Genomic DNA, 57,671 nt, shown 5'->3' with positions numbered 1-57,671 from the left:
TATAGACTTTCTTAAAAAGCAGGTTGCCATCACATTTCGTAATCAGGAAATATCATTGAAAGAACTGGTCATGCTGATGATCTCGGTAGGCTATGAACCCCTGATCAGTCTGCAGGATGTGGTTAAAGAAAAAAAGGACTCGGTAAACCGCAGTCTTATAAAACGTATTGCGGTTGCTGGTTTTTGTATGGGAAACGTTATGCTTCTAAGTTTTCCCGAGTATTTCGGAATGGCGGAAATTGAAAATCAGTTTCGCATACTTTTTGGCTGGATGAACCTGGCGTTTGCTATCCCTGTAACCTTTTATTGCGGGAGAGAATTCTTTCAATCTGCCTGGGCAGGTTTAAAACATAAAATTATAAACCTGGATGCTCCGCTGGCACTGATTATTGCTGTACTTTTTCTTCGAAGTGCATTTGAGATCATTAGTGGAAGCGGACCCGGATTTACAGACACGCTCACCGGACTGGTATTTCTCCTGCTGATGGGCAGGTGGGTTAAGCAGCGGACTTACAGTCATCTCTCTTTTAAGCGTGATTACCGATCCTATTTTCCTGTAGCGGTAACCCTTATCCGTGAAAAGGATGAAGTTTCTCTCGCACTGGAAGACCTTAAGGTGGGTGACCGAATACTGGTCCGAAATAATGAAATAATTCCAGCGGATGCGATATTAATGAAAGGCGATGCACTTGCAGATTTCAGTTTCGTTACCGGGGAAGCCGTACCTATCCCTAAGGTATTGGGTGAGATCCTGTATGCCGGCGGACGCCAGCTGGGAGAAGCTATTGAATTAGAAGTCATAAAACCGGTTTCGCAAAGCTACCTGACCAGTTTGTGGAATAACGAAGCATTTACCAGGCCGGTGAAAGAAACTTCAAACTTCAATGATTCCATTGCCAGGTATTTCGGTATAGTTACCCTTATAATTGCTTTTACAGCAGGTACTTACTGGGCCTTTACAGGTGACAGTGTAAAAGCCTGGACCTCGTTTACTGCGGTATTGATCGTGGCCTGTCCATGTGTTCTTTCGCTGAGCACTCCATTCACTTTATCCGGAATATTATCAATTTTCGATAAACACTTATTTTATTTAAAAAGCCCGAATACCGTAGAACAACTTGCACAGGTTAATACACTGGTCTTCGACAAAACCGGCACAATAACTTCCCCTGATTCTGCAGAGGTAAATTTCACTGGCGATCTATCTGATACAGATAAATTATTGACTGCATCGCTGGCAAGAAATTCAGCTCATCCTTTAAGCCAGAAAATCATTCAAAAGATTCGCACCGGGTTTTATCTGTCCGTACTCGATTTCAAAGAAATACCCGGCAAAGGCATATCGGGTATTATTAATGGAAATCTAGTTAAGCTGGGAAGCCCCACTGATCCCAGGAGAAACAATTCATCTGCTGGGTCCGCGGCATCACACCTTGAAGTCAATGGAATTTACAAAGGCTATTTTAAAATCGGCCAGTACTGGCGTTCAGGCCTGAGATCACTTTTTGACGACCTGGCACAAACAAACGAACTGCATGTAATTTCCGGAGACAACGAGGCAGATAAAGAAAAGCTATCCATGATTATCCCTAATGGCTCCGAGATGCACTTCCGCCAATCCCCCTTGTCAAAACTGAACTACGTTAAGAGCCTTCAGGAAAAGGGTAAGAATGTGATGATGATTGGCGACGGCCTAAATGACGCTGGAGCATTACAGCAAAGTGATCTGGGTGTTGCCGTCACCGACAACATAAACACCTTCAGCCCTGCATGCGATGCAATTCTGAACGGAAAGTCAACGACTAAAATCCCGGCATTTATCAGACTTTCAAAGGATGCCCTTAATACTATTAAGGCAAGCTTTATTATATCCGGTACATATAATATTATAGGTGTTTACTTCGCAGTCCAGGGATTACTCTCTCCCCTTCTGGCAGCCGTATTGATGCCACTGAGTACGATATCCGTTATTTTATTTACCTCAGCAGCTACCCGATATTATGCTGCAAAAAACCATTTGTTATGAACATAACCCATATTCTGCTTGCGACACCCCTTGTGCTTGGCATCGTATTATTCGGTGCTTTTATTGTATATCCGCGCATTAAGGCAAGGAAAATGAAATGAATATCCTGTACTTATTAATCGGTTGCAGCATTCTGCTTGCCCTGGGTTTCCTGGCAGCTTTCTTTTGGGCAGTAAATACAGGGCAGAATGACGATATGGAAACTCCCGCAATGCGGATTTTATTTAAAGAGGACGTGCCTGAAGAAAAGGAAGGTGAAAGGTGAAAGTGGGCCGACCTTGGTCATCAATCCAAAAGTGACGAAAATCACATTTTCCCTTAACCTGCATCACTCTCCAATGATTGCACCGGGGGTACTTTTACGGCAGAAAACAAATCAAAATCACACTATGCAGCTTGAAAAATTTCAATACGATAACAAGATCGTCAGGAACTTCGGAATAGCAACAGTTTTATGGGGAATCATCGGTATGACCGTTGGCTTACTAGTCGCTTTTCAACTTTTTACACCCGAAGCGAACCTGGGGAATCAATACACTACCTTCGGACGTATCCGGCCGCTCCACACCAATGCTGTAATATTTGCTTTCGTTGGCAACGGTATTTTTATGGGCGTTTATTATTCGCTGCAACGCCTTTTGAAAGCAAGGATGTTCAGTGATGTGCTCAGCAAGATCCACTTCTGGGGTTGGCAGCTCATCATTGTTTCAGCAGCCATCACGCTGCCGCTCGGATTTACTACGTCGCATGAGTATGCTGAACTTGAATGGCCGATTGATATTGCTATAACCCTGATTTGGGTTGTGTTCGGTGTGAATATGTTTGGTACGATAATCAAACGCAGGGAAAGGCATATGTATGTAGCTATCTGGTTCTACATCGCAACATTCGTTACCGTAGCAGTACTCCACATTGTGAACTCCGCACAGTTACCGATTTCAGCTTTCAAGAGTTACTACCTGTATGCAGGTGTTCAGGATGCACTGGTTCAATGGTGGTATGGTCATAATGCAGTTGCATTTTTCCTGACTACTCCATACCTGGGTATGATGTATTATTTCTTACCCAAAATGGCTAACCGCCCGGTTTATTCTTACAAACTAAGTATACTCCACTTCTGGTCGCTGATTTTTATTTATATCTGGGCCGGACCTCACCACTTGCTGTATTCATCCTTACCCGGATGGGCACAATCACTTGGGGTAGCTTTTTCTATCATGCTTATTGCACCAAGCTGGGGCGGTATGATAAACGGCTTACTTACTTTGAGGGGTGCTTGGGATAAAGTACGTGATGATGCAGTTCTGAAATTCATGGTAGTTGGTATCACAGCATATGGCATGGCTACTTTCGAAGGCCCATTGCTGTCGTTGAAGCAGGTTAACGCGATTGGGCACTTCACCGACTGGATAGTGGCACATGTGCATGTAGGAGCCTTGGGTTGGAATGGTTTTTTAACTTTTGCAATACTCTACTGGCTAGTCCCGCGACTGTATCAGACTGAAATTTTCTCAAAAAAGCTCATTGCTTTTCACTTTTGGATCGGTACGCTGGGTATTCTTTTCTATGCAATTCCTATGTATCTCGCTGGTTTTGCTCAGGGACTTATGCTGAAGGAATTCACTCAGGAAGGCCTATTGAAATACCCGGCATTCCTTCAAACAACGATCGAGATTATACCTATGTACATATTCCGGGCTGTTGGCGGTGCCATGTACCTGGCTGGTGTTATTGTGATGACCTACAACCTCATAAAAACTATGTCCAAAGGCAAGCTCCTGGCCAATGAGCCGGCAGAAGCTTTGCCATTAGAACCTGTATTTGTTCCACATGCTGGCGAAAAAACATGGCACCGCAGCCTTGAGCGCAGGCCGATGGCTTTCATGGTGCTTTCAGTGATCGTAATCCTTATTGGCGGAATGGTTGAAATGATGCCAACGTTTATAATTTCATCCAACGTACCAACTATTGCCAGTGTAAAACCTTATTCTCCACTGGAACTGCAGGGACGAGATATCTACATTCGCGAAGGCTGTGTAGGCTGTCATTCACAAATGGTTCGCCCGTTCCGTTCCGAAACTGAACGCTATGGCGACTATAGTAAAGCGGGTGAGTTTGTATATGATCATCCCTTTCTGTGGGGATCAAAACGCACTGGTCCCGATTTGCACCGTACAGGGGGAAAATATTCTGACGCCTGGCACTTCAACCATATGCTCGACCCAACTACTATGTCGCCTGGCAGTATCATGCCTGCTTATCCATGGCTAATCGATCAGAAACTTGATACAACAACAACCATTTCGAAGATAAATGCCATGCGTTCACTGGGTGTGCCTTATGCAGAAAACTATGAAAAGATTGCGAACAGAGATCTGAATACCCAGGCGAGCAATATTTCTGAAAACCTCAAAAAAGACAACATTAAAATAAAAAATGACCGCGAGATAATAGCTGTGATAGCGTATCTGCAGCGTTTGGGAACGGATATAAAGGTTGTAAGTAATAAGTAATAAGTTATAAGTGAATTGCCGTCGTACAGTACCTATACGCCGTTACTTATTACCTAAAACTTAAAACTTATCACTTATAACTCAAACCTCACCTGTCCACTTTCAATTCTCAACTATCAACTGTCAATCGTCAACTGTCAACCAAATAACCATGTTCAAACAATTCATACAAAACTTCGCCGACAGCCAGGTATACCTGATATCCTCACTCTGGCTCTTCCTTATCTTTTTTATACTCGTAGCAATTATGCTTTTTCGAATGAATAAAAAAGAAATCGAGTATATGGAAAATTTGCCGTTAAACGACGAGAATGAACGAGCTGCGAGTCATCTTAAAGAGGTCCAAAACTCATTCGACTAAAGCCTGAAACTTAATCATCATTGGAAAATGAAGAAATTATCATACCTAGCTGCCGCCCTTTTTCTATCGCATACCGCCTACGGTCAGGCAGATCCTGCGCCACTCGACAGCCCATCGCCAAATATTAGTATGGAGATACTGATTGGGGCGTTCATCGCCACGGCGCTTATGGTCTTGCTTGCATCACTTGCTATGCTCAGAGCATTCAAGGTTATTGCCCAGGAGATGCAGCATCCCAGCCCTCTTTTCGAGAACGAAAAGGTTGAACCTCTCGAATACGAAGAATGGCAATCCCGGAAGAGTTCCAAACCAGGCATTTGGACAAAACTATTAGGACTCAAGCCTATATCAGAAGAAAGTGAGCTGATCATGGAGCATGAGTTTGACGGGATTGCGGAACTCGATAATCCTACACCAGCCTGGTTCATGTGGCTGTTTTACGGGACAATTGTATTCGCGTTCTCTTACATGATGTACTTCCATGTGTTTGATTACGGAAAAATGCAGGAGGAGGAATATGAGATCGAGATGGCCGAGGCGAAAATTGAGAAAGAGGCTTACCTGGCAAAGGCTGGAAATAATATCGACGAAAACTCGGTTAAGGAGGATCTTTCAGAAGCGGTGATCATTTCTGGTAAAGCGGTATATACCAGTAATTGTGTAGCTTGTCATGGAGATAAAGGCCAGGGTCTGGTGGGGCCTAACCTTACCGATAAATTCTGGCTGCACGGCGGGACAGTTAATTCGGTTTTTAAGACGATCAAGTATGGTGTTCCTGAAAAGGGGATGATTCCATGGGAAAAAACGCTGAGTCAGAAACAGATCGCAGATGTTTCAAATTATATTATATCCTTAAAAGGCAGCAACCCTGCTAATCCAAAGGCCGCTCAGGGCGCCGAAGAAGGTTAACGCTAATTATGCTGCCTCCAAGCAATTCCCATCAAATGGTATCCGGAACTAATAAGCGGGTGTGGATTTATCCCAAACTGATCAAAGGCAAACTTTATCAGTACCGAAGTCTGGTCAGTTATTTTTTACTGATCCCGCTGTTCCTTTCGCCTTTTATAAAATTCCGTGGCGAGCAATTATTTCTATTCAATATCCTGGAACGCAAATTTGTCATATTAGGGGTGATTTTTATGCCGCAGGATTTCTACCTGTTTGTATTGGCCACCCTCGGATTCATAGTTTTTGTTGTTCTTTTCACATCCTTGTTTGGCAGAGTTTGGTGCGGCTGGGCTTGCCCCCAAACTATCTTCATGGAAATGGTTTTTCGTAAGATTGAGTACTGGATTGAAGGTGATGCCAAAAAACAGCGTGAGTTAAATGCCTCGCCTTTAACATCAGCCAAATTTTTCAAGAAGGCAAGTAAGCACCTGATTTTCGCACTGATTTCATTTCTCATTGCCAATGTGTTTCTGGCGTATATCATTGGCTCGGATGAGCTTCTCAAAATCATCAGCGAGCCCATTAGCAACCATCTTTACGGATTCATTTCTATCGGGGTATTTACGGCAATTTTTTATATGGTTTTTGCCTACGTACGAGAACTGGTCTGTACCGTTATATGCCCTTACGGAAGGCTCCAGGAAGTGCTTATTGACCGTAAAACACTTGTTGTCGCTTATGATTATTCACGCGGGGAACCTCGGGGGCACATAAACAAAAATTTCCCTGAGCCGGCCGGTGATTGTGTGGATTGTAATCTGTGTGTCGATGTCTGCCCGACAGGGATTGATATAAGACAGGGTACTCAAATGGAATGTATCAATTGCACAGCATGTATAGATGCCTGCGACATGGTCATGGCCAAAACTCATCGTCCGCTAAGACTTATCGGTTTCATGTCTGAAGAAGAGGTTGCTGAAAACAAAAAGCCGTCTATAGGAAAGCGAATTTATGGCTATGCTGCTATTCTTACACTGCTTTTTGGAACACTTACTTTTTTATTGATTACCCGGTCTGATGTCGGAGCCACTATACTCCGCGCAGGCGGAACGCTTTACCAGCTCCGGGATGATGGTACAGTTAGCAACCTGTACAATGCTGAACTTATAAACAAAACGAGTGAGACCGTAAAGTTCTCGATGGTGATGCCTGACAAGGATACAAAAATCGAATACATCAGCGCCCCTGGACTCATAAAAAAGGGTGAGAGTGTAAAACTCACATTTTTCCTTATTCGTCCGCAGAATCTGGTAAAAGAGTATAAAAGCAAACTAATCCTTGAAATCCAATCACAGGGAAAGGTAATCTCACAGGCAAAAACAACTTTTATTGCACCACCAAACTAAGAAAATGAACTGGGGAACAAAACTTACGATCGGAATGGTACTATTCATGACATTCATTGTAACGCTTGTAGTTATGATGCTTGGTCCGCACAAGGCTGACTCATTGATTGAAAATGATTATTATGAAAAAGGTCAAACCTTTGACGCCGATTATAACGCGAAACATCTGGCTATTACTGATAAAATGCAGCCAACTGTTAGTACTGATGCAGCCGGCGTAACAGCTAATTTCCCGGTACCGGTAACTTATAAAGTGTCGGTACGCCGCTTGTCAGATGCAGGAATGGATAAGGAGTTTGAAAGTGATTTAGCTGTTTTGAAACTAGTTATTCCTCAAAACCAGCTCAAGTCCGGGTCATGGCTGCTGAGGATCCAGTATCAGGCAAATGGCAAAAACTATTTGTTTCAGGAAAAGATCGTTTTGCCATGACTTATCAAAGCCTTGCTTTTTTCACCGGTTTGTTTGGAAGCTTTCATTGCGTGGCCATGTGCGGACCTTTGGTTATGTCCATCCCGTTCGGAGAGAACGCCTGGAATGCATTGCTTCAGAAAATAGTCTATCAACTCGGCCGAATACTTACCTATTCAGCACTCGGATTTGTAGCGGGATCAATCGGCGGAGTATTCAATATCCTGGGTTTGCAGCAGGCATTAAGCTTTGTGAGTGGAATAGTCCTGCTTGTCATAGCATTCTATCACTTTTATGGAAAATCGGGTGGTACATCGGGTAGATTCTATCAGAAAATGTTTGGGCCTCTTGTAAAGTTTATGGGACGGTGGATGAGCAAGCCTTACGGGGGTGCGATCGCCGGGATACTGCACGGACTTATTCCCTGCGGTATGGTTTACATGGCAATTGCCGGATCCTTGAATACGGGTTCAGCCCTTTCCGGAAGTGAGTTTATGCTGTATTTCGGATTAGGAACTACGCCGCTGCTTTTCCTTGCATCAGCGATTCCTGTGCTTATCCGAAAACTCAGAGTCTCAAGGGTACTTATTCCAATGCTATTTCTGCTTTCAGGATCGTTTCTCATCTTCCGTTCCTTAAACATGGATATCACCTGGATTACTTCGCCAGTAATATCTAGCAGTGAAGTTTCTGTCTGTTAAAACGGACGCCATGATTCTATTTTCAACCATATCCGCTGCAGTATACCTGCTCGTTTCGGTCGCCTCGCGGAAATTTTATTCATCGGCAGAGCTGGAAGTAGAACGTATGCCTCTGGCGGCTTATGGAAACCAAACCCTTACAAAGGAAATGCTGGAACCCTTACCCTGAAATAGTACAGAAATGGGTTAGCAGGTCTGGTGCCGTGAATAAAAAATTGATCTCAACTGTGTCACTCAGGCAAAAGGGCATGATGCGTAGCAAAGCAGGCGGAAATTGCTGATGCTGTCGGCAAAGAAACAGACCAGGGGAGTTTGTTAAGATTTCATGCTTAGATTGTATGGTTTCCACAGCGGCAGTAGCTGATAATATCACATGGGAAAACACGGGGCCTTATTCCGCGAAAGCTACGATGACCTATATGGTCGCTAATACTTCAGGCATATTTACTTTCAGTCCGGAAAGTGACTTTATAGGTTTTGAGGCTCTTCGCAACTATAATCGTCCGGAAGGGGCCACCCTTAGAACCTGGGTCATATTAGTGCCCGCCGATGGTCTGCGAATTTGTCGGCATACGTATTCCGCCTAAATCTTCAGTTATCTGGAAGTTAAAAGAAGGGGATCTAGAGTGGTTAACTATCGAGCTGACGCAAGTCCATTACAACCATTAAAGAGGAACAAAATCCCAATTTCAGGTTCGAACAATTTATAATTAGCATGGTTGGGAGCAGAAAAAAGGGTAAAACCCTTGCCGTTTATACCCTTTTACATTATATATTAGAATGCTTATAAGGTATTTAAAATCACAGTCAGTGCCATCAATATGTGAATAGCAATACTCAACATAAAGGAATTGAATGTTACCTTAAAGGCTGCTCCTCCCATGTTAGCAATCACGTTGATGAAAAACAGAGACATACTAATGAACAAAAAGGGTATTGTTGGGCCACCGAGAGAGTAAACCAGCAGAAAGCTGATCGGTACGAGAATACATCCGTGCAGCATAAGCGAACCGAGCCACCAGCCTATTGCATTTGGTTTTTGAGTATCAACAAATGCGTTGTATTTTTCCCATATTCCGATTGAGGAATAATTTTCCTTTGTTTGGTAAGTGAAGGTGGTTTGGCCTTTGTGGGAGATGTTTTTATGAGTTTCCATTGTGGGTGTGTGTTTGTTTTGATACCACAAAATTCCCTCAAAAACACATGCTAAAAAATGACCTCGATCATAAAAAAAAGTGATTCGCCGAATTGAAGCATAGAATTTTGACTTTAATGGATTAAGGAATCGAGGTGCCTACGAAATTTAAACCATCCCTGGATATTAAAAAGACCAAGTCTTACCAAGCAGATTACTTCCCGATACAAAACTTACTAAAGATCGTCTCCAGAAGATCATCCGTAGTCACCTGGCCTGTAATCTCACCCAGGTAATGAAGTGCTTGTTTAATATCAACCGCAAGGAAATCAGAAGTAACCGGGTTATCGATATTTTCCAGCACGCTGTTTAGAGAAGCTTCTGTTTTTTGCAGCGCTTCCAGGTGGCGAATATTGGAGATGAGAACATCGTCGGTATTAATCGCGTGAAGATTAACAGTTTGTAGTATGGTTTCCCGCAGAGCATCGATACCTTCCTTGTTTTTGGCGGAGATGAAGAGAGCATCGGAAGTCTGAGGTCGGGGGTCGGAAGTCGGAGGTCGGAGGTCAGAGGTCAGAGTCTCCGGATTACCAGCCCCGGATCTTGATTCTTGATACTTGACACTTGATACCTCCTTCCGAAATTCCGGAGTCATCATATCCTTCTTATTCACCACTGGAATAAACGGCACCCCCAAGCCCTTCAGATATTCCACCTGACTTCCTATCTCGCTAACTTCCTGGTCGGGATCTACCAGGTAGATAACCAGCTTGGCTTTACCTATCTTTTCATGAGTGCGCTCCACTCCTTTCGCCTCAATGATATCAAGCGTTTCGCGGATGCCGGCAGTATCTATAAATCGGAAGTTAATGCCGCCAATGATAATTTCATCTTCAACCGTATCCCGGGTTGTGCCGGCAATCTCTGAAACTATTGCACGCTCCTCGTTGAGCAGAGCATTGAGTAGGGTTGATTTTCCGACATTAGGCTTGCCTGCGATAACAACGGGTACTCCGTTTTTCATCACATTTCCCTGCTCGAACGACTCGATCAGACGATGTATAATCCGGTTGATCTGAAAAATCAACGCTTTCAGTTCATCGCGGTTAGCAAATTCCACATCTTCCTCGCCGAAGTCAAGTTCCAGTTCGATCATTGAAGCGAAATGGATCAACTGATCACGGAGGTGCTGCAGTTCGTGCGAAAACCCGCCCCGCATCTGCTGCATGGCAACCTGGTGGGATGCTTGTGAGTTTGAGGCAATCAAATCCGCCACTGCTTCAGCCTGGGAAAGGTCGAGCTGACCGTTCAGGAAGGCTCTTAAAGTAAACTCACCAGGATTTGCCGGCCTTGCTCCTTTGCGTATCAGGAGCTTTATGATGCTTTCAATAATGTATGCGGAACCATGGGTTGAAATCTCCACCACATTTTCTTTCGTGTATGATTTCGGTCCGATAAAAATGGAAGCCAGCACTTCATCCAGGATCAGTTCACCATCGCGGATCGTGCCAAAATGGATGGTATGTGTTTTTTGTATACTCAGATCCTTTCCGTAAAATACCTCATTAACTAACGCGATGGCATCAGGTCCCGACAAGCGGATTACGCCGATCGCGCCTATGCCGGAAGGGGTAGCAAGGGCTATTATTGTATCAGAGGTATATAATGTTTTGTCAGCGTTGCCCATAAGCTTTCTTGTTGGGACAAATATCGGGATTTATTAACGTATTTGCCCCGCCTCGTGTCGGCGAGATGCACTTACTTTTCCCTGCAGCTGGAAAAGTAAGCAAAAGAGCCGCTGCTGCGCCTGGCGCTATTAGTGCTTCTGCTTTGGCTTAACCTGTAATTGCCACACCAGCCAATGCGGAATAACGGTGAACGGAGATTCAGTGCTTGGGCTTAAGAAGCGTACACAAAGGCTAGCGGATGTAGAAATGCTGGCCTGTGGCCCGCGGTGTGTACGCTAGTGTCCCTGCTGGCGGGGGTTGGGGGTGGATTTTTGGTACGTTGGGTAGCTGACAATAATATTTCTTCTGTTCCTGCAAGTTGCAAAACTCGCCCTCTTGAAATTTGGCAGTAAAGACGCGTTTTAGACCATTCAGTTACATACCTCTATTGCACTTCAGTTAAGCAATCCGGAGAAGTGTTGCAGATATTCTCATCGCTTACACCGACATTGCCACGGCTTGGATTGTGCCTATGGTCTAAAGCGTGTATTTACAACAAATATCAGGCAGGCGCGGCTGTTACTCATTGTTGATTATTGTTATTAAGGCATTCGTGGTCTCCCTCTGGTCGGCATACCTACTTTCCAGCTGAAGGGACCTCCGGAGGAAGCTTGAGGGCCATTGAAAACAATTAAACGACCGAAAAACGTAGGTGCCAGTCTGCCGGCACGAGGCGGTAATCATTCAATCATGAAATTATATGTTTATATTCTATAGCAAAACCGAAGGACCGAAATATGTAAATTGAAAAAGTAGTTGACATTCCCAAAAATCCCAAATTAAATGTTTTTATTATCTTGCTCCTCACAAACACAAACCCTATTAAAGCTTGTAAAATGAAAAGAAACGCAACGGCCATATGGCAAGGATCCGGAAAGGACGGAAAAGGAAATTTAACCTCTCAAAGCGGAACGCTGACCAACACACAATACTCTTATAAATCGAGATTTGAGGAAGGGACCGGCACAAACCCCGAAGAGTTAATCGCTGCCGCTCATGCTGGATGCTTTACCATGAAGCTTTCTTTCAATATCGATGCAGCAGGTTTTACTGCCGATGAGCTTACAACGAAATGCGATATCACCCTGGATAACGGTACAATTACCAGTTCTCATCTGACCCTTACAGCAAAAATCCCGGGCATTTCTCAGGACGCTTTTGATGCTGCGGTGAAAGATGCTGAGGCGAACTGCCCGATCAGCAAGTTACTGAATACCGAGATAACGGTGGATGCAATGTTAAATTAATTGTCGAATTTACCGCCTGATCGACTGGCAAACAAAACTTGATCGATCAGGCAGGTATACCCCACAAACGGGCTAGCTAATACTGATTACCTATTACTAATTACTGAATACTGATTACCGATTACTGAATACCGATTACTGACTACTAATTACTGAATACTGATTACTGATTACCGATTACTAATTACTGAATACCAAATCCTTACACCTTCACTCAATCACATCCGTGTAACCTCTGCTGCAACCCATGAAACCACTCCTCCTTCTCTCCACCACCCTCATTCTCGCAACACTAACAGCCTCTGCCCAGAATCCGAACGAATCGAAATTCGACGCCTTATTAAGTGCTCAAAATATTGGTGCAACGATCAAGGAGCTCTCGGCTAAACCACATTATGTGAGCTCTGTCGGCAGCAAGGAAGTTGCGGAAAGCATTTTGAAAAAATTTAAAAGCTATGGTTGGGATGCACAGCTGGAAACTTACACCGTTCTTTTCCCTTATCCAAAGACGCGCTTGCTGGAGATGACCTCTCCTGAAAAATACACCGCCCTGCTTAAAGAGCCCGGTCTAAAAGAAGATGGCACATCTTCTCAACCCGATCAGCTCCCGAGTTACAATGCCTGGAGTGCAGATGGCGATGTCAGCGGTGAACTCGTTTTTGTAAACTTCGGGCTTCCTGAAGATTATGAAATGTTGGAATCATTGGGCATTGAAGTGAAAGGAAAGATCGTAATAGCCCGTTATGGGAGATCATGGCGGGGTGTTAAACCTAAGATCGCGCAGGAACACGGTGCTATCGGCTGTATCATTTATTCTGACCCGAAAGAAGACGGATTCTACCAGGGAGATGTTTATCCAAAGGGTGCCTTCAAAAACGAATACGGCGTACAGCGAGGCTCGGTTATGGACATGGTGATCTATCCGGGTGACCCATTGACACCGGGTATTGGCGCTATAGGTAATGCGAAACGTCTGGATCGTAAAGATGCAACGAACCTGTTGAAAATTCCGGTCTTACCGATTAGTTATCACGACGCGCAGCCGCTGCTGGCTAAGCTTGGCGGACCTGTCGCGCCGGAAGGATGGCGTGGTGCATTGCCTATTACTTATCATATCGGTCCGGGCGCAGCGAAGGTTCGCCTGAAAATGGAGTCGGACTGGAGGATGGTGCCAGCCTATAACGTGATTGCAAAAATCAAAGGTTCTCAATATCCTGATCAGTGGATTATCCGGGGCAACCACCATGATGCCTGGGTAAATGGAGCAAACGACCCGATCAGCGGGATAGCTTCCATGATGGAAGAGGCAAAGGCTATCGGAGAAATGGTTAAAAACGGCTACCAGCCTAAAAGGACGCTCGTGTTTGCAGCCTGGGATGGTGAAGAACCAAGCCTGATGGGTTCCACTGAATGGGTGGAAGATCATAAAGAAGAATTAAAGCAAAAGGCTGTTGTCTATATCAATACCGATGGCAGCGGACGGGGATTTCTCGGTGCGGGTGGATCTCACGGACTGGAGAGTTTTATGGACGCGATTGCAAAGGACGTGAAAGATCCTCAGACCAATGTAAGTGTCTATGAACGTCTGAAAGCCCGGCAGGTAGCAACTGCCGGCAGTGATAAAGCTAAGAAAGATAACATGGCAAGGAAAAATATGACTATTGGAGCTCTTGGTTCCGGATCAGATTATTCTGCGTTTCTACAGCATGCCGGAATCCCTTCACTCAACATCGGCTTTGGAGGCGAAGATGAGGGTGGATCATATCACTCTATTTATGATTCTTACGATCATTACAGCAGGTTTGGTGATCCGGGATTTAAGTACGGAGTGGCACTTGCTCAAACAATCGGACGCACGGTGCTCCGCATGGCTGACGCTGATGTACTGCCTTTCGAATTTAAAAACCTGCATAAAACAGTTTCAAATTATGTAACAGAGCTTCAAACTCTTACCGATCAGATGCGTGAGTCGACAACGATCCAGAATGAGGCGATCAAGGGAAATAACTTTAAGCTTGCGGCTGATCCGAGTGAATATTTCAAAGAGCCGGTAGCTAAAGAAGAGGTGCCGTTCATCAACTTTTCGCCACTTCAGAATGCTTTACGATCACTGGAATTGTCAACGGCCAGGTTATCTGAGAAAGTAGCAAAAATACCGGCAGGGTCCGATCAATCCGCCCTTAATAAAAAACTTTTCCAGGCAGAGCAAACGCTGCTTACAACTACAGGACTCCCTCGCCGTGGATGGTATAAGCATACCCTTTATGCCCCTGGATTTTACACAGGATATGGTGTTAAAACAATTCCTGGTGTACGCGAAGCCATTGAGCAAAGAAACTGGAACGAAGCCCAGGAGCAGATAGAGATTGTGGCTGGAGCCTTAACAAAACTATCAGCGTACTTGGATGGAATGGTAGCGGGTGGCCGATAGATGGGTAATCGGTGATTGGGTAATCGGGTGATCGGTATACAGTGATGAGTAATCAGAAGTCAGTATTCAGTAGACAGTATTCAGTAATCAGTATTCAGTAATCAGGGACCCACCTTACAATCACAGCGTCTAGTCACCGGGCGAAGCCACTGATTACTGATTACCGGGCGAAGCCACTCCTTTTGTGGCGAAGGCACTGATTACTGATTACCGGGCGAAGCCACTTTGCGAAAGCACTGGCTCCTGCTTCATTCCTCATACCTCACTTCTCAACTGAAAACGTTACCTAACTCCCCCACTCCTCATCTTACCTGGATGATGCTGCCCTTGTTAAATAAGTTCGAAATGGATAATTCTTCCTGGAATTACAGCGAATCTGAGGAAAAAAAATTTTGGACTTTTATGCAATAAATTTATTACGAAGGGCCGAAAACAGTGCTAACTTGCCCTGTTATTATTGCTCTGCTGGCGGGAAACGCTTATATTGCGCGAAACTAACTATGATTCGCCTTAATCATTAAGGCACTACAATTGATATGGGCAAAAAAAACTTTGACTCAGAATTCTGCGGGAGGCTTCCACTCAATAATGTTAATTTAATTCAGGATTATGGGTATTTAATCATAGCCTCCAGGTCCGAACTTAAAATATTACAGGTAAGTGAAAATTCAGAAGAACTATTTCACCTGTCGCCAGAACAATTAATCACAGCTGATCTCGGCAAAGTATTGAGCGGGGAAGACGTAAAACAAATAAAAATTTTTATTCAAAACGACATCGCCAGACGGGTTCCAATGGAACTAACGATTGGAAAAAGTGAGGTACATTCCGCGCTTTTTCATCTCAAGCCCGACTACTTGGTCCTTGAAATCGAAGGCAAGCCTAAATCAGGTAAACGTAAATTAAGCACTGTGCTGGCCGATATCCAGCTAGCTATAAATTCTATTGAAGCAGAATCGGATGTGAAGGGTATCTCCGAAGTGGCGATCAGGGAATTGAAAAAAATCTCCGGTTTTGACGGTGTGCTGATGTACCAGTTTGATGAAGACTGGAACGGAAAAGTAATCGCAGAGGAGAAAACCGATTTACTAGAGCCCTATCTAGGGCAAACCTTTCCGGCCTCAGATATCCCTAAGCAGGCCCGCGACTTATATTTGAAAAATCCCTATCGCCAGATCCCTAAAAGGGAATTTACCCCGGTTTCCTTGTTCCCTGTAGTAAACCCGGTTAGCGATGGCTTCCTCGATCTCTCGGATTATAACCTGCGAAGTGTGCCATCGGTTCATATCGAATACATGAAAAACATGGGCATAAACGCATCAATGTCCATTCGGGTGCTTAATAATGGTAAGCTCTGGGGCCTGATATCCTGTCATCATATAGAACCAAAGTATATTGATATGGAGCTGTGTTCCATTTTCGAAATGCTCTCCGCTACGATTTCGTCAAAGATATCAACTGTCCTCTCCCTCGAAGATGGGCAGATCTCGGCTGCACTACAGCAAACGCGTGTTGATATCATGGACCGGCTGCATCATAAAAACAATCCTGATACGGCCGTTTTTAACACAGATGGTAAAGAACTACTTTCCTTGTTCTCGGTGGGAGGTGCAATTCTAGCTCTCAATGGAAAAAAAGGTGAGGTTGGCGTGGTACCGGATACGGATTTTGTAGACGAGCTGTTACTGTGGATAGATAATAAAAACCTGAGTGATATCTATTACACAGATAACCTCTCCGAGGCATTTGAAGAGGCTGGCCCTTTTGCCAAACAGGCAAGCGGTTTACTGGTTATGCCCATCGATAGTAAGCAGTCTGACTATCTGATCTGCTTTCGCCCGGAAGTTGAAGCCACGATCGATTGGGGCGGAAATCCAAATGAGGCGATCACGTTCGAAGCCAACGGTAAAAACTATCATCCGAGAAATTCGTTTAAGCTCTGGAAAGAAAAAGTGGAAAACTATTCAACCGCATGGAAAGACGCAGAAATTGATGCAGCAAGAACTCTGGCATCGTTTCTGTCAAAGCTACGATTAGGAGAAACAGCTGAATAGAAACAGTTTTGAAGACAACTCGCAGATACAGTAAATATATAGTTGGGATTGGTGCTTCGGCAGGAGGCTTAGAAGCTATACATGAGTTTTTTGACCACATGCCGGCAAGCTCCAACTTTTCCTTCGTAATTATTCAGCACCTTTCTACAGATTACAAAAGCCTGCTCGTAGAACTAGTTTCCAAGCATACGCACATGAAAGTGTTCGAGGCTCAGGATAACATGACCATTCAGCAGGACTGTGTGTACATCATCCCAAATAACAAACTTATGACGGTATCGCACGGTAAGCTTAAGCTTTCGATGCGATCAGATGTTAAATCGCCCAATACCGCGATAGACATATTCTTAAACTCGCTGGGGCGGGATCAGAAAGACAAATCCATTGCAATAATCTTATCCGGCACGGGTACCGATGGCACAAAGGGGATCGAGGTGATCAAGGAGTGTGGCGGTATGGTTATGGTTCAGGAACCTTCATCAGCGAAGTTTGATGGTATGCCCAATAGTGCCATAACCTCCGGTAATGCAGACCACATCCTAGTACCAAAGGAAATGCCGGATCAGCTCTTCAAATTTGTCAATGAAGAGCCCATTAATATAATGAAGGACGGTAAAATTGATGAAGAACAACTTGACGAGATCTTCCGCTTAGTTTACCGTGAAAATGGCCATGATTTCAACCTTTATAAGACTCCTACAATTGTACGCCGCATAACACGGAGGATGAACGACAGAAATGTTCGCGAGCTTCCGGATTATATTACTATTCTGAAAGGTGACTCGGAGGAAGTAAAACTTCTCGGCAACGACTTTTTAATTGGTGTTACGCGGTTTTTTAGAGATAAGCAGGCGTTCGCGATATTGGAATCAAAGATTATTCCTGAGATTCTCAGCGGCAAGGAAGATGGCTCTGTCCTTAAAGTCTGGGTATGTGCCTGTAGTACCGGTGAGGAAGCTTATTCAGTTGCCATTACCGTGAATAAATGCGTTGAGATAAGCGGTAAAAACATAGAAATTAAAATATTTGCAACTGATGTTGACGGGGCAAGCCTCGATATTGCTTCGGCAAACCGTTTTCCGCTGAACATCAGTGAAGATGTTCCTGCGGATATCCTGAAAAAGTATTTCAATCGGGAACATAAACATTACAGCGTAATCCCCTCAATACGCAAACAGATCGTTTTTGCTAAACATGATGTGATTAAGTCGCCGCCATTTATAAAAAACGACCTGGTGACCTGTCGTAATATGCTGATCTACATGAATAGTATTTTACAGACAAAAATCCTTTCAACCTTTCATTTCTCGCTGAGCGCTGGTGGGTATTTGTTCCTTGGACCAAGTGAAACCGGGTCATTACTTAAAGACGGCTTTGTGGAGGTCAGCAGCAAATGGAAGTTCTATAAAAAGTCAGGGCTGATCAATTATTCTTCGTTAAACAGTTACCAGGTAGAAGAACGAATCCGCTCATTGCCTTTGCAGCGAAAAGATTCACCAAAATCTATTGGCTCAAATTCCTCGGTTGAGAATGATTTTAAATCATTTTTAATGGCTGATTTGGGCTATGCCGGTATTTACATCGATAATAATCATGTAATACGGGATGTAGTTGGGAATTACAAAAAATTCCTTTCCTTACCAGACGATCAGATTGAACTGAACGTCCTCAAAATGGTACCGAAGACGGTTGCAGTGCTGCTCAATACCGGGATCCGCAGAGCGCAGAAGGAAAGAAAAACAGTACACCTGCACAATCTCGTTCTTGATAAATCAAAAAAAGGGCAGCAATTCAACGTCTCTATCCGCAAGCCGGAATCAGACGACCTGCATGGCTATACCCTCCTCGCCTTTAGCGAAAGCTTTATGGACTATCCTGCGTCAGAGGAATTAAAGTCCATCCCCGAAGACAGCCGGCACAATGAGTTTATCCTGGAACTGGAAGCAGAACTCAGCGAAACTCGCACAAATCTTCAGATGGCTGTAGAGGAAATGGAGACAACCAATGAGGAACTCCAGTCCAGCAATGAGGAGTTACTATCCGCTAACGAAGAGCTGCAATCAAGTAACGAGGAGCTGCAATCCCTCAACGAAGAGCTTCATACCCTCAACACGGAGCACCAGATGAAAATAAAGGAACTGGTGGACCTGAATGATGATCTCGATAACTATTTCAAGGCTATCGATACAGGGTTCATCTTCCTTAATACGAACCTCACAATCCGTAAGTTTAATCCGGCGGTAATCGATATGGTCAACCTGATCGAAGCGGATATAGGTCGTTCATTTGAGCACATTTCAAACAATGTATTGAATGAGAATCTGACAGCCGAGATCCATATGGTTATGGCCAATGGCAAACCCATGCAGAAAGAAGTAGAGCTGAAAAATGGTCTGCGCTGTCTGATGAAGGTGATGCCGTACGTCCGTAAAGACAAGCAGATCGATGGTGTAATTATCAGTTTTGTTGATATCACCGAGCTGGCAGAACTATCAAATATTGTCACGAGTGTTTTAAATGCAAGTAATAGCGGGATATTCGCGTTTGCATCGTTGCGTAACCGTACAGGCAAGGTGACCGACTTCCAGTGCATCTCCTGCAACTATTCAGCTGCCGAACTCATGGAGACCACTAAAGAACGACTTGAAGGGGCCAGCATGCTGGAGCATATGTCGCAGCTTACGCAGGCTAAGCTTTTCGATCGATATGCCGAAGTTGCTAATGGAGGTTCGGAATATAAAACTGAATTAGTTATCAATAGTAAGTGGTACCAGCTTGTTGCTGTGCGCATGGGTGATGGTCTCGTCCTGAACCTCACCGACACCACCGCTACCAAGTCGGCTGAACAGCGTCTCCGCAAGAATTACAACGATCTCATTGATGCTCGTGAAAAGCTCAAATCTCTGAATTTAGAGCTTGAAGATCGTATTACTGAACGGACTAAAGAGTTATCGGAGAGTGAAGAACGATTCAAGTTGGTTTCTACAGCAACGAACGATACTATATGGGATTGGGATCTCGCCTCGAACTCAATCTGGCGTAATGAGAATTACGAGCTCATGTTTGGCTACAAGGTCGACGAACAGTCGAAGAAGCCTGCGTTCTGGTTTGAAACTATTCATGAAGACGATCGGGACCGGATAAAAGAGAGTGTTTATAGTGCTATTAATAAAAAATCTGACCAGTGGTCTGAACAATATAGATTCCGAAAAGCAAATGGTGACTACGCATTTGTTCTTGATCGGGGCCGGATATTGAAGGATGAATACAATACACCATTCAGGGTGGTGGGTTCAACGATTGATATCACTCAACTGATCGAAACAGAGCAGAAATTAGCACAGAGCCAGGGTAAGTTCAGGAAGATCTTTGAATCGAACGTAATCGGGATGACCTTTGCGAGTCTTAAAACTGGTGAGATCTTTGAGGCTAACCAGGCATTCCTTCATATGGTTGGGTATACCATCGAAGAGCTGAAAGCTTCGCCAAAAATTTGGACTCAACTCACTCCACCGGAGTTCCACGATGTTACACGGAAAGCAATTGAAGAAGTTGGTAGTACAGGCAGTTCGGTGCCATTCCAGAAACAATTCATTCGCAAAAATGGTGAAGCATTCTGGGTTCTGGCGGGTAGTGCGATCCTCGATGAAAAGGAGGGTGATGAAGTGGTGACCTTTATTATTGACATCAATGCGCAGAAGGAGTCTGAAAAGAAAAAGAATGATCTCCAGCAACTTATCATAAAACAAAAAGATCAGTTCTATAGCATGTTCCAGCATGCTCCTGCATTAATCACCATCCGAAGCGGCGAAGAATTACGGTATCAGTATGTAAATGACGCATTTAGAACATTTGATGGGCAGGAACACTATATTGGAAAAACAGCCCGTGAAGCCGGATCTGAATTTGCAGACAGCGAGATTGAAGAGATCAGCTTAAACGTACTAAAAACGGGAGTTCCTTATACCAGCAATTCCGTAAAAGTTAGCCGCAAGGAAAAAAACGGAGACCCAAAAGATTCGTGGTATGATTTTACCATCACCCCTGTATTTTCAGACGAGGGAGAAATCGACGGCGTAGCCTTTTTCGGTTTCGATGTGACTGATTTGGTGCTGGGCAAGCAAGCTGTGCAGGAACTCATGCAGCGTAAGGATGAATTTCTTAGTATAGCCAGTCACGAGCTTAAAACACCAATCACGAGTATCAAGTTATCTCTGCAGATTGCAAATCGTTTGCTAAAGTCAGAAAAGCCAGTTGAACATCTCGAGCAGTTTATCATCAAAGCTACCCGCCAGGGCGATCGGCTAAATCAATTAGTTCAGGATCTGCTGGATGTAACTCGTATCCAGGGGGGCAAAATGCTCTTCAACTATTCCACATTCGATTCGGAAAACTTGATCATTGAATGTGTGGAAGACGTGGAAGAAGAATCGCAAACCCACCAGATCAAGATTATTAAGAACGTGAGTGCTTCAATAACAGCAGATATGAGCAGAATTGGGCAGGTTGTGGTAAACTTCTTGTCTAATGCTATCAAGTATTCTCCGGAAGCCACTGAAGTAGAAGTATACAGCGAAGTCGTCGGCGACAGATTCAAGCTTTCCGTTAAAGATTTCGGGATCGGTATCCCGGATGATAAGCAGCAACGGATTTTTGACCGCTTCTACCGCGTACAGGAATCGTCAGTGAAATTCTCGGGCCTTGGACTTGGTTTGTATATCTCAGCCGAAATAATCCGTCGTCATAATGGAACGATCGGTGTGAATAGTATTGAAAATGAAGGCTCAGAGTTTTGGTTTGAAATACCGTTAAATACTGAAAAGCAGTTATAATAAATTTAATGAATTGATGATCTGCGATAAGGCAATTTATGCTACAATTGCGTCCTCGCATCATTCAAAACCAACTTAGCCTTTTCATATAGCTTTTTGTCGCCATGAGTTGCTTTACTTAATATCTCGCGGCATTCATATAGGAACTTTCCTGCAAAACCGCGGTCGTATTTTACAATCTCAATACAGTTATCGATAATATCGGCATATTTTATGGTTTGGGCGTCACGGCTGGTTTTTGATATCCTGGCCACTTCGAGTTCCTTACGCTGGCGACGGTTTAAATGAGGAAACGCTGATTTGACATAAACATCGGTAAGTTCTTCCACAAGCCGTGTTGTCTTCCTTACCTCGCTGGAAAGCATGATACCTTCCAGGAAATGACTCATCTCGTCGCTGGTCACTGCAGTATCTTCCAAAACATCGTGTAGCAAAGCTGCCGCAAGCATAGAAATATCAGATGTATATTCGCAGAGCATCTTCATCACTCTTATTGGATGGACTATATAGCGATCGGGAGTGTATTTTCGAGTTTGCTCACCGTGGGCACGATCGGCGAACTCAGTGACCTGATCCAGAACGTGTTGAATATGTGAAGGCAAATTTTCCATACCCGTATAATGACAATTTGAGGAAAATGTTTTAGTGAGTGAGAGTAGCAAATGCCACATAACTCCCCCCACTCCTCATACCCAATTTCCCTCCACCTGCGGCAATCACTACGTACTGCTTACCTTTAATCGAATAAACGGCAGGAGTAGCAAAGCCGGCGGCTGGCAGTTTGCCTTCCCATAAAACTTTCCCGTTGGTCTTGTCAAATGCGCGGATCTTTTCATCCTGCGTACCTGCAACGAAAACGATCCCACCCCTGGTAACTACCGGCCCCCCATAAATTTCTGTGCCGGTGTTCATCATACCCTCTTTTTTTAGTGACTCGAATTCGCCCAGCGGCACCTTCCAAATAAGTTTACCTGTATTTAAATTAACCGCATTCAACGTTCCCCACGGGGGTTTAATTCCGGGAAATCCATCTTTATCGTAAAACCTGTGATAACCATTCATGGAATACAAGGGTGTTATATCGCGCTCCGGGCTAGATGCAGCACTCGCTCTTATTGGGAGCGCTTCTTTGTCTTCCAGATCGAGCAGGTAGGTGATCAGGGGGGCCTTCTCTTCTTCAACAATCTGGCGGAAGGAAGGCATCATATTTCTGCCATTGTGAAGGATTTGCCTCAACTGTGGCTCATTGTATTTTTTGTCCAAGCCCACAAGGGAGGGAAATGCTTTGCCCTCACCTTTTAAGTCGGACCTATGACAGCTTACGCAGTATTTCGCATAAACACTTCGCCCAACTTCTTTAAAGGTTTTGCCGCCCACTTTATTTAATGCGGGATTAGGAATCATCTGGGTCCACCATGGAAGTTCGCTGGTGCTGATGTACATGATTTGCGTGACGGGGTCCACAGCCGAACCTCCCCATTCGCCCCCACCGTCGAAGCCTGGAAACACCATTCCGCCCTGGAAACTTGGTGGAATAAATTCCTTGCCGCTGCGGTATTTTGAAAACGCCGCAAGCAGCTGCGCTTTTATTTCCGGGCTTCGGTCGCTAATCTCGTCAGCATTTAGGATCTGCCGTGCAAAAGGTTCCGGCAAGGTGGGAATTGGCTGTGTTGGCCAAGCCTGCTCGCCGGGAAGGTCTGAAGCCGGAACCGGAACTTCATTAATCGGAAAAATCGGCTTACCGCTGACGCGGTCGAACATAAATATATATCCATGCTTCGTGATTTGAGCTACTGCGTCGACATACTTGCCATCTTTACGTACACGCACCAAATTTGGATTCGCAGGAAGATCCCGATCCCATATGTCATGATGCACTACCTGAAAATGCCAGATGTATTTTCCGGTGTTAGCATCGAGGGCAATCAAACTGTTCGCATATAAATTCGAGCCTTTGCGGTTGGCACCGTAGAAGTCGGGCGTTGCCGACCCTGTAGGTATGTAAACAATCCCCCGTTTCTCGTCGAGCGCCATTCCGCCCCAGTTATTAGCACCTCCTACCCGCTTCCAGGCATCTTTATCCTCCCAGGTTTCATAGCCCGGTTCGCCAGGCTGTGGAATGGTGTGGAAGATCCATTTCCGCTGACCAGTGATCACATCGAAGGCCCGTATGTGGCCCGGTACCGCATCGCTGCCTTCTGAAACCCGCATGGAGGTAATTAATAAGTTTTTGTAAATCGTCGGAGCTGCATTTCCCGCCACCGATGAGTTAGGAAAGTCGACGTCAAGATTCTCGCGCAAATCGATGAAGCCGCCTTTTCCGAATGATTTAACAGCTTTTCCATCATCAGCATTTACAGCATATAAATAGGGACCAGTGGAATAAAAAATCCGCTTATCGCTACCGCTTGTATTCTGCCAGTAGGATATTCCCCTTATAGAACCGCGGCCGGTGGAGTCCAGAGGCTTGAATTTCCATATTTGCTTCCCGCTAAGGGCATCTAATGCAAAAAGATTCAACTGCGGCGATACGCCATATAACACACCATTCAGCATGATGGGGGTAGTTGGAATAGTTGTCCGGTTGGTTTTATCGCCCGTCTCATATGTCCAGGCAACTTTTAACTGACTGGCATTTGACGTGGTGATCTGATCCCCCGAGGCATATCGAATTCCATCATTTGTGCCCGAAAAGGTCGACCAACTAAGATGGATATCCGCATTTGGTTGCATCCCGCTAAATGAAATCAGCATGGCAAAAGCTATATAGATGTAAAGGACGCGTTTCATACAAAAATTATTATTGAAGATAATTCGATTTCTTTATTTTAGAAGGGATCAACAAATAAACTTATGTCCATTAAATCAAGCTTTCTTTCCGCTAACCCACTTTCCTATGATTTCGGGCTTTTAATTCTTCGCGTTGTTTCAGGGGCTGCATTATTAACCCATGGCTACCCAAAATTTCAAAAAGTTATTTCAGGAAATATGCAATTCGGCGATCCGCTGGGCATTGGACAGGGCACCTCACTCCATCTCGCCGCCTTCGCTGAATTCATTTGCGCTATTTTAATTATCATGGGCTTACTTACACGCCTCGCATCAATCCCCCTAATCATAAACATGGCGGTCGCATGCCTCATAGTCCATGCAACTGACGATTTTGGAACGAAAGAAATGTCTTTACTATACCTGGGGATATTTTTAACAATCTTTTTCACCGGACCGGGAAAATTTTCTGCAGACAGGTTGATTTGGAACTAAGTACTCCAGACTCATTTCTTAAAAATGTTTTCCCTCCTATTCACGTCCGGAAAATTTCGGTCCAGCTCGATGAGCGTATCTAAGATGAGGTTGGCGCCAGTATAGTAAAAAGAATGAGAGATGTTATCGTAGTCATCAGTTGTTTGGTGGTAGTTTAAATGCTCTGGAACGCCAAAGTACAAAAATGGAATACCAGAAAGATGGAACATCAGGTGATCGCTCCTGAAAGTCCGGTCGTCCTTAGTCCTGGGAATATCGTAACCAAATCTTAATCCGATATTTGACCTTCCGCCCCATATTTTACGAAGCATCGGCTTGAACTCTTTATAATAATGCGTACCCCCGGCATACATCTCATAATCACTGTTTGTACCGATCATATCCATGTTCAGGTTCATGACAATATCCCCCTCAGGGATGGGAAGATTTTTAAAAAAACCCATAGAGCCCATCATAAATAACTCTTCAGCATCGAATGCGGCAAACATCAGTGTATGGTGAGGCGTGTTTTTTGTAAAGTATTCAGCCATGGAGAGTAATGCAGCTACACCGGAAGCATTATCATCTGCACCATTATAAATCCGCTTTTCAAAGATTCCAATATGGTCATAATGAGCTGATATGACGATCACCTCCTTTTTCTTCCCGGGGATAAAGCCAATTATATTCGCCCCTTTTACCTGCTTAAAATTCCAGATACTGTCCGGGCCCTTCCGGTCAAGTTTTTCGCCAAGGACTGTCACTCCCTGTTTGTATTCCTCATGATAAGCCTTAAGACCTATCTCTTTGAAGCGATTGACGAGAAAGAGCTGAGCCAGCCTTCCACCGTAAGTTCCGGGAGCGCGGCCCTGATACTTGTCGGATGAAAGTTCTTTTAAGTCCACCATAAGCTTTAGGCTATCAAGCTTTTGGGCGTAAACCTGGAATGAAAAAATCAGAAAAAAGATAGTAATGATGCTTTTCATCATGATAAGGTAAGCTTAAATTTAATGAGGAAAAAATTAAATTCTTTTGAAAAAGACATAAAATAAATGTACTTCTGTAGTGCATTCCGCAAATAACCATTTAGACATTCTCAAGTCAAAAAAGCGGACCTGATATTATTTATTATTTCGCAGATGATACCCGAACGAATCAAACGGCTCGAATATCTTTGTCAAAGCCTGCCCGGCCTATTCGCTCAATTCAGCGAAGAGGAATTATGTCGCTCCCCTGAGCCCGGAAAATGGAGTAAAAAACAAATCCTCGGCCATCTGATTGACAGTGCGACAAACAACCATCAACGACTTATCCGCGGGCAGTTTGAGGACGAACCACTTATATTTTACGATCAGGATAAATGGAACGAATTCAGTTATCACGACAAAATACCTTCTTCACAACTGATAAGCTTCTGGTATTTTTACAATAAGCAACTCGCTGCTCTTGCCAAAGAAATACCCCAGGAAAACTGGAAGAGAACTTGCCGTATGGGTGGAAACGTAACTGTTAGCCTGGAGTTTGTCTTTGACGACTACGTGAAACATCTGGAACATCATTTGAAGCAGATTTTTGGGCACTACTGAATAAGTGGAGAGTTGAGAATGGAGAGTTGACGGCTTTCTTTCAACTTTCCATTCTCAACTCTCCATTCTCAACTCTCCATTCTCAACTCTCCATTCTCAACTCTCCATTCTCAACTCTCAACCGTATATTTGAACATTAATTAAATCGTTTCGCGTGCACGAACTATTTTTCGAAAGTTTCAATACAAAAGTTCAACTTACAAAGGAGGAAGAACTGCAGATCGCAAAATATCTCACGCCCAAAAAGCTGCGCAAAAAACAATACCTGCTGCAGGAAGGTGATCCATGCAAGTATGTCGCCTTTGTTGAGAAGGGAGCCTTACGTTCCTATTCTGTGGATGAAAAGGGTAACGAACATATCATTCAATTCGCCATTGAAGGATGGACCATTTCAGACCTGTACAGCTTTCTTACGGATGAACCAGCAACATATAATATTGATGCAATAGAAGATTCGGAACTTACTTTAATCAGCAAAACGGCGCATGAAGAGTTGCTCCTAACCATGCCAAAGTTTGAAACTTTTACCCGTTTGAATATAACCGGTGCCTATGTAGCGATGCAGAAAAGACTGACGTCGATCATTAGCTCACTTTCCGAAGACCGCTACGAGAGTTTTAATGCGATCTATCCGGATATTGTACAGCGGGTACCTCAGCACATGATTGCGTCTTATATGGGCCTTACACCTGAAACGCTTAGCAGGGTTCGTAAAAAGATGGTGGGACGGTAAAAAAAGCGGATCCGGATTTCCATTGACATAGGTCAATGCTTTTTCTTGTTCTATAGCAATGGACCGTTGTCGACCCTCACCCTACCTTTGTATAATCAAAACAAAGACTATGCAAACGAAGCAAACCATAGCAATTATCGGAGCAACGGGAAATATGGGCTCTGCCATTGCAAAAGGAATTTCCAAAGGCAATTATCGGTTACTATTAAAAGGTAACGATCAGGCCGCGTTAGATGCACTTGTCGGGGATATAAAAACTAAGAACGCCCATGCAGATGTCGACACAGCAGTTTGCCCTGCTGATGCAAGCTGGGAAGCAGATATTATAATCCTTGATGTTCCTTTTTCTGCAGAGGCAGAGATAGCCGCGAAGATCCGCGAAGTGGCCAACCAGAAAATAGTCATTAGTATTGCCAACCCCTTAAATGAGAGTTACAACGGCCTGACCACAGCTTCTGATTCTAGCGCTGCTGAAGAACTGCAAAAGCTGCTTCCAAATTCAAAGGTAATTAAAGCGTTTAATACTTCATTTGCTGCGGATTTTAATAGTCCGGTTATTGACGGAAAACAATCAGATGCGTTTATTGCTGGTAATGATGAAGAAGCAGTGCAGATCGTCTCAGAAATTGTAGCCACGGCAGGATTTAACCCCATCGCTGCAGGCGACTTATCTGTCAGCCGTACGCTGGAAAATATGCAGCTGCTTTTAATTCAACTGGGCATGAAAAATAATTATAACTGGCTTGCAGGCTGGAAAATTTTACACCACTAATTTAAAATCAAACAATTAAATAACACAAATTAAAACACATCATGAAGAAGTACTTTTTTATCTTAATCGCATTTTTTGCATTATCAGCATTCACGAATGTAGTACCTACCTGGCTTAATGACGACCCTCATTCACAGCTTGGTTTCACGGTAACTCACCTCGGCATTTCCGATGTATCAGGGACATTCAATGATTTTGATGTAAAAATAGAATCGTCTAAGCCAGATTTCAGCGACGCAAGCTTTGAGCTTACCGCCAAGGCCTCGTCGATTGACACGCGTGTTGAAGCCAGAAACAATCACCTTAAGAGTCCAGATTTTTTCGACGTCGCAAAATATCCGGAACTGACCTTCAAAAGCACTTCGCTAAAAAAGAACGGTAAGGACAAATACAAATTATCAGGTGATCTTACCCTGCACGGGGTGACGAAACAGGTTACCATGGACCTCACATACAGAGGAACAGTAGTAAACCCAATGTCTAAAGCAAATACCGCTGGTTTCCAATTGGAGGGTGTTATCAAACGCTCTGATTTTAATTTAGGTGCAGGTTTCCCCGCTCCAATGATCAGTGACGAAGTGAGGATTAAAGCTGATGGCGAGTTTGCTCAGAAGAAATAATTAAACGGTTTAAGAGTTGAGCATTAAGAAAATGAAAAAGATATTCAGTGTTGAAAAAACTTCCGGCACAATAGATATTGCTCTTTTAGTGGCACGCCTTGGGATAGCATTTTTAATGCTAACCCATGGCATCCCTAAACTGATGATGCTGTTATCGGGAGGGCAAGTACAATTCCCAGGGATGCTGGGAATGAGTCCGGAGTTCAGCCTCAGCTTGGCAGTGTTTGCAGAGGTTTTCTGTTCGGCGCTCATATTAACCGGATTTGCAACCCGCCTGGCAACTTTACCGCTAATCGCAACAATGCTGACAGCGGTCTTGCTGGTACACGCTTCCGATCCATTTGCAGTTAAAGAATCGGGGTTAAATTATCTGGTTGTATACATTGTGCTGTTGTTTGCAGGCAGTGGGAAGTTTTCGGTTGATTACTTGGTGAGCCAAAACAGGAAGCACCATCCTACAGGAGAATTGGCATATAGCAAACGATAAAATAAGCCCGCCATTTGCGGGGGCTATGGCACCTACTTTCCGCTCAGCTGGAAAGTAGGCGACCCGCCAGCAGTCACGATACCCAAAGCTTCCCTGACGCTTATAGTCATCCATGTTGTGTAGTGCAACCCGCACGATTCATTGTGTATAAGGTGCGTTCAGCCCTTATATTATTTCCCATAAATATCCATCTTTCAAGTATCCAATACCTATCCGAAGCAGAATTGCTGTACTCAATCTCATCGTTTTCAAAGCCTTTCATGCGTTCAGCCATCGACGGTGGGATATAAAAATTAATTGCGATCAAGTGAATACAGGCATCACTTTACCAGACGAAAGGAAAATAAGTGCATTTAGCGGGCGAGTATTGAAAGGCTAAAGCACGAATTTCTGGCACACAATCTGTTAATATCCCGCAAAAACCCTATTTTTATACACCAATTCACTCCCCCTTTTGATGATAAATCTTACCAATTGTGATGTTGAACCTATCCATATTCCCGGACAGATTCAATCTCATGGCTTTCTTATCGTAATCGATCAGCAATTTGTAATTCGCTATCACAGTGAAAATCTAACCGGCCATTTAGAAGGGCTACCTGACACTTTGCTGGGCGAACATATCAACAGCATCAAACCTATCATCGGAAAGAATGAGCCGCCTGATTTTATGATCCAGCTGATTGCATTGGGGAAATCAAATGGATTCGAGCAGACTAATCCTTTTACAACCGACATCCAGGGGAAACCTTATTATCTCATCATATCTCACTCCTCAGATTACTACCTGTTGGAGTTTGAACCAGCAATTTCCGACAATGTGCTTGACGTTCAGAAAGCCATCGGACGCTCGATTTCAGAAATGCTTGCAGATAAGAATTTGCAGAATCTCCTGAATAACTCGGCCCAGCAGATTAAGAAAGTTATAAATTACGACCGTGTCATGGTTTATCGCTTCGCTGACGACGGCCACGGAGAAGTAGTTGCCGAGGCGCGCGACGAGAACCTCGAATCATGGTTAGGCTTACATTACCCTGCTTCCGACATTCCGCAGCAAGCTCGAGAGCTTTACAAACGAAATTTAACCCGGCTGATAGCGGATGTTCACACTGAGCCATCGCGAATTCTAAGCACCTCAGAACACGGTGCCACCCCTCTGGACCTTACCAATTCCCAGCTCAGGGCGGTTTCGCCAGTTCATATCCAGTACTTAAAGAATATGGAGGTCGATTCGAGCTTTAGTATCTCCCTGTTGTACAAAGGAAACCTGTGGGGCCTAATAGCCTGCCATAATTATACCCCACGTTTCATTGATTTCAAATCGCGGGAATCAGCGAAATTGATTGGTCAAATACTCTCCTCCGCTCTCGAGTTCCGACAGGATGAAGAAAGCCAGCATCAAACTGACGCCTTTAAGGCAGCAGTTGATAAGTTGTCGAAATACATGTTCAAAACGGGCAGTATTGAGGAAGCCCTTCTTAAAAATGACACTACAATTCTCGACGTCACTACCGCTACCGGAGCTGTACTTGTTTTTGAGAAAAACATTATGCCAATCGGTGCAGCACCTACCCAGGAACAGGTGGAATCAATTGTAGGATGGGTGAATAACAATGTTAGCGAGCAGATTTTTTACACTGACAATTTTACTTCGCTAAACCCTGATGCTGTTGCTTATAAAGATATTGCAAGCGGCATCATGATCACCACATTATCAGCAGAGCTTAGCGAATATATTATCTGGTTCAAGCCTGAAAAACTACAGAAAATTGTTTGGGCTGGCAATCCGGAGAAGCCTACCGAAACTGACGAGAACGGCCTTCTCAAAATCTCACCCCGTAAGTCCTTTGATGCCTGGGCGGAAACAGTTTCCGGAAAATCAGAAACCTGGAGCAATGAGGAGATCAAATCGGTGATCCGTCTTAAAACCGAAGTAATGTCCGCTATCAGTCAAAAAGCCAGTGAGATCAGGCTGTTGAACGAAAGGCTAAAGCAGGCATATGAAGAACTAGACACTTTCAGCTATACTATTTCGCATGATCTAAAGAATCCCCTGTCCACTATCACCAGTTTTTCGCAGCTTATGATGCGAGACGACACCATTAGTCCAAGGTCAAAAGACTTTCTGGCACGAATCGTTTCCGGGGCCGAAAGAATGCGCCTGATGATCAATGAAGTATTGGATTATACCCGGGTTGGACGGGCGGCACCGGATTTCAAAGAAATTGAGACCGGTGAAATGATTAGTGACCTTGTTAAAGATTTGAAGGTTGCCTTTAAAGCCGAAAGCCTGCATGTAGAGATTGGTAATACTCCGCCAATAAAAGGCGATCCAATGATGATCTCACAGGTATTTTCTAACCTATTGAGTAACGCGATCAAATACTCATTAAAATCGCCCTGTCCACAGATTAAAATTGAGGGAAAGGAAGATGAAGTAGAAGTGGTCTACTCTATCAGCGATAACGGTATGGGAATCGACATTAAACAACTTCCGTTTATTTTTGAGCTGTTTAAGCGGCTGGATAATGTCCGTGAAATCGAAGGATCGGGAGTGGGACTGGCTATCGTAAAGCGAATAATGGAAAAACACCAGGGAAAAATCTGGGCTGACAGCGAGCTTGATAAAGGATCTACATTCTACGTGGCATTTAAAAAATGATCAGCCGGCCTTATCAACCCACTGACTAAATTTCAAGAAAGTTTCGTTTGCAGCGTTAATCACCTTTTTCTGTATATCGGCCGTAACAGCATGCTCATTCATTGCATTCTTAAAAGCAATCCACATCGGCATGGTATTCTCGCCGTATCCCTTATAAAAACTAAGTGCATCATTTGTTTTGCCGGGTAATGCCTTGGCAATCATTTTGCTGATGATCTGTCCACCGAGCGTGGAACCCTCCATCACATACATCGCACCGAGGGCTGCCGCGTGGTCAGAAATTTCCGGCAAATCGGCAACACCTGCAAGGTTCGGTGTATCCCCACCAAGAGCACGAATATCGTTCAGAATTGCCTCAGATTTACGACGACTGGTAGAATCCGGTAAGAGCGACGTATCCAGGACAGACTGCACCAACGTTTCAAGTGCGCCGAAGTATGAATAAAATAGCTTGAGTAGAGTTATATAATCCTGTTCAGATTGAATGGCCTTAATCCTTGGAACGATCTTCTTTTCAAGATCCACGTGATTTTGCTGTGTCTCTTCTTTTAATGTATTGGAAAACATGAATAAAAATTAATGAGGTTACTACCAGGCTGCCTTTACCGTGAAACCAATCCCAAACATTCCAACTTTCTCCCAGGCACCCTGGCTCGTCTCTCGTGCAATAATCGCACCTTTTAAGATGCTGCTGGAAAAAACTATTCGGCCTGAGTCGTTTTCAATCCATTCGAGGCTTACGAAAAAGTCATCCTCGGCCACAATGTTGTATTGCTGCAGGTCCACCACCAGCTTGCCATTTTGAACCGGCGCACTGACAATAATGTTTTTATCCTGGATGAGTTTGTCCGGCAGACCGTCTTTTACATTATAGAAATTCAGACGAAGTTTAACCGGATTGTTGTCTTTGGACACGACCGACGCCTGGAATGATTTGATGAAGGTAGGAGATTTCTTAATTTTGATTACAATTCCAAGCTCATTACCCAGCTTGTTCGACGTAAATCCCGCCGTTGTCGTCTGCGATTCCGTCGTATTTCCTAAGATCTTTTCCTTCAGTTTTTTGTTTGACACCACCACTGCAGGCAATTCATACATAGATGGCCGCATAACGATCTGTTGATCCGAGATCACCTTCGCAAATTCAGAAACCTTATAGTTTAGAGTGCCGTACCCTATCATCGAAACCCGCACCGTTTCGTTCGAATAAGACGATGGAATGGTCAGTTTAAACTTTCCTTCATCATCGGACACGGTGCCGACATTCTTCCCGATAACACCGATGTTGACATAAGAGAGTGGTTTGTTCGTTGAAGATTCTTTTATAGTTCCTTCAAAGGTGGTTTGTGCCAATCCCTGCAGGGTGCCAATGAGCATTAGGAATACTACCAATAGTGATTTCATTTTGGGAATTAGTTAGAGTCGGCAAAAATAAAAGATTTTGATAAATGTAGTGCCGCCCGTGGTTGTCTTAGACAATATTAGACTGTCGCACGCGATGAGCGCCATCCAACCTGGTTTTAGTTTAAATAGTAAACTCGCTAATGATCGCCACAAGGCCCGAAAACTCCATGATCAATTCTTCTCGGTCTGCCATTTGAAAATCATTAAAGTCAAACCCGGGCGACACCGTACAACTCACCAATGCATACCCCTTCCCACTTTTAACCCTTGAACCAAACCAGGTATTTGCCGGAACCATAGCCTGCGGAACTTCACCCCTTGCGAGATCATTACCCAGCGTAACACTGACTAAACCTCCATTTTGAATTGAAACAATCTCCAATGGTTCCCCTTGATGAAAAAACCACATCTCATCTGACTTAATGCGATGAAAATGTGATTTGTCTCCGTTTTCCAAAAGGAAGTAGATCGCTGTAGATATGTTTCGCTCATCACCACCAGGTTTCCTATGAGTTTCGGCAGAGCGATATGTTTCCTTATAGTATCCCCCTTCCGGATGTGGAAGCAGGTTGAGATTCCTGATTATTTCATTTGCGGTCATAGTTCGTGGGTAGATGGAAGGGCGTGGAAGTTTGCGTGACTTTTATTTGAGATTCTTGATCACCCCTAAATCGACATAAAATAATTTACCTCCAAAAATTTTCTCGATCCTTTATCCTCGTCTTTCTCAGTTTTAAGTTCCTTTAGCACTCCAGCCACTACAATTTTCTCCTCTGGAAGTTTTGCCTCCCCTTTTGTATGAGCGATAAGGAATGTAGTAGCAGACATTTCATCCCTTACTTCGTATATATCATATTTCTCAATGATCGGCACCGGGACGAAAGTCATCACTTTGCCAGTCATAATAGGAATTAAAATAAATCCTTTGAAGTCTTTCCTGGATTCGGTCATTTTTGGGATACCGGTGATAATAGCATTATGAGAAAGAATACCTTTTTCCTGAGCTTGTGATGGTAAAAGTTTCTGTGCACGGAACTTATGAAAGCTCTCCATAAGGGCTTCATCGAGGCTGGTGAGCACCTTCGCCCTGTCGGCTGCATCTAATTTTGAAATCGACAATTCCAGGAACAAAATCATTTTTTGTCGGTCGTTGAAGAGTCCGCCGACTTTTGCCAGTTCAGCTGCTGAGATTTTCCCGTCCTCAGCATTTGTGAGGATATTATAAAAACGGCCGCCATTATCTAAAGCGATAAGAGCTTCGCTTGTATCACTATAGGCTTGGATATATTTCATACAGCAATTAGACGGAGTTTAAAGTTGATGTTACAGCTAAAATAGTGGTTTGGATTGATTTGCCTACAACCGGAGGCATTTGGATATGCAATTTTAAACTTTTGCGGGATTGCAGATCTCCGAATATTTTTCGGTACAGTCTTTGGAAGAATCAAGCTACCTATAAAAACATCTACCATGAAAAAAACAAGTAATACCCGAAGATATTCAAAGCTGGCAGCACTGATTTTGCTCGCTGGCATTTTCCTAAGTTCGTGTGTAAAAGACCTGTCGAACGACGGACCGCAGAATGCATCAGCCCTGAATGTGGTGAATGCATCTCCAGGTCCCCTGGTAATTAACTTTTTTCTTAATAATAATCTTGTCAACGGGCCAGCACTTGGCTATAGCCAGGAGAGCAGATATGTGGTTACATCAAGCGGCTCCAAGAAGTTTGATGCAGCTACCGGGGGCACATTTAACTCCATTGTAGCAGACACAATTGCCTTGGAAAACGACAAATACTATTCTATGTTCGTCACCGGCCTGAACAACTCACTTTCGACTTTTGTAACTGAGGATGATCTTTCACTACCTCCAAGTGGTAAAGCCAAAATACGTTTTATCAATTTAAGTCCGGACGGCGGGTCATTTTCGCTGGCAATTAAAGGCGGAGCAAAATTGTTCTCTGGTCAGGCTTATAAAACGGCGTCAACCTTTAATATGGTTGATCCCGGAGTTTACATGTTCGAACTAAGAAATTCGGAAAACGCGGTTGAACATGAGGCTAGCCTAGACGTAGCTGCTGGAAAGATATATACGATCTGGGCTGGTGGATTAAAGGAAGGTGTTGATGAATTAGATCTTAGGTTATTAATAAGAGCTAATAATTAGTCGCTTAGGCCTATTTTTTAGCAAACGGTCTGTGGTATGATCTTTGCAAATTAACTATTGTATAGAAGAAAAAGCGATGAAAAAGAGAAAAATTCTGATTGTAGACGATGATCTGGATATATTAGAAGTTGTAGGATTGATACTTGAATCCGAAGGATACCAGGTTCAACTGATGTCAAACGGTCAACAAATATTTGAAAATATAAATAAATTCAATCCTGATCTGATCATACTAGATGTGATGCTCGGGGACATGGATGGTAGAGAGATTTGCCGTAATATTAAAAATACCGAAGAAACACTGCATATACCTATAATAATGATTTCCGCCACCCATAATATGGCAGAGTCTGTGAAGAAAAGCTGCAGGCCCGACGATTTCATTGAGAAACCGTTCGATATAGTTAACCTTATACAAAAAGTTGAATTAAAGCTTACTGCGTAATGCCGGTGTGTTTTCGGGTCGAATTATTTTAATTCTTTAATTTTTATACTCCGGTACGAAACGGCATCACCATGATCCTGAAAGAGTATTCTACCAGCTGGTGCCATTCCAAAGTCTGGCCAAATCTTGTATTTACTCCCAGCTACTAATCTCAGATATTCAGGAGAACCACGCTGATATTCAACTACTTTATATCCATTTAACCAGTGCTCCACCTTATTATTTGGAAACACCCTGATGACTCCCTGATTCCAAACACCAATTTTTCTTACCAACGAAGCTGGTAATTTGAGTGGTTTAATCAAATCGTACAGTCCACTCAGGGTCCTATTTCCATCAATACCAAGTTTTGCATCGGGATGACGTTCATCGTCAAGCACTTGGTATTCGAGTCCAATTGCTGAACCAGTAGTCTTCTCTCTCTCGGTGACAAAATACTTTACTCCGCTATTGGCACCTTCACTTAACTTGAAATCAAACTTCAATTCGAATGCGCTGAATTGCTTTTCAGTAACTATATCACCGCCGTTTACAGCCTCGCCACCTCCCGATTTTAAAACATTTAACGTCCCGTCGCTGATTTGCCACCCTTTCTCAGGGAATTTTTCTCGGCCAGCGCCCCGCCAGCCATTTGTAGTTTTTCCATCCCAAAGCAAGGAGTATCCTTCAATTTTCTCCTGCGCAGATATGGTATTTGGTACGGTATTCACCACAAAAATTTTATCTGCCGGCGACTGCTTAAGATTCGCAGTTTTAATCCTGATATTTCTCCAGCGAATCTGGTGCCCCGGTTCTTCGGATTTTGGAATACTATGAACCTGCAATGCGATAAAACCCTTTGCTGTCTCAGCGTCGACAACATGGGCGGTAGGAATTCCATTTACCCATGTTCTGATCGTATTACCAATAGCTTCGATTTTGTATTTATTCCATTGATTATTTTTAAATGCTTTCTTCCCTTCGGGATTAAGCTCCATTGGGTATAACCATCCTCTGCGAGCTTCGTCGTAAATACCTCCGCTCCATTGTCTTGCAGAAGGATCAATTTCAATCTGATATCCGTGCACGCGGCCGTTCATATAGTCTGCCTTGCTGAGGCTTCTAATCTGGATCCCTGAATTCATTTCTGGATGAACGAACAACTCGAGTTCCAAAATGAAATCACCATACTCCTTCTCTGTGGCCAGAAATGAATTTGGCTCATTGGAAACAGTGGTGCCAACAATCTCGTTATTCTTAACCTCATATTTTGCTTTACCATTCAATTGTGTGAATCCGCTCAGATCCTTTCCATTGAAAAGTTTTGTCCACCCTGCACCTTGCTGGGCAGAAGCTGAAATAGTTGATAAAATAATTGCGGCCACGATGAATGATGCTGATTTCATATTAGATATTAATTTATTAAAAGTACTAATTCCTTGAATACCTGTTAGCGATATATTTGTCCAATATCATTGAAATATATTAATTTCATCACCAAATCAAAAAAATGAAGCGCACACTCTTCTGTCTTTATCTCTTGACCATTATTGCCTGCAGCCCAGCTCGTGAGGCAATAGTATCATCAAAAAACGTCCAAGTCAAAGTAATGAGTTACAATATTCATATAGGCATACCTCCTACTAAACCTGGCACAACAGATATCGATGCGATAGTGAGTGCAATTAAGGGCCAGGATCCTGATATTGTAGCTTTGCAAGAAGTTGATGTTAACACTGCGCGGACGGGAAAGATCAATGAAGCAGCAGTCATTGCTGAGAAGCTTAAAATGAATTTCTTTTTTGCCAAAGCCATTGATCATGATGGTGGCGACTATGGCGTTGCTATATTATCTAAGTTTCCTCTCAGCGAGACTAAAATCCACCGGCTGACAACAATTGAGGGAACGAAAGGCGAACCGAGAGTGATGGCGACTGCAAAAATCACCTTAAAAAATGGCCAGGCAATTCGTTTCGCCAGTACCCACCTTGATGCACAGCGTCCGGCAACGAACCGTGAAAAGCAAATTTCAGAGATTAATTCGATAAGCGCCTCGGAAACCCTACCGCTCATTATCGCCGGGGATTTCAACGCTGAACCCCAGTCAACAGTGATCGGTAAGTTAGATGAAATGTTCACGCGCACTTGTACGGAATGTGCGCCAACATTCCCTGTGGTCAATCCGAGAACAACCATTGATTTTATAGCTTACAAAAAGACTTCAAAAATTAAAACTCTTTCGCATTCAGTTGTTCCGGAACATTACGCATCCGATCACCTGCCTGTAGTAGCATTGTTGCAATTGGATTTTTAAAAGTGGAGTTTTAATTGCCTTTTAATGATAGCTTTATGATTACAATTATGATACGCTATCATTTCGACTAAAAATAATTTTAACATGAATTTCAAAACGCTACTGTGTGGAGCTTGCTTTATATATTTCGCACTATCAGCAAATTATGCACAGGGCCAATCGCTTTTGACAGGCTATGAATCGCTTTTTACGAAGCCGAAATCCTACACCCTATATCAGGCAGAGGCGCCGCTTAAAATTGATGGTGAGATCACTGAGAAATCGTGGACAGAGACTCCCTGGACTGATTACTTCATCGACATAGAAGGCGACACTAAACCTGTTCCAGTTTATAAAACCAGGGTAAAAATGCTTTGGGATGAAAAATATCTTTATATCGCTACACAGATGGAGGAACCGCATTTGTGGGCCAACAAGCAGGCACCTGCCGATAATATCTTCCGCGATAATGTGTTTAAAATATTCATTGATCCAAACAATGACATGAACGATGATTTCGAGATCCAGATAAATCCCAACAATTTAATGCTGTTTCTCATCATGAATAAACCTTACAGGGATGGCGGGAGTCCACTAACTGGTTGGACCCCAATCGGCCTTCAATCTGCAGTTAAATTGAACGGCACACTTAACAATTCTGCGGATAAGGACAGCGAATGGACGGCGGAAATTGCTATACCTTTTGCTGCTTTAACCTTCAACCCAAAAGATGCAAGGCGTAATACAGGGCTGCGAATAAATTTCATGAGGACTGGCTGGGACTTCACAGTCCAAAATAATGTCTATACAAAAGCTTTGGACGCGGCGGGTAAACCGATGCCACCGCATTATGCAGTTTGGAGTTCTCAGGGCCTTATAAATATGCACCTGCCAGAACGCTGGGGTTATGCTACATTCGCGCAAACGCCACCCACAATTAAAACTTCAAGCGAGTTTATCCTTCCCTATTCCGAAAAGCAAAGAGAATACTTATGGCTTACTTATTACAAACAAAAAGACTGGCTCAAAAAGAATAAGGCTTATACATCAGTCTTAAAAGATCTTGGATTACCTGAGCAGGAAATTATTATTGACGGGATAAAAAACAAGCTCAAACTGGAAACAACCTCCCGCTATTTTCTTGCCGTCATTACAGATGAATCAGGTAAAACCGTTTCTATAAACCAGGATGGGTATGTGCAATGAAGTGAAAGATGAAAGTGGAAAGTGGAAAGTGGAAAGTGGAAAGTGGAAAGGGGAAAGGGGAAAGTGGAAAGGGGGAGACGTACCTATTCGGAAATATAACTCCTATCTGATTACTGATTACCGATTACTGATTACTGATTACCGATTACTGATTACCGATTACTGATTACCGATTACTGATCACTGATTACCGATTACTGATTACTGATTACCTAGAACAAAACTCCTACACTAACAGAAAAATGAAAATCAAAATACCCCTAACAATTCTGGCCTATATGGCTATAGCCTCACTTACGATTCACGCACAGAAAAAAACCGAGCTGCTAGTTCTGCCTACTATTCATGGTGGACACGCTAAAAACGTTAAGTACACTTTCAGCCATGTCAGTAAGATCATTGAAAACTTCAAACCCGATATTATTGCTATCGAGATCAGACCGGAGGATATGGACCAGGATACAGTATATCTTAAGAAATACTATCAACCAGAAATGATTATGGCGCGTATTGGCTACCCGGGAGTGCAAAAAGTGGGGATTGACTTTATGGGATCAGAGATGGACGGCAAAAATCTGCCTGCGAATTTCAGCCGGGATACTGTTGGCGAAATGGGAAGGTTCAGGATCACAAACCAAAAATTAATGAAAGATTCCGCAATTGTAAAAGCGCGGATAGCGAAAGGGCTGGTTAGTTTAAAGGCCAAACAAGGCGAAATGATGGGTAAACTAAGTGCAAACGAAATGCTGGACGGCACTTACGATAAAGTTACGGATGAGTACACCAGAGCCCAGTCAGAAGTTCTGGCTAACACCCCCTATCAGTACTATGACACCTTTGCAATCAAACGTGACCAGCGGATCGCTGACAATATAAAAGCCCTTGCGTTGAAAAATCCCGGAAAGCGAATCATCGTGCTGTCAGGTGCAAATCATCACAACAGGATAGTAAATACCCTCCGCCCAATCGCTTCAGTGAATCTGGTCACTACAGTTAAGGACTATTGAGCCGGGTGATGTGATGTAACAATAGCCTGATTCTCTCCGTCTTATATCATTATACATACTGATGTATGTCAGTATAAACGATATAAAAACATTATTTTTGTTTGGGGAGATTATGAAAAGGCTAGCTATCACCGTTCTGATTTTAGTTTATTTTTTTTCTGCCAGTGCGCAGAAAGTCGGACTGGTATTTAGTGGCGGTGGTGCGAAGGGTCTAGCACACATTGGGGTTCTTAAGGCTCTTGAAGAAAATAATATCCCCATCGACTATATCGTCGGAACGTCAATGGGCGGTATTGTGGGCGGAATGTATGCCTCGGGATACTCACCTGCCGAAATAGAAAAAATAGCCCTTAGTACCGATTTTCAGGATTGGGTTAGTGGTAGCTTCAAAAATAATTACCGATATTTCTTCAATAAAAAACCTGAAAATCCATCCTTTCTTACCGCAAAACTACAGGTAGACACTGGCTTTAACTTCAAACTCCGATCTAATCTGATCAATGATGTTCCCCTTAACTTTGCACTCCTTGAATTATTTGGGCAGGCTACTGTAAATGCCGGAGATGATTTCGATAAGCTCCTGGTACCATTTCGATGTATCGTTGCTGATGTGCTGTCACAGGAGATGATTCCCGTCTCAAAAGGCAATCTGACAGAAGCTATTCGCGGTACATTTGCTGTGCCCCTTGTTTACCGGCCGGTAAAGGTGGATGATAAGTATGTTTTTGATGGGGGGCTCTATAATAATTTTCCTGTGGATGTTTTAAAAAAAGACTTCCAGCCCGATTATATCATCGGATCAAATGTTTCATCGAAAATTTTCAACGACTACCCTAAAGAAAACGATGAAAAATTAATGAATCGTTTTTTGGTTTATATGTTCCTTTCCAAGTCGGATTCAACGGCTATCGGCAAAAACGGTTCATACATTCAGCCAAATCTGGCTGGGTTTAGCACTACAAACTTCACACCCGTAGCTGAACTCATTAAGCGAGGATATGATGCCACTATAGCAGATATGGACAGAATTAAAAACTCCGTAAGCAGGCGAATCAGCGCGGATGATCTATTTCAAAAACGAGAACAATTCAAAGGACGCAAGTCTGAGCTTGAGTTTGACGATATTGTGGCTACCGGGGTGAACTCCAAGCAGCGTAAATACGTAGAAACGGTAATTAATAGCTCGATAACCCAGAATCCTACTATTGCTCAGTTGAAACCTGGCTATTACAAACTGGTTGCCGATGATAATTTTGAGACCGTTTATCCCCGAATCAAAAGGGAAACGAAAACTGATGGCTATGATTTTGAACTTCAGGTACAGCGGCAGAAAAACTTCAAGCTCGATTTTGGTGGTGCAATATCAACGCGGCCTATCAGTAATGCATACGTTGGTTTACAATATAATTACCTTAGGATTAACTCTTACACATTTTCAGCGAACTTTTACTCGGGTGGTTTTTACGAATCTGCACAGGGAATGACGCGTATGGATGTGCCCGGACGGCTGCCATTTTACCTTGAAGCGGAGTTCACCTACAATCACTGGAACTATTTTAATAAAAGCCAGATCTTCATCGAAAATGTTGATCCCACATTTATTGAACAGTCCGACAGGCGGTCTGTTCTTAAATTGGGAATGCCGTTAAGCAATAATGGAAAATTGGAACTGCAGACCGGATTTATTAGCTTTGAAGACAAGTATAGTCCCAACAAGAGATTTCAGTTTGGAGACATTCTTGATCAAAATAGCTACCACGGCTTTATGTCTTCCCTAACCTTCAGCAAAAATCTCCTAAATCGAAGAATGTATGCTAGTTCAGGCTCATCATTCCTGGTTGGGGTTAACATATACAATGGAAAGGAAGATTACAGTCCCGGTAACATCCTCCGGGATGAAGAAAGTTTCAGCCCGATCAAGGCCCGGCGGGAAAGCCGCAATTGGTTTAAAGCTAAGCTCAGCAGGGAACAGTATCCCATAAACGGGAAAAGATATTCCTTTGGATACCTAACGGAGGTTGTAATCAGCAATAAACCCGCGTTCAGTACTTTCAAATCCACCTTGCTTAGCGCACCAGCATTTTATCCATTGCAAGATTCAAAATCTCTGTACCTCGAAAAATTCCGGGCCAATACTTATGGAGCATTAGGAGTTAAAAACGTCTTTAAAATGACTAAAAATCTTGATGCCCGGGCAGAATTCTATATCTTTCAGCCAATGGAAGAATTTGAACTTAACAGGCTCCAGTCTGTAGGATATGGAAATTTATTCTCAAAAAGCTATTTGGCCGCAACTGCTGGTCTAGTTTTTCATACATTGGCTGGCCCGGTGAGTTTAAGCTTCAATCATTACGACGACGACCAAAAACGGTTCGGAGTAATGTTCCATGCGGGGTTTTTAATTTATAACAAGCGATCATTTGAATGAAACCATTACGAGCATCCCACTGACAAAACCGAACTTTCAGCTCAAAATAACTTCATCGCCGATCAATAATATATACCTGCTAATGAGAACAATCAAACTTTGCCTATTTTTTTTCCTTCTATTCTGCACGGCTACCGGAGCCTACGCGCAAAGCGACACCGCCACAACTCAGCTAGTTGCCCTGAACAATTTTGTTGTTAAAGAGAATCTTCTAAAGAATAACAAGATAGCAATTATTGCTGCCGACGAAAATGAGAAACCGATTGAAAGTTTGAACGGGACTTTCCAATTCAGTATAAATGGATTTCAGCAGGAGCTAAAATTCAACAATGGCGTTGCTGTTGCTCCGCAAGCTATTGATAAATCAACCTTTCTGTACCTGCGCCATGAAAATGAATCCGGCACACACGGAAAGCTGTACTACATCTATAAGAAGGGTGATGACTTGAGCCCGTATAAAATAAACTGGCTGGTGTTGATCCTGATACCACTAGGCATTGTTGCCCTGGCACTCCTGTTTAAGAGGTTTATCATCATTGGAGGCATCATATTGATCGCATTCCTAATCTTCAACTCTAAGAATGGCTTGGGTATACCCACCTTTTTTGACACGGTGTTTGATGGATTGAAAGGACTGTTTTAGTGAGAGGATGCAGTGATCGGGTATGTGGCAATCAGTACTTAGTGATCAGTTGCCCAGTGGACGCAACTCTCAACTTAAAAAGGCATCCCGATCCCAAAGTTATATTGGACCAGCCTGTATACGTCCGGGTAGTTGGTAATTGCGTACTTTTCTTTAAATTCGGATTTGTTGAAGAGATACTTTAAAACATATTGGTCTGACCCCTTGAACTGTGGATCTTTCACCTTAATTCCAAGATCAAATCTGAAAACAAAATAATTTAAATCAAATCGTAATCCTGCTCCAGTTCCGACAGCTAATTGCCCCAGGAACTTATTGAACTTAAATTCCCCGCCTGGGTTTTCAATCATGGCTGCCGCCGAGCTTTTCCTCCACACGTTACCAAAATCAACGAATGTTGCACCCTTCACCTTCGCATTAAGAATATTGTCGGCTATTTTAAAGCGATATTCCAGGTTTCCTTCAAGTTTGTACTCTCCAAGCTGATCCAGGTTTCTTAGATTCCTGCGTAGTGTGTTTGCTTTTTCGTCTGTACCCAGCGACGCCCGATTATAATTCCCTGGCCCCAAAGTTCTGGCCTGCCATGCACGTACCCCACTTGATCCACCCGCAAAAAAGTTTTTCTCAAAGGTCAGCTGCTCGCTGTTACCGTGCGGTATTCCAATACCGGGATTGAGGCGGAAAATAAACTGTTTCTCCCCGCCAAGTGATCGGTAGAACCGTACATCAGCTTCGAGCTTAACATACTCCTGGTAAGGCAAGCCGAAGATTGTCTTGGATCCTGCGGTGTCTGTTTTAAAGTTGAAGACTTTATCCAATAATCCGAGTGTATTCCCGGCAGCATCAATAGCTCCTCTTAAATAGATAAAATTAGAATAGGTATTAAGCCTAATGGTATTCAACGTATATGCGTACTGACTTCCCAGATTAAAGAATGCTCTATTATTGGTTCTTACATAAAGTTCGTATCCCCTCTGCCGAAGCGTATCTCTAAATACGGGATTAAGCTTACCCTTTCGGAATTCTATATTTATAGGTGTAAGTGTATGCAGTTTGTATTTTGTTTCTACCCAATCGTAAGTAATTGAGTTTATAAACACTCTGCTCGAAAATGCATTCTTTTGATCGAACAACTGCACACTGCTCGATATTGTGGTATGTGGGATGCCATTTTTACCCATCATTGGAATGGGAAAAGGGACCAATAATTTAGGCAAAACCAGGTTCACACCAAGCTGAAGGTCACGGCTAAAGATCTTATCGATCAGATTTCCGGTTGCATTAGCATCAAACAGAACCCCATATTTAGCTTTCACCTCGAGCAGCTCTGCTCCGCCAAAAAGGTTACGGTTAGTATATGTATTACCGACATTGAAACCATTACGACCGGAATTAAACGTATACTCCCCTTCCACCCGGTTACTCATTCGTTTCAATGGAACAATATCATAGCGGGGCTGCAGACGGTTCGTACTATCACTCATCTTCGCGTAGTCGATCTTTACCGTGCGAAAAACATTTAGATCATAAAGCCTATCGTATGTAAGGTCTTCTTTATCGATGTTATAAATATCGCCTTTCTTAATATAAATATACCTCGCAATCGGCTTTGGCTTGAATTTGCCTGAATAATCGACAAAATTAAATTGAGTATCGACGTTAACCGTATCTTTAATCAGGCTGTCGGTAAGGGCATCACTATTCCGAATCGTGATAAAGCTATTATCGATTGTATAAACCTGGTGAGAATTCTTATCGGTTGGATTTGCCAGATACATGATAACTTTTGCCTGGCTGCTGTTCAGGTTACTGTCTACGTCAAAACGCACAAATTGCCTTACATAATCGTAGTATCCATTCTGTTTCATAAGCCTGAATATTTGCTCCCTTTCAAAGGCTAATGAATCAGAATCAAAGCGTTGCCCTTCACGCATTTTGGTGAATTTAGGTCTGTTTTCCTGGTAAAGTTTTGCAACTGCCGAGTCGGCAATCTCGTAATTGATACTACTGATCTTAAACTCGGGACCTTGTTCTGCAGTGAAAGTTATGGTCGCCTTTTTGTTTTCTACCAGTATGTCGCTCTTAACTTTGGCTTTAAAGAACCCTTTTGTTGCCAGAAATTTCTCAATTTGAAGCCGGGATATTTCAACAAGGGAACTATCCAATAAATGCGGTGCCTCACCAATTGCCCGGACCCGGTCTGTACGGTACTTACCTTTCTTTGTATTCAGAAGATTGTATAATGCGAGATTAAGTCGGGAATTTGGGCGAATATCGTTTTGAACAAATGTGAGGGCTTTTGCCTCAAACTCTTCACTGACACTGTCCAGTTTAACGCTCTTCACCAGGGCCTGGTCGTCAGGAATGAAGCGCGTAGCGTTGCAGGAAGACAGAATGATGATCAAAAGCAGTATACTTGCAAGTGAGGAACTACGGCAGATAGAGTATGATTTCAAAGTCTCAAATAAGTTTTATAAAATCGTTACAGCAAAAAAAACTCCGAAAAGAACACGGCCTTTTTATAGCTGAAGGCTTAAAGTCCATTTCAGAATTTGTTAATTCTGACTATGTAATTGACACCATCTTTTACACTGAAAATGTGATGCCAAAGTTGGGTAAATTATCACAGAATATAAAGGCAATAGAAATCAGCGCCGGCGATCTTACCAAAATAAGCTCCTTAACCACACCTCAACAATTCCTTGCCCTGATTAAAATTCCAGAATCTAGAGTGTTAACAACGCAAATGCTGAAAGGTTCATTCAGTATTGCACTTGACGGAATTCAGGATCCGGGAAATCTGGGTACAATTATTCGTACCGCAGACTGGTTTGGTTTTAACCGGGTCATTTGTTCTGAAGATACGGTGGATGTGTATAACGCAAAAGTTGTCCAGGCCACAATGGGATCACTTTCACGCGTGCACGTGGAGTATACAGACTTAAAGGCCTTACTACAGAATTGTTCCTTGCCCGTGTTCGGTGCTTTGTTAAACGGAAAATCCATTTATAAGACCGATTTTGGTTCTGAAGGCCTGGTGATCCTGGGTAACGAGGGCAAAGGAATACGACCGGAAATAATTGATAAAATCACTTATCCAGTAACAATACCTAGCTTTGGAAAAGCAGAATCCCTAAATGTCGCTATTTCTGCTTCGATATTTTGCTCTGAAATGCGAAGAAATTCGTAAAATTTGTTGGGGAGCAATAATAAATTACTACTTTTGCAGTCCTTTACAAAAGGTCGGGTGGCCGAGTGGCTAGGCAGAGGTCTGCAAAACCTTTTACACCGGTTCGAATCCGGTCCTGACCTCAACGAAAAAATTAAAATTAAGAACCATGGGCGTTACACGTTTAAAGAGAAAAGACAGAAAAAATAAGACCACTTCGCGTTTGGAGGTGCAATTTTTGAAATTAGGCCGGAACATTGAAACCGGAAGCCGTTCAGCTGAATCTGCGAAAAGCCAGGTGAGCAAGAATAATGCGGTTTTAGCTGCAATCGAATCAGCTGCTAAGAAGTAAGATTTTCTTACTTAAGAATTTAATCCTGACCATTTATGGTTGGGATTTTTTTTGCGTGTATGTTTGGTTTTTACAAAAAGAGAGAGCCAGCATTAAATTTTCAGGAAAGCAAGGACAGCTACATATTCGCTTAAGTGTTGATATATAGGATCGCTAATCCTTGTTCTCTTTACTACCTGCATGCGGGCAGGCAGGTTTCCTCTTTATTCAGACTTCAGTAGTCCCTTCAAAATCCTCTTTACCAAACCCGGCCCTTCATATATAAAACCCGTGTAGATCTGAACAAGCGTTGCCCCTGCATTAATCTTTTCGATCGCATCCTCAGGAGAGTGTATACCACCCACTCCGATAATTGCAAAAGTTCTATTAGATTTTTCAGACAAGTAGCGGATAACCTCAGTTGACCGTTTAGTTAGTGGTTTGCCACTCAAACCTCCCGTCTCGTTATGGAGATTTGCTGATGAATTCAGTCCCTCACGTGAAATGGTTGTGTTCGTTGCTATAACACCGGCAATTTTTGTTTCCCCCACAATATCAATGATATCGTCCAACTGTGATTCCGTCAGATCGGGTGCAATTTTCAGAAAAATCGGTCTTGATATTTCGTTTTTAAGATTTCGCTGCTGCAGGGAGTTCAATATGTGCATCAATGGCTCTTTCTCCTGCAGTTCCCGAAGGCCAGGTGTATTCGGGGAGCTTACATTAACTACGAAGTAGTCTACCACATCAAACAAACGGTCAAAACATTTAATATAGTCACTCAATGCATCTTCATTTGGAGTGATCTTATTCTTCCCAATATTACCTCCAATAATCAGCTCTTTCCGGTCTAGCTTGCTCAAACGATGCGCAACTACGTCCACACCCTGATTATTGAATCCCATCCGGTTGATAAGTGCATCATCCTCCGGCAACCGGAACATACGGGGTTTTTCATTGCCCGGTTGCGGCAGTGGTGTCACCGTACCAATTTCAATGAAGCCAAATCCAAATTCAGCCAGATCACTTATAAAGTCAGCATTTTTATCGAACCCTGCAGCCAGTCCCAGCGGATTTTTAAACTTTAAGCCAGCCACTTCCCGTTCAAGCCTCTTATCATTAACATGGAAAGAACTTTTCAGCAAGGGCTTTACACCCCAGACCCGGTTTGCAATACGCAGGCCTCCCGTTACAAAATGATGAATGTTTTCCGGGTCAAACTTGAATAATAGTGGCTTAATGATCTGATACATGCAGCGAATTTACAGGTTTGGACCTTTAATTTCTAGAACTGAGTGCATTATTCATAGCCCTCGGGAGCACGTTTACCCAGTCTGAACCTCACTTTTCCATTTTCTCCGTCGAGGGCTCTAAGATTGATAACGATCCCTTTCAGATCACGATCCTTTGTAGGTATGTTGCTGCTTGCAACAGGAATGTCTTTCCCAGGATTGCGCAGGGGAATTTTTATCGCAATATTAGTTCCCGTGGTAAAACTGTAAACACCATCGAGAAAAATATTCACCACAGTTGAGCGAATTTCCATTGGAGGTATGATGACCTTATTCCCCTGCAGGTTAAGTGTATTCTTCAAACTGGTGAAACGGATATCTGAAAAGTTCCTGTTCGGAAATGCAAAACTCCCCACCTTTTTCATCGGCTCGAAATTAACCAGTGCTCCGTTGCGTATGTCAAACGTAACATTCCCCCGGAATGAACGCGGTACAATTGTTCCATTGTCAGACATCGATCCTGAAACAGACGTCCCACCAAAAAACGTCCCGCGAAGGTTTTGACTGGTGATTGCATCCTGCCCGAAATTATCGAATGCATAAAAGAGTCGTTCAACATTTACGTTGTTAATCTTCGAATCGATGTTAAACCGGTTAATTCTTGCGGATTGATCAATATTACCTGTAAGATTAAAACTCCCACCACCCTGCTTCAGACTCAGGTTATTTATGGCAATACCTGATTGCTTAAGAGTAATAGCGCCTCTTACATCGGTAGCAACAAACTTCTTGTAGATCACCTTGTTCACATTAAGATTCATTCCCATGCTTGCCTGTGCAAGTATTCGCTCTAGGTTACCCGACATTTTTTGAACTGCACGATTGGAGGCCGCCGCACTGCCCCCAGCCTTCCGCCTTCCAAGAAAGACCATAAACTCGTTCAAATTAATCTGCGGGCTTCTTATCTGCCAGTTAATCAACATTTTTTCCGGATCAGAATAATACAGGTTGGAAAAGTTCTTCACCACCCCATTCATGGATAGTGAAGAGGAGCCACTCCTTAGTTTAATGTTATCGATAGAAAGATCACGACCCCTAAAATTCATTACCAATTGCATATCATTTAAAGATAGATTCCGTGGATGATATATCGCCCGTGCATCGTGCACATGAATTTTACCATAAATGAACCGCTGCCCTTTGTCGTTTTGCTCAAATGGGGCCTTATAAATAAGATCAAGGTCTGCTTTACCAGCTGTGAAATCAAATGTACTGCCGCCCAATACTTTATTTAGTTTGGTCAATCGAAATGCGGACTTGAATCGACCCGTAAACACAGGGCGCCTGAGGTCCGTAATCCTGACTGAATCTGCAGTAAAAGGGATATCGAAATAATTTCCCTTCATATTATTGAAAATTATAACCGAATTCGGATCATTTCTCGGCCCTCCTTTAATCCACTCATTGCTATAGCTGCCCGTAAAACTTACATTAGTAATAGTTTCGCCAGCCAAGCTTAACTGGTTATCTTCGACGATCCATTTGACGTCAATAAATGGTTCGCCCCCCCTTTTAAGTTTCCCCCTCAACGATGCCTGGACATTTACGGGATTTTTTACACCATACCGTTTCAATTTTCTGGTTACATGGGGCGATAACAGCGTAAGAGCATCCTTATAAAGTATTGAAGGTGCTTTGATGTTTAATTTATAATCTGAAGCATTAGGAGCGAACTTAAATTCTCCGCCAATGCTAATCTCGTCGTCATCAATGGAAATTTGCTGTTCAGGGATAGTTAGCAGGTGGTTTTCTTCATTGTAGGCAAGTTTAAGATCCATATCCAGCATCTTATCCTTGAGAAAACTTCCCCGGTTCAGATTAAAGGAAAATGATTCAACCTTGGACTTTATACTAACCGCGCCAGCCCATCCATCAGAAGTATAATTCAGGCTCCCGATAAAATCATCTATATTAAATTTAAAAAGCTTGTTCTTCAGCTTGTCGTCAATGGTCAGCACAACATTGTCGAGAAGCACCCGGTTGACTCGTTTTCTTCCAACATTCCCTCCGGCATTAGTTGTATCACGTTTTCTGAAAATGTCTGTATTTCTTAATCCGGAACTATCGGTAAACAGGTAGATCGCACCATTACTTACCCGGATATCTTTGATTGTTGGAGAACCTGTGAGGATAGAAAATGCATCGATCTTAATAAAAACGTTCTTGGCTTTCAAAAGATCATGTTTATGCCGTGACCATAAACTATCGCGTAGAAGCACGTTCTCAAGCATAACGGAAATCCCAGGAAACCCCTGGATCAAATCGGGCTCCATACGATCGATGGTCAGTTTTCCATTAAGGCTTTCGTTTAATTGCTCAGTTACAGTTCGTAATAATGCCTTTTTATTTGAATACACATATGCTGCGACCCCAATCCACAGTATCATTGCCAGGCAAATAAGAATTGCCCCGAGCTTAAGAGTTAGCTTTAACCAGCGGGGCATTTTGGGTTTGAGTTAGGCATGAGAGGATTGTTAATGTTTCTATTCGGAATATAAACAAAATACAAGCCAATTGTTTGGGAGCCCTGTCAAACATGACGCGATCCTTACATAAACCGAGTCTTGAAACGAGATGCTTCCCCTCATTAAATCCATTTCAGGCCTAAAAACAAAGACATAAATTCCGTACTTTTGCGCCAAATGATTGCGATAAACAACCTGACGTTCGAGATCGGTGCAAGGGCATTATACGACGAAGCGAACTGGCACATTAAACCCGGTGAAAAAATAGGATTAATCGGGGCAAATGGAACAGGGAAGACTACCCTGTTAAAAATAATTGTAGGTGACTACGCTCCTACCAGCGGCACCATTTCCATGGCCAAGGATATAAAAATTGGCTACCTCAATCAGGATCTGCTTTCCTATCAATCTGACAAAAGCATATTGCATGTTGCAATGGAAGCATTTGGTCGCCAAAATCAACTTCACACTGAGATTGAGGATCTACTTAAAAAAATAGAGACTGAATATACTGATGAACTGATCAACAAGCTCAGCGACAAGCAGCTGGAATTTGAAGCGCTTGATGGATATAATATTGAATATCGTGCGCATGAGATCATGGCCGGACTTGGTTTTAGCGAAGCAGATACTCACCGCACCCTTGCTGAATTTTCCGGCGGGTGGAGAATGCGCGTGATGCTTGCCCGTATTTTACTTCAGGCGCCTGACATTTTGCTTCTGGATGAGCCGACCAACCACCTGGATCTTCCATCTATCAAATGGCTGGAAACTTATTTACAAGCGTTTGAAGGTGCAATCGTAATTGTGTCGCACGACAGGTACTTCCTTGACCGTGTGGTAAAGAAAATTGTTGAATCCCGCAAAGGGAAGCTTATCCCATACGCCGGAAACTATAGCTTCTATGTGGAAGAAAAAGGACTTCGTGAGGAAATCCAAAGCGGACAGTTTAAAAATCAGCAGGCAAAAATAAAGCAGGAAGAGCGGCTAATCGAACGTTTCCGAGCGAAGGCAAGTAAAGCCAAAATGGCTCAATCCCGTATAAAAGCCCTCGAGAAAATGGAACGTGTTGACGATGTTGACGATGATAATCCGTCGGTTAACTTCAGCTTTAAATTCAGCAAGCAATCGGGGCGTCATGTAGTCCGCATCGAAGACCTGACAAAATCATACCCGGGGGTCCCAATAGTCAAGAATGCAACAGCTACCATTGAGAAAGGCGATAAAATTGCCTTAATCGGTGCGAATGGCCGTGGTAAATCTACTGTGTTAAGAATCATTGCTGGTGCCGATAAAAATTATACCGGCATGTGTGAGACCGGCCATAATGTGACGCAGACTTTCTTTGCGCAGCATCAGCTGGAAGCCCTGCACCTTGAAAACGAGATTATCCGGGAACTACAGGCTTTCGCACCGAAACATACAGAAACTGAATTACGGTCTATTCTTGGTTGCTTCCTGTTTACCGGCGACGATGCCTTTAAAAAGATAAAAGTCCTTTCCGGAGGTGAAAAATCACGTGTAGCACTCGCGAAAGCGCTGACTGCTGATGCCAATTTCCTTATTCTGGATGAGCCGACCAACCACCTGGATATAGCTTCAGTTAATATATTGATTCAGGCTCTGGACCAGTTTGAAGGGACGTTTATAGTGGTTTCTCACGACAGATACCTGCTCGATAACGTGGCAAACAAAATCTGGTTTATTGAAGATCAGGAAATAAAAGAATATCCGGGAACATACGCTGAATACGAGGAATGGAATTCAAAAAGGGTGTATGTGCCGAAGGCTATAACGGCTGAAAGTCCGAAAAAGGAAACAAAGAAAGAGGATAAACCGGCATCTGCTACAGAAGACCGCAATAAAGATCTTAAAAAGCTTAATCAGGAACTGCAGAAACTTGAAACAGAGATTGCAGAACTTGAGAGTTCCGTTAAGCATGCTGAAGCTGAGCTCGCAAAAGAAGAAATATATTCTGATAGCGAGAAACTATCGGAGGCAAACCGCCGTTATCAGCAATTGAGTCCGCGTTTGTTAAAGGCTCAGGCCGAGTGGGAACGTATGGCGGACGAGATCATGGAACTCGAAGGAAAATAACTCTCCCTCTCAGCCCGGCAATATTTAAATTGTATGAGGAAGTTGGTTGCCCTTTTTTTAATGATCTTTTCTGTTGGAAGCAGTTTCGCGCAGAAGAAACCGCGGGTAAAATCTGTTGAAACACCACAACATGATCTTCGATACGAGAATTTTGTATATATCCCAGAGATCCGGTCGGTTGAATTTTACAACCGGTCTAAAGAGCAATCCATCCCTGTTTATATTCTCGGAAGTACAGAAACATTGCTGCTTGGCTTTGATGATCTTCGGGGTGGGAGCCGTAACGTAAGCTATTCATTAGAGCATTGTGATGCCGAATGGAAAAGCAGCCGCTTGTCTCCTATTGATTTCATAGAAAGTTTTACGGAAGACAGAATCATGGATTATCGGTCTTCGTTCAACACATTGCAGAAGTACACTCATTACGAACTTACAATTCCTAACCTAAATGTAAAGCCGAAAATTTCAGGCAATTATCTCTTAAAAGTCTACGAAGACAATGATCAACGCAAGATCCTGTTAACCAGGAGAATGTACGTTGTGAGTTCGCAGGTCAGCATCGGGGCTGAAATTACGGCTTCTAATATCGTTCAGGAACGTGATCAGAGGCAAAAGCTCAATTTTATTGTAAACCACGGCAATCTGAACATCACCAATCCCTATCTCGATGTTAAAGCATTTATTTTTCAGAATAACAGGCCAGATAACATACAAGCGGTACTAAAGCCTACATTTGTGAGACCCGGACAATTAGTTTACAATGATCTTCGTGGCAATGATTTTAAAGGTGGCTCTGAATTCCGTCGCTTCGATATCCGAAGCCTTCGCTTCCGAACTGAGAGAGTATCTAAAATAACTCAGGATACGGTCAACATCGTTACTCTTCTGACTGATGTCCCGGAAAATAGTTCGAGCTACACCTTTTTATATGATGAAAACGGGACATTCTTTATCCGCAATCAGGATGGCCGTGACAACCGCACGGATGGTGATTACTCAACAGTGCAGTTAAGCCTCGCAAGCAAGAGGCCATCCATTGACGGCGATGCTTATGTTGTAGGTCAATTTAATGATTACAAACTGACAGATAAACTCAGCTTTGACGAAACCAGCAACCGCTTCCGCGGATCTATATTTGTGAAACAGGGTGTATTCGACTATCATTACATATGGGTAAGCAATGATGGAAAAACCCGCGACGATACCGTATTTGACGGCTCACACTTTCAAACGGAAAATGATTATCAGATCTTATTCTACTATAGAAAACCGGGTTCCCGGTGGGATGAGCTTATAGGTTTCACGCAAATTAACACGGTGAAGAGATAGAGTTCGAAGGTCAAAGGTCTGATTGGATTTCCGACCTCTGACTTTCTACCTCCTATTTCTGAATAATTATACCCCGCTAAGTTTCCACGGAGCCCTGTACTCACGCTTAACGAATTGATTTACTTCGTTAACATTTGTAACCTTCATATTTTCCGCATCCCATAGCAAGTTGATACCGCGTGTTGGATATACTTTACGCGGAGGTCGGCCATTTGCTCCTGGCATTTCAGTGAACAAATCATGACCTCTGATAGCCAGATTACACATGAGCATAGCTTCAGACAATAATGCTGCCTTGTCAAATGGAGAACTGGTTTCCATATTCCCATATCCTGCCAGGCAAGCTTCAACCCACTGAGCATAATGCCCGTTGGCCTGATTTTTTACCCTAGCATATTTCTGAGGAACTGTAACTTCATCCATACGGGATACGGGTAAAAGCCTTGCATTTGCTGCGTAGCAATTTGCCATCATTTTCCCTTTTGTACCGATAAACAGCATTCCACCATCTCCACCACCAAAACGTTCTGATGGATCCAATTCTTGAGGACGTTGTGGCTGTATTCCGCCATCCATCCAATGTATTTTAACGGGACCCTGCGTTTTTGGCGTTTTTGGAAAGGTCATTATGCTATAGTTCGAGGCAGGTCCCGTTTCAGGAAAATAACCTGAACCGCTCGAACTGGTTTGTACTTCAGAAACATGCTGAAGACCTAAGACGCTCATTGGTGCTTCAATAAAATGAGCACCCATGTCACCAAGGACGCCTGTGCCATATTCCCACCATCCTCTCCAGTTGAAAGGAACCAGATCAATACCACCTTCGGAGGCAGGTGCCGGGAAGGGCCTTGCCGGAGCAGTACCCTGCCACAGATCCCAGTTCAAATTTGGTGGAGGGGTTGCGGTTTTTGTTGGCCAGTTCAAATTGCCCTGTGGCCATACCGGCCGGTTCGTCCAGATCTGAACTTCACTAACGTCGCCGATAACTCCAGCTTCAAACCACTCACGCATTTGCCTCACGCCATCGTTTGATGCCCCCTGGTTACCCATTTGGGTCACAACTTTGTGTTTTTTTGCAAGATCTGCTAGCACCCGTACCTCATAGACGTCATGTGCAAGTGGCTTTTGGATCCAGCAATGTTTGCCCAAAACCATTGCTGCTGATCCGACAACTGCGTGCGTATGATCAGGAGTTGAGACGGACACCGCATCAAATTTTTTGTGCTCTTTATCAAACATCTCTCTCCAGTCAACATAGCGCTTTGCATCCGGATAGGTTGTGAATGCTTTTGAAGCTCTTTTTTCGTCCACATCGCATAAAAATGCCATTTTGGCCTTCCCGCTACCCATAAACCCCGATATGTCACTATCTCCCTTGCCTCCTGCACCAACTGCTGCTATGTACAGGGTGTCGCTGGGTGCAAGATAACCTCTTCCAAGCACGTGACGGGGAACGATGGTAAAACCAGCAACAGCAACAGCGCTGCTTTTTAAAAATGTTCTTCTCGAATTATCAGAAACCTTTTTTTCTTTTTTGTTCTTCATTTCGCAGTGGTTAGTATTTATTAGTTGAATAGGTGTAAATAAAATTTGTTACCGATCGTGTTTAGAATCTCGTGAATTTTAAGATTCCAAATCTTTATTTCAAATGACAATGTAAGAAATATTATAATTAAAATACCGAATAACCGATCCGAAATAATACGTGTTTTATCGAATTCACGGGCTGATTCTCTGATAACATAATATCAAAAACAAAGGATTATCAAAGTCTTTTTCCCTTACCTATAATTCACATGGCCGTAAAGAACAGATTCAAAATATTATCTTTGTTCGCATGAACACCCCATCCAAAAGCCCTAAAAATTCATTCACAATCATGAATGAATTGGTTCTTCCAAACGATACTAATACGCTTAATAACCTGATGGGAGGCAGATTGCTTCATTGGATGGATATTGCCGCAGCAATTTCAGCTCAGAAACACTGCAATAATATTGTTGTTACCGCTTCAGTTGACAACGTCTCGTTCCAGCACCCCATTAAACTTGGAGATGTAATTACGATTGAAGCCCAGGTCACCCGCGCATTTACCACATCTGTTGAAGTCAGGCTTTCTGTTTGGGCTGAAAACATTCCATCCGGTTCCCGGGTGAAGTCAAACGAAGCTTATTACACCTTTGTTGCCATTGATCAGGACAGCAAGACAGTCCCGGTCCCAGCTATTGCTCCAGAAACAGAACAAGATCAAAAATTATTCGACGGGGCTTTACGCCGGCGTCAGTTGCGTTTAATACTTGCTGGTAAGATGAAAGCGAACGACGCTACTGAACTTAAAGCACTGTTTTTAGACGGAGAGGCTTGAGGGAGAACGGAAGACAGAAGCCTGAGTGGAGAACGAGAATAGCGTAAGAGATGTCGCAATCCATCCAGATTTCAGACCTTTGACCTCTGACAGCGGTTCTCTAGCTTCCCAATTCCAGAATCCGATCAAACTCTTCTGGTTTAATTGAAACCACCGACAAGCGTCCTTGTCGCACCAGATTTATACCCCTTAATTTCTCATCCGCCTTAATCTGAGCAAGACTAACTGGTTTCTTCAATGATTCTACAGGAGCAAAATCTACTACTACCCAATTGGTATCGTCGGTTGTGGGATCCTGGTAAGCCTCTCCAACTACTTTAGCGATTCCTACAATTTCCTTACCCTCATTACTATGGTAAAATAATACCAGGTCATGCTCCTTCATCTCCCTCAAATTATTACGAGCCTGATAATTTCTTACCCCATCCCAGAAAGTCTTGCCATCTTTTTTGAATTTATCCCAGGAATATTTAAATGGTTCAGATTTTATTAACCAGTAGTTCATCGTATTGAATTATCGCTTTTTGTGCCCAGATATGATCTCAAATTAACATTGACTCGTGACAAATATAAGTGAAAAGGATAAAGAAGCGGGCGTTGAAAAATGGCAAAATATTATCAGTAATGATATATGCGTGGAAATAATAGATTTGCATATATTTTCTACTTTAATGCATCCCACCTTTGCGAGGATAACGTAATGGATAAATATACATCCTAAAATATGGAGGCAGTGAACATTCCCTTCCAGCTAACCCACTGGGAAACCATCCCAGCTACTTCGCACCCCGGAGATACAGGTTTTGCGCTATGGAAAACGCTCCAGTTTGGCGATCTCAGGATTAGAATGGTCGAATATTCTGCTGGATATAAGGCCGACCATTGGTGCACCAAAGGCCATATTATCTATTGCATATCTGGTGAAATGATCACGGAATTGCAGGACGGGTCGAAACACCTGCTTTCAACAGGAATGAGCTACGAAGTGTCTGATGATCTCAGTTCTCACCGCTCATTTTCTGAAAACGGTGTTCGACTTTTAATTATAGACGGTGGCTTTTTAAAAGCTCACCCATAGCAATCAGGTTCTTTTCCTTGACAATCGAGATCCGGCAATTTTTGCTATTTTCACGGGCAATGAAAATCTTTCGCTATCTAGTTATATTCCTAGCACTTTTAACTGTATCCTGTAATTACGTAAGAAAGATAAGTGAAGATC

At 43.2% G+C, this 57,671-nt stretch carries 51 protein-coding genes and 1 tRNA gene (2 of these 52 cut by a window edge); 37 read left to right on the top strand and 15 right to left on the bottom strand.

Features of this window, described 5'->3' with window-relative positions; genetic code table 11:
• The 11 genes from B5X60_RS01560 to B5X60_RS01515 form a co-directional block, all read left to right on the top strand.
• Positions 1-2,026 carry the 3' portion of a heavy metal translocating P-type ATPase gene (locus B5X60_RS01560; RefSeq protein ID WP_079700811.1) on the top strand. 362 nt of this gene lie to the left of the window's left edge, so only the last 2,026 of its 2,388 coding nucleotides appear in the window; its start codon lies off the left edge, out of view; its stop codon occupies positions 2,024-2,026.
• Positions 2,027-2,123: 97 nt separating this feature from the next.
• Positions 2,124-2,291 carry a cbb3-type cytochrome oxidase assembly protein CcoS gene (ccoS, locus tag B5X60_RS01555; protein ID WP_079700810.1) on the top strand — a complete coding sequence of 56 codons (168 nt, stop codon included), beginning with the start codon at positions 2,124-2,126 and terminating at the stop codon, positions 2,289-2,291.
• Between the two features lie 124 nt (positions 2,292-2,415).
• Positions 2,416-4,539 carry a cytochrome-c oxidase, cbb3-type subunit I gene (gene ccoN, locus B5X60_RS01550; RefSeq protein WP_079702263.1) on the top strand — a complete coding sequence of 708 codons (2,124 nt, stop codon included), beginning with the start codon at positions 2,416-2,418 and terminating at the stop codon, positions 4,537-4,539.
• Between the two features lie 151 nt (positions 4,540-4,690).
• Positions 4,691-4,900 (top strand): hypothetical protein, encoded by a 210-nt coding sequence (locus B5X60_RS01545; RefSeq protein WP_079700809.1) that lies wholly within the window; start codon positions 4,691-4,693, stop codon positions 4,898-4,900.
• A 27-nt stretch (positions 4,901-4,927) separates the two neighbouring features.
• Positions 4,928-5,809, top strand: a complete 882-nt coding sequence (locus B5X60_RS01540; RefSeq protein WP_079700808.1) for a cbb3-type cytochrome c oxidase N-terminal domain-containing protein — start codon at positions 4,928-4,930, stop codon at positions 5,807-5,809.
• A 35-nt stretch (positions 5,810-5,844) separates the two neighbouring features.
• A complete protein-coding gene (gene ccoG / locus B5X60_RS01535; RefSeq protein ID WP_245803442.1) occupies positions 5,845-7,194 on the top strand; it encodes a cytochrome c oxidase accessory protein CcoG in 1,350 nt (449 codons plus the stop codon).
• Between the two features lie 4 nt (positions 7,195-7,198).
• Positions 7,199-7,624: a FixH family protein gene (locus tag B5X60_RS01530; protein ID WP_079700806.1), complete on the top strand. Its 426-nt coding sequence runs from the start codon at positions 7,199-7,201 to the stop codon at positions 7,622-7,624.
• The gene (locus B5X60_RS01525; protein WP_170878354.1) at positions 7,621-8,304 is read left to right on the top strand and encodes a sulfite exporter TauE/SafE family protein; all 684 of its coding nucleotides are present in this window, start codon (positions 7,621-7,623) and stop codon (positions 8,302-8,304) included. Before B5X60_RS01530 ends, B5X60_RS01525 begins: the two co-directional genes overlap by 4 nt.
• 10 nt (positions 8,305-8,314) lie before the next feature.
• The gene (locus tag B5X60_RS18185) at positions 8,315-8,473 is read left to right on the top strand and encodes a hypothetical protein (protein WP_170878353.1); all 159 of its coding nucleotides are present in this window, start codon (positions 8,315-8,317) and stop codon (positions 8,471-8,473) included.
• The gene (locus tag B5X60_RS18590) at positions 8,427-8,585 is read left to right on the top strand and encodes a DUF6544 family protein (RefSeq protein ID WP_407641460.1); all 159 of its coding nucleotides are present in this window, start codon (positions 8,427-8,429) and stop codon (positions 8,583-8,585) included. The genes B5X60_RS18185 and B5X60_RS18590 overlap by 47 nt, the downstream gene beginning before the upstream one ends.
• 57 nt (positions 8,586-8,642) lie before the next feature.
• The gene (locus B5X60_RS01515; protein WP_079700803.1) at positions 8,643-8,891 is read left to right on the top strand and encodes a DUF6544 family protein; all 249 of its coding nucleotides are present in this window, start codon (positions 8,643-8,645) and stop codon (positions 8,889-8,891) included.
• A gap of 197 nt (positions 8,892-9,088) precedes the next feature.
• Here B5X60_RS01515 and B5X60_RS01510 read toward each other — a convergent pair whose 3' ends face one another.
• Both B5X60_RS01510 and mnmE read right to left on the bottom strand, forming a co-directional pair.
• Positions 9,089-9,460 carry a hypothetical protein gene (locus tag B5X60_RS01510; RefSeq protein ID WP_079700802.1) on the bottom strand — a complete coding sequence of 124 codons (372 nt, stop codon included), beginning with the start codon at positions 9,458-9,460 and terminating at the stop codon, positions 9,089-9,091.
• A 193-nt stretch (positions 9,461-9,653) separates the two neighbouring features.
• Entirely contained in the window at positions 9,654-11,126 is a 1,473-nt protein-coding gene (gene mnmE / locus B5X60_RS01505) for a tRNA uridine-5-carboxymethylaminomethyl(34) synthesis GTPase MnmE (RefSeq protein ID WP_079700801.1), read from the bottom strand.
• Between the two features lie 876 nt (positions 11,127-12,002).
• On the opposite strand from mnmE, the gene B5X60_RS01500 reads away from it, so the two are divergent.
• From B5X60_RS01500 to B5X60_RS01485, 4 genes are all read left to right on the top strand, one after another.
• A complete protein-coding gene (locus B5X60_RS01500; RefSeq protein ID WP_079700800.1) occupies positions 12,003-12,413 on the top strand; it encodes an OsmC family protein in 411 nt (136 codons plus the stop codon).
• A gap of 247 nt (positions 12,414-12,660) precedes the next feature.
• Entirely contained in the window at positions 12,661-14,844 is a 2,184-nt protein-coding gene (locus tag B5X60_RS01495; RefSeq protein WP_079700799.1) for a M28 family metallopeptidase, read from the top strand.
• Positions 14,845-15,380: 536 nt separating this feature from the next.
• Entirely contained in the window at positions 15,381-16,898 is a 1,518-nt protein-coding gene (locus B5X60_RS01490) for a GAF domain-containing protein (RefSeq protein ID WP_079700798.1), read from the top strand.
• Positions 16,899-16,906: 8 nt separating this feature from the next.
• On the top strand, positions 16,907-21,730 hold the full coding sequence (locus B5X60_RS01485; RefSeq protein WP_245803441.1) for a chemotaxis protein CheB: 4,824 nt from the start codon (positions 16,907-16,909) through the stop codon (positions 21,728-21,730).
• A 41-nt stretch (positions 21,731-21,771) separates the two neighbouring features.
• Here B5X60_RS01485 and B5X60_RS01480 read toward each other — a convergent pair whose 3' ends face one another.
• Positions 21,772-22,341, bottom strand: a complete 570-nt coding sequence (locus B5X60_RS01480) for an HD domain-containing protein (RefSeq protein ID WP_221406180.1) — start codon at positions 22,339-22,341, stop codon at positions 21,772-21,774.
• Positions 22,342-22,372: 31 nt separating this feature from the next.
• On the bottom strand, positions 22,373-24,520 hold the full coding sequence (locus B5X60_RS01475) for a pyrroloquinoline quinone-dependent dehydrogenase (protein WP_079700796.1): 2,148 nt from the start codon (positions 24,518-24,520) through the stop codon (positions 22,373-22,375).
• A 63-nt stretch (positions 24,521-24,583) separates the two neighbouring features.
• Here B5X60_RS01475 and B5X60_RS01470 point away from each other — a divergent pair, with 63 nt between their 5' ends.
• Positions 24,584-24,994 carry a DoxX family protein gene (locus tag B5X60_RS01470; RefSeq protein WP_079700795.1) on the top strand — a complete coding sequence of 137 codons (411 nt, stop codon included), beginning with the start codon at positions 24,584-24,586 and terminating at the stop codon, positions 24,992-24,994.
• 11 nt (positions 24,995-25,005) lie between these two features.
• Here the strand turns inward: B5X60_RS01470 and B5X60_RS01465 are convergent, their stop codons facing one another.
• Entirely contained in the window at positions 25,006-25,962 is a 957-nt protein-coding gene (locus tag B5X60_RS01465) for a M28 family peptidase (RefSeq protein WP_079700794.1), read from the bottom strand.
• A gap of 150 nt (positions 25,963-26,112) precedes the next feature.
• Here B5X60_RS01465 and B5X60_RS01460 point away from each other — a divergent pair, with 150 nt between their 5' ends.
• The 6 genes from B5X60_RS01460 (at position 26,113) to B5X60_RS01435 (ending at position 31,833) form a co-directional block, all read left to right on the top strand.
• On the top strand, positions 26,113-26,559 hold the full coding sequence (locus B5X60_RS01460; RefSeq protein ID WP_079700793.1) for a DinB family protein: 447 nt from the start codon (positions 26,113-26,115) through the stop codon (positions 26,557-26,559).
• Positions 26,560-26,713: 154 nt separating this feature from the next.
• Positions 26,714-27,292, top strand: a complete 579-nt coding sequence (locus tag B5X60_RS01455) for a Crp/Fnr family transcriptional regulator (protein WP_079700792.1) — start codon at positions 26,714-26,716, stop codon at positions 27,290-27,292.
• Between the two features lie 109 nt (positions 27,293-27,401).
• The gene (locus tag B5X60_RS01450; protein WP_079700791.1) at positions 27,402-28,064 is read left to right on the top strand and encodes an NADPH-dependent F420 reductase; all 663 of its coding nucleotides are present in this window, start codon (positions 27,402-27,404) and stop codon (positions 28,062-28,064) included.
• A 41-nt stretch (positions 28,065-28,105) separates the two neighbouring features.
• Positions 28,106-28,684 (top strand): YceI family protein, encoded by a 579-nt coding sequence (locus B5X60_RS01445; protein WP_079700790.1) that lies wholly within the window; start codon positions 28,106-28,108, stop codon positions 28,682-28,684.
• A 31-nt stretch (positions 28,685-28,715) separates the two neighbouring features.
• A complete protein-coding gene (locus B5X60_RS01440; protein WP_079702261.1) occupies positions 28,716-29,171 on the top strand; it encodes a DoxX family protein in 456 nt (151 codons plus the stop codon).
• A 457-nt stretch (positions 29,172-29,628) separates the two neighbouring features.
• Positions 29,629-31,833 carry an ATP-binding protein gene (locus B5X60_RS01435; RefSeq protein ID WP_079700789.1) on the top strand — a complete coding sequence of 735 codons (2,205 nt, stop codon included), beginning with the start codon at positions 29,629-29,631 and terminating at the stop codon, positions 31,831-31,833.
• Here the strand turns inward: B5X60_RS01435 and B5X60_RS01430 are convergent, their stop codons facing one another.
• The 4 genes from B5X60_RS01430 to B5X60_RS01415 form a co-directional block, all read right to left on the bottom strand.
• Positions 31,834-32,400 carry a biliverdin-producing heme oxygenase gene (locus B5X60_RS01430; protein ID WP_079700788.1) on the bottom strand — a complete coding sequence of 189 codons (567 nt, stop codon included), beginning with the start codon at positions 32,398-32,400 and terminating at the stop codon, positions 31,834-31,836.
• Positions 32,401-32,421: 21 nt separating this feature from the next.
• The gene (locus tag B5X60_RS01425; protein ID WP_079700787.1) at positions 32,422-33,237 is read right to left on the bottom strand and encodes a carboxypeptidase-like regulatory domain-containing protein; all 816 of its coding nucleotides are present in this window, start codon (positions 33,235-33,237) and stop codon (positions 32,422-32,424) included.
• 121 nt (positions 33,238-33,358) lie between these two features.
• Positions 33,359-33,838, bottom strand: a complete 480-nt coding sequence (locus B5X60_RS01420) for a cupin domain-containing protein (protein WP_079700786.1) — start codon at positions 33,836-33,838, stop codon at positions 33,359-33,361.
• A 65-nt stretch (positions 33,839-33,903) separates the two neighbouring features.
• Positions 33,904-34,530 (bottom strand): hypothetical protein, encoded by a 627-nt coding sequence (locus B5X60_RS01415; protein WP_079700785.1) that lies wholly within the window; start codon positions 34,528-34,530, stop codon positions 33,904-33,906.
• Positions 34,531-34,707: 177 nt separating this feature from the next.
• Here B5X60_RS01415 and B5X60_RS01405 point away from each other — a divergent pair, with 177 nt between their 5' ends.
• Positions 34,708-35,403, top strand: a complete 696-nt coding sequence (locus B5X60_RS01405; RefSeq protein ID WP_079700783.1) for a DUF4397 domain-containing protein — start codon at positions 34,708-34,710, stop codon at positions 35,401-35,403.
• A gap of 76 nt (positions 35,404-35,479) precedes the next feature.
• Positions 35,480-35,848 (top strand): response regulator, encoded by a 369-nt coding sequence (locus B5X60_RS01400; RefSeq protein ID WP_079700782.1) that lies wholly within the window; start codon positions 35,480-35,482, stop codon positions 35,846-35,848.
• Between the two features lie 23 nt (positions 35,849-35,871).
• Here B5X60_RS01400 and B5X60_RS01395 read toward each other — a convergent pair whose 3' ends face one another.
• Positions 35,872-37,233, bottom strand: coding sequence for a 3-keto-disaccharide hydrolase (locus B5X60_RS01395; RefSeq protein ID WP_079700781.1), 1,362 nt, complete (start codon positions 37,231-37,233; stop codon positions 35,872-35,874).
• A 104-nt stretch (positions 37,234-37,337) separates the two neighbouring features.
• On the opposite strand from B5X60_RS01395, the gene B5X60_RS01390 reads away from it, so the two are divergent.
• From B5X60_RS01390 to B5X60_RS01365, 5 genes are all read left to right on the top strand, one after another.
• Positions 37,338-38,141 carry an endonuclease/exonuclease/phosphatase family protein gene (locus tag B5X60_RS01390; protein ID WP_139377338.1) on the top strand — a complete coding sequence of 268 codons (804 nt, stop codon included), beginning with the start codon at positions 37,338-37,340 and terminating at the stop codon, positions 38,139-38,141.
• Positions 38,142-38,225: 84 nt separating this feature from the next.
• On the top strand, positions 38,226-39,326 hold the full coding sequence (locus B5X60_RS01385) for a carbohydrate-binding family 9-like protein (RefSeq protein ID WP_079700779.1): 1,101 nt from the start codon (positions 38,226-38,228) through the stop codon (positions 39,324-39,326).
• Between the two features lie 242 nt (positions 39,327-39,568).
• Complete coding sequence (locus B5X60_RS01375) at positions 39,569-40,333, top strand: hypothetical protein (RefSeq protein ID WP_079700777.1); 765 nt, start codon at positions 39,569-39,571, stop codon at positions 40,331-40,333.
• Between the two features lie 112 nt (positions 40,334-40,445).
• The gene (locus B5X60_RS01370) at positions 40,446-42,761 is read left to right on the top strand and encodes a patatin-like phospholipase family protein (RefSeq protein ID WP_079702260.1); all 2,316 of its coding nucleotides are present in this window, start codon (positions 40,446-40,448) and stop codon (positions 42,759-42,761) included.
• A gap of 82 nt (positions 42,762-42,843) precedes the next feature.
• Complete coding sequence (locus B5X60_RS01365) at positions 42,844-43,404, top strand: hypothetical protein (RefSeq protein ID WP_245803440.1); 561 nt, start codon at positions 42,844-42,846, stop codon at positions 43,402-43,404.
• A gap of 74 nt (positions 43,405-43,478) precedes the next feature.
• Here B5X60_RS01365 and tamL read toward each other — a convergent pair whose 3' ends face one another.
• Positions 43,479-45,860, bottom strand: coding sequence for a translocation and assembly module lipoprotein TamL (gene tamL, locus B5X60_RS01360; protein ID WP_245803439.1), 2,382 nt, complete (start codon positions 45,858-45,860; stop codon positions 43,479-43,481).
• Between tamL and B5X60_RS01355 the strand changes: the two genes are divergently transcribed.
• From B5X60_RS01355 to B5X60_RS01345, 3 genes are all read left to right on the top strand, one after another.
• Positions 45,851-46,594, top strand: a complete 744-nt coding sequence (locus B5X60_RS01355) for a TrmH family RNA methyltransferase (protein ID WP_079700776.1) — start codon at positions 45,851-45,853, stop codon at positions 46,592-46,594. The two genes, tamL and B5X60_RS01355, sit on opposite strands and share 10 nt — an antisense overlap.
• 51 nt (positions 46,595-46,645) lie before the next feature.
• Positions 46,646-46,716, top strand: a tRNA-Cys gene (locus B5X60_RS01350).
• 26 nt (positions 46,717-46,742) lie between these two features.
• Positions 46,743-46,925: a spore protein gene (locus B5X60_RS01345; RefSeq protein ID WP_079700775.1), complete on the top strand. Its 183-nt coding sequence runs from the start codon at positions 46,743-46,745 to the stop codon at positions 46,923-46,925.
• A 203-nt stretch (positions 46,926-47,128) separates the two neighbouring features.
• Here B5X60_RS01345 and B5X60_RS01340 read toward each other — a convergent pair whose 3' ends face one another.
• Together B5X60_RS01340 and B5X60_RS01335 are read right to left on the bottom strand one after the other, a co-directional pair.
• A complete protein-coding gene (locus B5X60_RS01340; protein ID WP_079700774.1) occupies positions 47,129-48,157 on the bottom strand; it encodes a quinone-dependent dihydroorotate dehydrogenase in 1,029 nt (342 codons plus the stop codon).
• 47 nt (positions 48,158-48,204) lie between these two features.
• A complete protein-coding gene (locus B5X60_RS01335) occupies positions 48,205-50,640 on the bottom strand; it encodes an AsmA family protein (RefSeq protein ID WP_079700773.1) in 2,436 nt (811 codons plus the stop codon).
• 198 nt (positions 50,641-50,838) lie between these two features.
• Here B5X60_RS01335 and B5X60_RS01330 point away from each other — a divergent pair, with 198 nt between their 5' ends.
• Both B5X60_RS01330 and B5X60_RS01325 read left to right on the top strand, forming a co-directional pair.
• Positions 50,839-52,758: an ABC-F family ATP-binding cassette domain-containing protein gene (locus tag B5X60_RS01330; protein WP_079700772.1), complete on the top strand. Its 1,920-nt coding sequence runs from the start codon at positions 50,839-50,841 to the stop codon at positions 52,756-52,758.
• Positions 52,759-52,791: 33 nt separating this feature from the next.
• Positions 52,792-54,087 carry a type IX secretion system plug protein gene (locus tag B5X60_RS01325; protein WP_079700771.1) on the top strand — a complete coding sequence of 432 codons (1,296 nt, stop codon included), beginning with the start codon at positions 52,792-52,794 and terminating at the stop codon, positions 54,085-54,087.
• Positions 54,088-54,153: 66 nt separating this feature from the next.
• Here the strand turns inward: B5X60_RS01325 and B5X60_RS01320 are convergent, their stop codons facing one another.
• The gene (locus tag B5X60_RS01320) at positions 54,154-55,632 is read right to left on the bottom strand and encodes a Gfo/Idh/MocA family protein (RefSeq protein WP_079700770.1); all 1,479 of its coding nucleotides are present in this window, start codon (positions 55,630-55,632) and stop codon (positions 54,154-54,156) included.
• 292 nt (positions 55,633-55,924) lie between these two features.
• Between B5X60_RS01320 and B5X60_RS01315 the strand changes: the two genes are divergently transcribed.
• Positions 55,925-56,452 (top strand): acyl-CoA thioesterase, encoded by a 528-nt coding sequence (locus B5X60_RS01315; RefSeq protein ID WP_079700769.1) that lies wholly within the window; start codon positions 55,925-55,927, stop codon positions 56,450-56,452.
• Positions 56,453-56,552: 100 nt separating this feature from the next.
• On the opposite strand, the gene B5X60_RS01310 is transcribed toward B5X60_RS01315, so the two are convergent.
• Positions 56,553-56,957: an EVE domain-containing protein gene (locus B5X60_RS01310; RefSeq protein WP_079700768.1), complete on the bottom strand. Its 405-nt coding sequence runs from the start codon at positions 56,955-56,957 to the stop codon at positions 56,553-56,555.
• 219 nt (positions 56,958-57,176) lie between these two features.
• Between B5X60_RS01310 and B5X60_RS01305 the strand changes: the two genes are divergently transcribed.
• Both B5X60_RS01305 and B5X60_RS01300 read left to right on the top strand, forming a co-directional pair.
• The gene (locus tag B5X60_RS01305) at positions 57,177-57,530 is read left to right on the top strand and encodes a DHCW motif cupin fold protein (RefSeq protein WP_079700767.1); all 354 of its coding nucleotides are present in this window, start codon (positions 57,177-57,179) and stop codon (positions 57,528-57,530) included.
• 59 nt (positions 57,531-57,589) lie between these two features.
• Positions 57,590-57,671: the 5' portion of a hypothetical protein gene (locus B5X60_RS01300; RefSeq protein ID WP_079700766.1), read on the top strand. The gene runs 836 nt beyond the window's last position; the window shows 82 of its 918 coding nt (coding positions 1-82); the start codon lies at positions 57,590-57,592; its stop codon lies off the right edge, out of view.

Source organism: Daejeonella lutea (assembly GCF_900168015.1).
Taxonomy (GTDB): domain Bacteria; phylum Bacteroidota; class Bacteroidia; order Sphingobacteriales; family Sphingobacteriaceae; genus Daejeonella; species Daejeonella lutea.
This window is presented reverse-complemented; position numbering and strand designations above follow the sequence as displayed.

Bases quoted from the DNA above. Each gene is read 5' to 3' on its own strand.
- ccoS (WP_079700810.1), top strand. From the start codon at position 2,124: ATGAATATCCTGTACTTATTAATCGGTTGCAGCATTCTGCTTGCCCTG.
- ccoN (WP_079702263.1), top strand. From the start codon at position 2,416: ATGCAGCTTGAAAAATTTCAATACGATAACAAGATCGTCAGGAACTTC.
- B5X60_RS01545 (WP_079700809.1), top strand. From the start codon at position 4,691: ATGTTCAAACAATTCATACAAAACTTCGCCGACAGCCAGGTATACCTG.
- B5X60_RS01540 (WP_079700808.1), top strand. From the start codon at position 4,928: ATGAAGAAATTATCATACCTAGCTGCCGCCCTTTTTCTATCGCATACC.
- ccoG (WP_245803442.1), top strand. From the start codon at position 5,845: ATGGTATCCGGAACTAATAAGCGGGTGTGGATTTATCCCAAACTGATC.
- B5X60_RS01530 (WP_079700806.1), top strand. From the start codon at position 7,199: ATGAACTGGGGAACAAAACTTACGATCGGAATGGTACTATTCATGACA.
- B5X60_RS01525 (WP_170878354.1), top strand. From the start codon at position 7,621: ATGACTTATCAAAGCCTTGCTTTTTTCACCGGTTTGTTTGGAAGCTTT.
- B5X60_RS18185 (WP_170878353.1), top strand. From the start codon at position 8,315: ATGATTCTATTTTCAACCATATCCGCTGCAGTATACCTGCTCGTTTCG.
- B5X60_RS18590 (WP_407641460.1), top strand. From the start codon at position 8,427: ATGGAAACCAAACCCTTACAAAGGAAATGCTGGAACCCTTACCCTGAA.
- B5X60_RS01515 (WP_079700803.1), top strand. From the start codon at position 8,643: ATGGTTTCCACAGCGGCAGTAGCTGATAATATCACATGGGAAAACACG.
- B5X60_RS01510 (WP_079700802.1), bottom strand. From the start codon at position 9,460: ATGGAAACTCATAAAAACATCTCCCACAAAGGCCAAACCACCTTCACT.
- mnmE (WP_079700801.1), bottom strand. From the start codon at position 11,126: ATGGGCAACGCTGACAAAACATTATATACCTCTGATACAATAATAGCC.
- B5X60_RS01500 (WP_079700800.1), top strand. From the start codon at position 12,003: ATGAAAAGAAACGCAACGGCCATATGGCAAGGATCCGGAAAGGACGGA.
- B5X60_RS01495 (WP_079700799.1), top strand. From the start codon at position 12,661: ATGAAACCACTCCTCCTTCTCTCCACCACCCTCATTCTCGCAACACTA.
- B5X60_RS01490 (WP_079700798.1), top strand. From the start codon at position 15,381: ATGGGCAAAAAAAACTTTGACTCAGAATTCTGCGGGAGGCTTCCACTC.
- B5X60_RS01480 (WP_221406180.1), bottom strand. From the start codon at position 22,341: ATGGAAAATTTGCCTTCACATATTCAACACGTTCTGGATCAGGTCACT.
- B5X60_RS01475 (WP_079700796.1), bottom strand. From the start codon at position 24,520: ATGAAACGCGTCCTTTACATCTATATAGCTTTTGCCATGCTGATTTCA.
- B5X60_RS01470 (WP_079700795.1), top strand. From the start codon at position 24,584: ATGTCCATTAAATCAAGCTTTCTTTCCGCTAACCCACTTTCCTATGAT.
- B5X60_RS01465 (WP_079700794.1), bottom strand. From the start codon at position 25,962: ATGATGAAAAGCATCATTACTATCTTTTTTCTGATTTTTTCATTCCAG.
- B5X60_RS01460 (WP_079700793.1), top strand. From the start codon at position 26,113: ATGATACCCGAACGAATCAAACGGCTCGAATATCTTTGTCAAAGCCTG.
- B5X60_RS01450 (WP_079700791.1), top strand. From the start codon at position 27,402: ATGCAAACGAAGCAAACCATAGCAATTATCGGAGCAACGGGAAATATG.
- B5X60_RS01445 (WP_079700790.1), top strand. From the start codon at position 28,106: ATGAAGAAGTACTTTTTTATCTTAATCGCATTTTTTGCATTATCAGCA.
- B5X60_RS01440 (WP_079702261.1), top strand. From the start codon at position 28,716: ATGAAAAAGATATTCAGTGTTGAAAAAACTTCCGGCACAATAGATATT.
- B5X60_RS01435 (WP_079700789.1), top strand. From the start codon at position 29,629: ATGATAAATCTTACCAATTGTGATGTTGAACCTATCCATATTCCCGGA.
- B5X60_RS01430 (WP_079700788.1), bottom strand. From the start codon at position 32,400: ATGTTTTCCAATACATTAAAAGAAGAGACACAGCAAAATCACGTGGAT.
- B5X60_RS01425 (WP_079700787.1), bottom strand. From the start codon at position 33,237: ATGAAATCACTATTGGTAGTATTCCTAATGCTCATTGGCACCCTGCAG.
- B5X60_RS01420 (WP_079700786.1), bottom strand. From the start codon at position 33,838: ATGACCGCAAATGAAATAATCAGGAATCTCAACCTGCTTCCACATCCG.
- B5X60_RS01415 (WP_079700785.1), bottom strand. From the start codon at position 34,530: ATGAAATATATCCAAGCCTATAGTGATACAAGCGAAGCTCTTATCGCT.
- B5X60_RS01405 (WP_079700783.1), top strand. From the start codon at position 34,708: ATGAAAAAAACAAGTAATACCCGAAGATATTCAAAGCTGGCAGCACTG.
- B5X60_RS01400 (WP_079700782.1), top strand. From the start codon at position 35,480: ATGAAAAAGAGAAAAATTCTGATTGTAGACGATGATCTGGATATATTA.
- B5X60_RS01395 (WP_079700781.1), bottom strand. From the start codon at position 37,233: ATGAAATCAGCATCATTCATCGTGGCCGCAATTATTTTATCAACTATT.
- B5X60_RS01390 (WP_139377338.1), top strand. From the start codon at position 37,338: ATGAAGCGCACACTCTTCTGTCTTTATCTCTTGACCATTATTGCCTGC.
- B5X60_RS01385 (WP_079700779.1), top strand. From the start codon at position 38,226: ATGAATTTCAAAACGCTACTGTGTGGAGCTTGCTTTATATATTTCGCA.
- B5X60_RS01375 (WP_079700777.1), top strand. From the start codon at position 39,569: ATGAAAATCAAAATACCCCTAACAATTCTGGCCTATATGGCTATAGCC.
- B5X60_RS01370 (WP_079702260.1), top strand. From the start codon at position 40,446: ATGAAAAGGCTAGCTATCACCGTTCTGATTTTAGTTTATTTTTTTTCT.
- B5X60_RS01365 (WP_245803440.1), top strand. From the start codon at position 42,844: ATGAGAACAATCAAACTTTGCCTATTTTTTTTCCTTCTATTCTGCACG.
- B5X60_RS01355 (WP_079700776.1), top strand. From the start codon at position 45,851: ATGATTTCAAAGTCTCAAATAAGTTTTATAAAATCGTTACAGCAAAAA.
- B5X60_RS01345 (WP_079700775.1), top strand. From the start codon at position 46,743: ATGGGCGTTACACGTTTAAAGAGAAAAGACAGAAAAAATAAGACCACT.
- B5X60_RS01340 (WP_079700774.1), bottom strand. From the start codon at position 48,157: ATGTATCAGATCATTAAGCCACTATTATTCAAGTTTGACCCGGAAAAC.
- B5X60_RS01335 (WP_079700773.1), bottom strand. From the start codon at position 50,640: ATGCCCCGCTGGTTAAAGCTAACTCTTAAGCTCGGGGCAATTCTTATT.
- B5X60_RS01330 (WP_079700772.1), top strand. From the start codon at position 50,839: ATGATTGCGATAAACAACCTGACGTTCGAGATCGGTGCAAGGGCATTA.
- B5X60_RS01325 (WP_079700771.1), top strand. From the start codon at position 52,792: ATGAGGAAGTTGGTTGCCCTTTTTTTAATGATCTTTTCTGTTGGAAGC.
- B5X60_RS01320 (WP_079700770.1), bottom strand. From the start codon at position 55,632: ATGAAGAACAAAAAAGAAAAAAAGGTTTCTGATAATTCGAGAAGAACA.
- B5X60_RS01315 (WP_079700769.1), top strand. From the start codon at position 55,925: ATGAACACCCCATCCAAAAGCCCTAAAAATTCATTCACAATCATGAAT.
- B5X60_RS01310 (WP_079700768.1), bottom strand. From the start codon at position 56,957: ATGAACTACTGGTTAATAAAATCTGAACCATTTAAATATTCCTGGGAT.
- B5X60_RS01305 (WP_079700767.1), top strand. From the start codon at position 57,177: ATGGAGGCAGTGAACATTCCCTTCCAGCTAACCCACTGGGAAACCATC.